54 protein-coding genes and 1 tRNA gene (1 of these 55 running past the window's edge) are annotated in these 57,671 nt (G+C 36.4%); 35 read left to right on the top strand and 20 right to left on the bottom strand.

Going from position 1 to position 57,671, the window contains the following annotated elements; translation table 11 throughout:
- The 19 genes from rsmH to AC4AGG_RS03185 all read left to right on the top strand — a co-directional run.
- Positions 1 to 732: the 3' portion of a 16S rRNA (cytosine(1402)-N(4))-methyltransferase RsmH gene (rsmH, locus tag AC4AGG_RS03275; protein ID WP_489770551.1), read on the top strand. It extends 174 nt beyond the left edge of the window; only the last 732 of its 906 coding nucleotides appear in the window; its start codon lies off the left edge, out of view; the stop codon is at positions 730 to 732.
- An 87-nt stretch (positions 733 to 819) separates the two neighbouring features.
- The gene (locus tag AC4AGG_RS03270; RefSeq protein WP_489770550.1) at positions 820 to 1,182 is read left to right on the top strand and encodes an FtsL-like putative cell division protein; all 363 of its coding nucleotides are present in this window, start codon (positions 820 to 822) and stop codon (positions 1,180 to 1,182) included.
- Positions 1,169 to 3,157, top strand: coding sequence for a penicillin-binding transpeptidase domain-containing protein (locus tag AC4AGG_RS03265; RefSeq protein ID WP_489770549.1), 1,989 nt, complete (start codon positions 1,169 to 1,171; stop codon positions 3,155 to 3,157). Before AC4AGG_RS03270 ends, AC4AGG_RS03265 begins: the two co-directional genes overlap by 14 nt.
- Positions 3,158 to 3,160: 3 nt before the next feature.
- Complete coding sequence (locus AC4AGG_RS03260; RefSeq protein WP_489770548.1) at positions 3,161 to 4,621, top strand: UDP-N-acetylmuramoyl-L-alanyl-D-glutamate--2,6-diaminopimelate ligase; 1,461 nt, start codon at positions 3,161 to 3,163, stop codon at positions 4,619 to 4,621.
- A 40-nt stretch (positions 4,622 to 4,661) separates the two neighbouring features.
- Complete coding sequence (locus AC4AGG_RS03255) at positions 4,662 to 5,018, top strand: four helix bundle protein (protein WP_489770547.1); 357 nt, start codon at positions 4,662 to 4,664, stop codon at positions 5,016 to 5,018.
- Positions 5,019 to 5,069: 51 nt separating this feature from the next.
- Positions 5,070 to 6,311 (top strand): phospho-N-acetylmuramoyl-pentapeptide-transferase, encoded by a 1,242-nt coding sequence (gene mraY / locus AC4AGG_RS03250; RefSeq protein ID WP_489770546.1) that lies wholly within the window; start codon positions 5,070 to 5,072, stop codon positions 6,309 to 6,311.
- A gap of 74 nt (positions 6,312 to 6,385) precedes the next feature.
- Positions 6,386 to 7,717, top strand: a complete 1,332-nt coding sequence (murD, locus tag AC4AGG_RS03245; protein ID WP_489770545.1) for a UDP-N-acetylmuramoyl-L-alanine--D-glutamate ligase — start codon at positions 6,386 to 6,388, stop codon at positions 7,715 to 7,717.
- 13 nt (positions 7,718 to 7,730) lie between these two features.
- Complete coding sequence (locus tag AC4AGG_RS03240; RefSeq protein ID WP_489770544.1) at positions 7,731 to 8,477, top strand: porin family protein; 747 nt, start codon at positions 7,731 to 7,733, stop codon at positions 8,475 to 8,477.
- 16 nt (positions 8,478 to 8,493) lie between these two features.
- Positions 8,494 to 9,732 (top strand): FtsW/RodA/SpoVE family cell cycle protein, encoded by a 1,239-nt coding sequence (locus AC4AGG_RS03235; RefSeq protein ID WP_489770543.1) that lies wholly within the window; start codon positions 8,494 to 8,496, stop codon positions 9,730 to 9,732.
- A 74-nt stretch (positions 9,733 to 9,806) separates the two neighbouring features.
- Positions 9,807 to 10,943, top strand: coding sequence for an undecaprenyldiphospho-muramoylpentapeptide beta-N-acetylglucosaminyltransferase (gene murG, locus AC4AGG_RS03230; RefSeq protein WP_489770542.1), 1,137 nt, complete (start codon positions 9,807 to 9,809; stop codon positions 10,941 to 10,943).
- Between the two features lie 85 nt (positions 10,944 to 11,028).
- Complete coding sequence (gene murC, locus AC4AGG_RS03225) at positions 11,029 to 12,390, top strand: UDP-N-acetylmuramate--L-alanine ligase (RefSeq protein ID WP_489770541.1); 1,362 nt, start codon at positions 11,029 to 11,031, stop codon at positions 12,388 to 12,390.
- 53 nt (positions 12,391 to 12,443) lie between these two features.
- On the top strand, positions 12,444 to 13,301 hold the full coding sequence (locus tag AC4AGG_RS03220) for a cell division protein FtsQ/DivIB (RefSeq protein ID WP_489770540.1): 858 nt from the start codon (positions 12,444 to 12,446) through the stop codon (positions 13,299 to 13,301).
- A 15-nt stretch (positions 13,302 to 13,316) separates the two neighbouring features.
- Positions 13,317 to 14,681 (top strand): cell division protein FtsA, encoded by a 1,365-nt coding sequence (gene ftsA, locus AC4AGG_RS03215; RefSeq protein WP_489770539.1) that lies wholly within the window; start codon positions 13,317 to 13,319, stop codon positions 14,679 to 14,681.
- 30 nt (positions 14,682 to 14,711) lie between these two features.
- Positions 14,712 to 16,562 carry a cell division protein FtsZ gene (gene ftsZ, locus AC4AGG_RS03210; protein WP_489770538.1) on the top strand — a complete coding sequence of 617 codons (1,851 nt, stop codon included), beginning with the start codon at positions 14,712 to 14,714 and terminating at the stop codon, positions 16,560 to 16,562.
- A gap of 80 nt (positions 16,563 to 16,642) precedes the next feature.
- Positions 16,643 to 17,089 carry a GatB/YqeY domain-containing protein gene (locus tag AC4AGG_RS03205; RefSeq protein ID WP_489770537.1) on the top strand — a complete coding sequence of 149 codons (447 nt, stop codon included), beginning with the start codon at positions 16,643 to 16,645 and terminating at the stop codon, positions 17,087 to 17,089.
- Between the two features lie 459 nt (positions 17,090 to 17,548).
- Positions 17,549 to 17,959, top strand: a complete 411-nt coding sequence (locus AC4AGG_RS03200) for a BrxA/BrxB family bacilliredoxin (protein WP_489770559.1) — start codon at positions 17,549 to 17,551, stop codon at positions 17,957 to 17,959.
- Positions 17,960 to 18,049: 90 nt separating this feature from the next.
- Positions 18,050 to 20,719, top strand: coding sequence for a TonB-dependent receptor (locus tag AC4AGG_RS03195; protein WP_489770536.1), 2,670 nt, complete (start codon positions 18,050 to 18,052; stop codon positions 20,717 to 20,719).
- A 64-nt stretch (positions 20,720 to 20,783) separates the two neighbouring features.
- On the top strand, positions 20,784 to 20,951 hold the full coding sequence (locus AC4AGG_RS03190) for a hypothetical protein (protein WP_489770535.1): 168 nt from the start codon (positions 20,784 to 20,786) through the stop codon (positions 20,949 to 20,951).
- Complete coding sequence (locus AC4AGG_RS03185; protein WP_489770534.1) at positions 20,911 to 21,675, top strand: GLPGLI family protein; 765 nt, start codon at positions 20,911 to 20,913, stop codon at positions 21,673 to 21,675. The genes AC4AGG_RS03190 and AC4AGG_RS03185 overlap by 41 nt, the downstream gene beginning before the upstream one ends.
- Before the next feature lie 54 nt (positions 21,676 to 21,729).
- Here AC4AGG_RS03185 and AC4AGG_RS03180 read toward each other — a convergent pair whose 3' ends face one another.
- On the bottom strand, positions 21,730 to 22,230 hold the full coding sequence (locus AC4AGG_RS03180) for a DinB family protein (RefSeq protein ID WP_489770533.1): 501 nt from the start codon (positions 22,228 to 22,230) through the stop codon (positions 21,730 to 21,732).
- 144 nt (positions 22,231 to 22,374) lie between these two features.
- Here AC4AGG_RS03180 and AC4AGG_RS03175 point away from each other — a divergent pair, with 144 nt between their 5' ends.
- The 5 genes from AC4AGG_RS03175 (at position 22,375) to AC4AGG_RS03155 (ending at position 28,354) form a co-directional block, all read left to right on the top strand.
- On the top strand, positions 22,375 to 23,268 hold the full coding sequence (locus AC4AGG_RS03175) for a GLPGLI family protein (RefSeq protein ID WP_489770532.1): 894 nt from the start codon (positions 22,375 to 22,377) through the stop codon (positions 23,266 to 23,268).
- Positions 23,269 to 23,386: 118 nt separating this feature from the next.
- A complete protein-coding gene (locus AC4AGG_RS03170; RefSeq protein WP_489770531.1) occupies positions 23,387 to 23,641 on the top strand; it encodes a FeoA family protein in 255 nt (84 codons plus the stop codon).
- 13 nt (positions 23,642 to 23,654) lie between these two features.
- On the top strand, positions 23,655 to 25,688 hold the full coding sequence (gene feoB, locus AC4AGG_RS03165) for a ferrous iron transport protein B (RefSeq protein WP_489770530.1): 2,034 nt from the start codon (positions 23,655 to 23,657) through the stop codon (positions 25,686 to 25,688).
- 339 nt (positions 25,689 to 26,027) lie between these two features.
- Entirely contained in the window at positions 26,028 to 27,515 is a 1,488-nt protein-coding gene (locus AC4AGG_RS03160) for a DNA recombination protein RmuC (RefSeq protein ID WP_489770529.1), read from the top strand.
- 74 nt (positions 27,516 to 27,589) lie between these two features.
- Positions 27,590 to 28,354 (top strand): TrmH family RNA methyltransferase, encoded by a 765-nt coding sequence (locus AC4AGG_RS03155; protein ID WP_489770528.1) that lies wholly within the window; start codon positions 27,590 to 27,592, stop codon positions 28,352 to 28,354.
- A gap of 51 nt (positions 28,355 to 28,405) precedes the next feature.
- Here AC4AGG_RS03155 and AC4AGG_RS03150 read toward each other — a convergent pair whose 3' ends face one another.
- Positions 28,406 to 28,705, bottom strand: a complete 300-nt coding sequence (locus tag AC4AGG_RS03150) for a hypothetical protein (RefSeq protein ID WP_489770527.1) — start codon at positions 28,703 to 28,705, stop codon at positions 28,406 to 28,408.
- A gap of 192 nt (positions 28,706 to 28,897) precedes the next feature.
- Here AC4AGG_RS03150 and AC4AGG_RS03145 point away from each other — a divergent pair, with 192 nt between their 5' ends.
- Both AC4AGG_RS03145 and AC4AGG_RS03140 read left to right on the top strand, forming a co-directional pair.
- Complete coding sequence (locus tag AC4AGG_RS03145; protein WP_489770526.1) at positions 28,898 to 30,070, top strand: hypothetical protein; 1,173 nt, start codon at positions 28,898 to 28,900, stop codon at positions 30,068 to 30,070.
- Positions 30,054 to 30,635, top strand: coding sequence for a hypothetical protein (locus tag AC4AGG_RS03140; RefSeq protein ID WP_489770525.1), 582 nt, complete (start codon positions 30,054 to 30,056; stop codon positions 30,633 to 30,635). Before AC4AGG_RS03145 ends, AC4AGG_RS03140 begins: the two co-directional genes overlap by 17 nt.
- Here the strand turns inward: AC4AGG_RS03140 and AC4AGG_RS03135 are convergent.
- From AC4AGG_RS03135 to AC4AGG_RS03125, 3 genes are all read right to left on the bottom strand, one after another.
- A complete protein-coding gene (locus AC4AGG_RS03135) occupies positions 30,587 to 31,159 on the bottom strand; it encodes a 5-formyltetrahydrofolate cyclo-ligase (protein WP_489770524.1) in 573 nt (190 codons plus the stop codon). The two genes, AC4AGG_RS03140 and AC4AGG_RS03135, sit on opposite strands and share 49 nt — an antisense overlap.
- A gap of 3 nt (positions 31,160 to 31,162) precedes the next feature.
- On the bottom strand, positions 31,163 to 31,393 hold the full coding sequence (locus tag AC4AGG_RS03130) for a ferredoxin (RefSeq protein ID WP_489770558.1): 231 nt from the start codon (positions 31,391 to 31,393) through the stop codon (positions 31,163 to 31,165).
- Positions 31,394 to 31,459: 66 nt separating this feature from the next.
- Complete coding sequence (locus AC4AGG_RS03125) at positions 31,460 to 32,704, bottom strand: peptidase U32 family protein (RefSeq protein WP_489770523.1); 1,245 nt, start codon at positions 32,702 to 32,704, stop codon at positions 31,460 to 31,462.
- A gap of 255 nt (positions 32,705 to 32,959) precedes the next feature.
- Here AC4AGG_RS03125 and AC4AGG_RS03120 point away from each other — a divergent pair, with 255 nt between their 5' ends.
- On the top strand, positions 32,960 to 34,498 hold the full coding sequence (locus tag AC4AGG_RS03120) for a trypsin-like peptidase domain-containing protein (RefSeq protein WP_489770522.1): 1,539 nt from the start codon (positions 32,960 to 32,962) through the stop codon (positions 34,496 to 34,498).
- 56 nt (positions 34,499 to 34,554) lie between these two features.
- Here the strand turns inward: AC4AGG_RS03120 and AC4AGG_RS03115 are convergent, their stop codons facing one another.
- The 3 genes from AC4AGG_RS03115 to AC4AGG_RS03105 are packed head-to-tail and all read right to left on the bottom strand — an operon-like array spanning position 34,555 to position 38,039.
- Positions 34,555 to 34,998, bottom strand: coding sequence for a hypothetical protein (locus tag AC4AGG_RS03115; RefSeq protein WP_489770557.1), 444 nt, complete (start codon positions 34,996 to 34,998; stop codon positions 34,555 to 34,557).
- A 2-nt stretch (positions 34,999 to 35,000) separates the two neighbouring features.
- A complete protein-coding gene (locus AC4AGG_RS03110; protein ID WP_489770521.1) occupies positions 35,001 to 35,378 on the bottom strand; it encodes a RidA family protein in 378 nt (125 codons plus the stop codon).
- 39 nt (positions 35,379 to 35,417) lie between these two features.
- Positions 35,418 to 38,039, bottom strand: a complete 2,622-nt coding sequence (locus AC4AGG_RS03105; RefSeq protein WP_489770520.1) for a putative LPS assembly protein LptD — start codon at positions 38,037 to 38,039, stop codon at positions 35,418 to 35,420.
- Between the two features lie 21 nt (positions 38,040 to 38,060).
- Between AC4AGG_RS03105 and AC4AGG_RS03100 the strand changes: the two genes are divergently transcribed.
- The 3 genes from AC4AGG_RS03100 to AC4AGG_RS03090 all read left to right on the top strand — a co-directional run bounded on the left by AC4AGG_RS03100 (position 38,061) and on the right by AC4AGG_RS03090 (position 39,795).
- Positions 38,061 to 39,350, top strand: a complete 1,290-nt coding sequence (locus AC4AGG_RS03100) for an N-acetylmuramoyl-L-alanine amidase family protein (protein WP_489770519.1) — start codon at positions 38,061 to 38,063, stop codon at positions 39,348 to 39,350.
- A 107-nt stretch (positions 39,351 to 39,457) separates the two neighbouring features.
- Positions 39,458 to 39,712 carry a 30S ribosomal protein S20 gene (gene rpsT / locus AC4AGG_RS03095; RefSeq protein ID WP_489770518.1) on the top strand — a complete coding sequence of 85 codons (255 nt, stop codon included), beginning with the start codon at positions 39,458 to 39,460 and terminating at the stop codon, positions 39,710 to 39,712.
- Positions 39,713 to 39,723: 11 nt separating this feature from the next.
- Positions 39,724 to 39,795 (top strand) — tRNA-Glu (locus tag AC4AGG_RS03090).
- Positions 39,796 to 39,892: 97 nt separating this feature from the next.
- Here AC4AGG_RS03090 and AC4AGG_RS03085 read toward each other — a convergent pair.
- Positions 39,893 to 41,533 carry a BamA/TamA family outer membrane protein gene (locus AC4AGG_RS03085; RefSeq protein ID WP_489770517.1) on the bottom strand — a complete coding sequence of 547 codons (1,641 nt, stop codon included), beginning with the start codon at positions 41,531 to 41,533 and terminating at the stop codon, positions 39,893 to 39,895.
- Between the two features lie 131 nt (positions 41,534 to 41,664).
- Positions 41,665 to 43,419, bottom strand: coding sequence for a transcription termination factor Rho (gene rho, locus AC4AGG_RS03080; protein WP_489770516.1), 1,755 nt, complete (start codon positions 43,417 to 43,419; stop codon positions 41,665 to 41,667).
- A gap of 162 nt (positions 43,420 to 43,581) precedes the next feature.
- Between rho and AC4AGG_RS03075 the strand changes: the two genes are divergently transcribed.
- Together AC4AGG_RS03075 and AC4AGG_RS03070 are read left to right on the top strand one after the other, a co-directional pair.
- A complete protein-coding gene (locus AC4AGG_RS03075) occupies positions 43,582 to 43,971 on the top strand; it encodes a DUF4293 domain-containing protein (protein ID WP_489770515.1) in 390 nt (129 codons plus the stop codon).
- A 112-nt stretch (positions 43,972 to 44,083) separates the two neighbouring features.
- On the top strand, positions 44,084 to 45,916 hold the full coding sequence (locus tag AC4AGG_RS03070; RefSeq protein WP_489770514.1) for an ABC transporter ATP-binding protein: 1,833 nt from the start codon (positions 44,084 to 44,086) through the stop codon (positions 45,914 to 45,916).
- A gap of 50 nt (positions 45,917 to 45,966) precedes the next feature.
- On the opposite strand, the gene AC4AGG_RS03065 is transcribed toward AC4AGG_RS03070, so the two are convergent.
- The 6 genes from AC4AGG_RS03065 to rsfS all read right to left on the bottom strand — a co-directional run bounded on the left by AC4AGG_RS03065 (position 45,967) and on the right by rsfS (position 51,924).
- Complete coding sequence (locus tag AC4AGG_RS03065; RefSeq protein ID WP_489770513.1) at positions 45,967 to 47,295, bottom strand: DUF389 domain-containing protein; 1,329 nt, start codon at positions 47,293 to 47,295, stop codon at positions 45,967 to 45,969.
- Positions 47,295 to 47,948 carry a phosphatidylserine decarboxylase family protein gene (locus AC4AGG_RS03060; protein WP_489770512.1) on the bottom strand — a complete coding sequence of 218 codons (654 nt, stop codon included), beginning with the start codon at positions 47,946 to 47,948 and terminating at the stop codon, positions 47,295 to 47,297. Before AC4AGG_RS03060 ends, AC4AGG_RS03065 begins: the two co-directional genes overlap by 1 nt.
- 36 nt (positions 47,949 to 47,984) lie before the next feature.
- Positions 47,985 to 48,857, bottom strand: a complete 873-nt coding sequence (locus tag AC4AGG_RS03055; RefSeq protein WP_489770511.1) for a phosphatidate cytidylyltransferase — start codon at positions 48,855 to 48,857, stop codon at positions 47,985 to 47,987.
- Between the two features lie 27 nt (positions 48,858 to 48,884).
- Positions 48,885 to 49,466 (bottom strand): LUD domain-containing protein, encoded by a 582-nt coding sequence (locus AC4AGG_RS03050; protein ID WP_489770510.1) that lies wholly within the window; start codon positions 49,464 to 49,466, stop codon positions 48,885 to 48,887.
- Between the two features lie 102 nt (positions 49,467 to 49,568).
- On the bottom strand, positions 49,569 to 51,545 hold the full coding sequence (gene ftsH / locus AC4AGG_RS03045; protein WP_489770509.1) for an ATP-dependent zinc metalloprotease FtsH: 1,977 nt from the start codon (positions 51,543 to 51,545) through the stop codon (positions 49,569 to 49,571).
- Positions 51,546 to 51,561: 16 nt separating this feature from the next.
- Positions 51,562 to 51,924 (bottom strand): ribosome silencing factor, encoded by a 363-nt coding sequence (rsfS, locus tag AC4AGG_RS03040; RefSeq protein WP_489770508.1) that lies wholly within the window; start codon positions 51,922 to 51,924, stop codon positions 51,562 to 51,564.
- Positions 51,925 to 52,004: 80 nt separating this feature from the next.
- On the opposite strand from rsfS, the gene AC4AGG_RS03035 reads away from it, so the two are divergent.
- The gene (locus AC4AGG_RS03035) at positions 52,005 to 52,721 is read left to right on the top strand and encodes a biotin--[acetyl-CoA-carboxylase] ligase (protein ID WP_489770507.1); all 717 of its coding nucleotides are present in this window, start codon (positions 52,005 to 52,007) and stop codon (positions 52,719 to 52,721) included.
- Here the strand turns inward: AC4AGG_RS03035 and AC4AGG_RS03030 are convergent.
- The 4 genes from AC4AGG_RS03030 to AC4AGG_RS03015 are packed head-to-tail and all read right to left on the bottom strand — an operon-like array spanning position 52,715 to position 56,163.
- On the bottom strand, positions 52,715 to 53,809 hold the full coding sequence (locus AC4AGG_RS03030) for an LptF/LptG family permease (protein WP_489770506.1): 1,095 nt from the start codon (positions 53,807 to 53,809) through the stop codon (positions 52,715 to 52,717). The genes AC4AGG_RS03035 and AC4AGG_RS03030 overlap by 7 nt on opposite strands.
- Before the next feature lie 31 nt (positions 53,810 to 53,840).
- The gene (gene tgt, locus AC4AGG_RS03025; protein ID WP_489770505.1) at positions 53,841 to 54,977 is read right to left on the bottom strand and encodes a tRNA guanosine(34) transglycosylase Tgt; all 1,137 of its coding nucleotides are present in this window, start codon (positions 54,975 to 54,977) and stop codon (positions 53,841 to 53,843) included.
- Positions 54,974 to 55,450, bottom strand: a complete 477-nt coding sequence (locus AC4AGG_RS03020; RefSeq protein WP_489770504.1) for a DUF4296 domain-containing protein — start codon at positions 55,448 to 55,450, stop codon at positions 54,974 to 54,976. The genes tgt and AC4AGG_RS03020 overlap by 4 nt, the downstream gene beginning before the upstream one ends.
- Positions 55,447 to 56,163 carry a polyprenol monophosphomannose synthase gene (locus AC4AGG_RS03015; RefSeq protein ID WP_489770503.1) on the bottom strand — a complete coding sequence of 239 codons (717 nt, stop codon included), beginning with the start codon at positions 56,161 to 56,163 and terminating at the stop codon, positions 55,447 to 55,449. The genes AC4AGG_RS03020 and AC4AGG_RS03015 overlap by 4 nt, the downstream gene beginning before the upstream one ends.
- A gap of 81 nt (positions 56,164 to 56,244) precedes the next feature.
- Between AC4AGG_RS03015 and AC4AGG_RS03010 the strand changes: the two genes are divergently transcribed.
- Positions 56,245 to 56,913: a DUF4271 domain-containing protein gene (locus AC4AGG_RS03010; protein ID WP_489770502.1), complete on the top strand. Its 669-nt coding sequence runs from the start codon at positions 56,245 to 56,247 to the stop codon at positions 56,911 to 56,913.
- An 18-nt stretch (positions 56,914 to 56,931) separates the two neighbouring features.
- On the top strand, positions 56,932 to 57,671 hold a 740-nt coding region (locus AC4AGG_RS03005), incomplete at its 3' end, for a uroporphyrinogen-III synthase (RefSeq protein WP_489770501.1).

Genomic DNA, 57,671 nt, shown 5'->3' with positions numbered 1-57,671 from the left:
GATGCGTTGGAGAATAAGATAGATGATGACAGATTTACCCTTATTAATCAGAATTTCAGATATCTCGAAAACTCGCTTTGGGCATATGGAATAGAACAAGTGGATGGGATTTTGGCTGATTTGGGGGTTTCTTCACATCAATTTGATGAGCCAGAAAGAGGTTTTTCCATAAGAGCAAACGCTCCTTTAGATATGAGGATGAACACTTTACAGCATTTAGATGCCAAAAAAGTGATTAATGAATACGAAGAAGAGCGGTTGGCAGATATCTTTTATCATTATGGGGAATTGCGAGACGCAAGAAAGTTGGCAAGAATCATTGTTCATAAAAGGAAAGAAAAAGGGATTGAAACAACTGATGATTTGAAATCATTGTTTCCTTTTATTCCACAGCATAAGCAAAACAAATTTTTTGCTCAGGTTTTTCAGGCAATACGTATTGAAGTTAATCAAGAGTTGGAAGTTTTGAAGGAGATGCTTGAACAGTCTTACAGAATGTTGAAGAAGGATGGGAGACTGGTTGTTATTTCATACCACTCATTAGAAGATAGATTGGTAAAGAGATTTTTAAAAAACGGAATGTTTGAAGGAGAGCCGCAACGAGATATTTATGGTAACTACCAGAAAGCATTTGAATTGAAGCAAACCAAGGCAATCATTCCTAACGAGAACGAAATAGAAGATAACTCTCGTGCAAGAAGTGCTAAATTAAGAGTTGGAATTAAAGTATAAATAATAAAAGATGAATGATAAAAGATAAAATGTTAACAAAGAGTTAGTTATTACTGATCAATTATTATTCATTAATCATAAAAAAACGTGGCGAAAAGAAAAACATATCAGCCTCAGAAGAAACTTACTTTCATAGATATTGTGAAGGGTAACTTCTTGAATCGTGACGAGATCAAAAGTCACTACAAGTTTTTTCTTTTATTGTTCCTAATGTTAATGGCCATGATTTATAGTAATCACTTGGTCAATAAGAAGATTAAAATAGTTAATGGGCTGAAGGAACAAGCGGAAGAATACAAGTCAAGAAATGCTTTTGCCCAAAGTAGGCTCATCAAAGTGAAAATGGAGTCAGAATTGGGAAAAGAGATGGTGCATGATTCATTATTACCGCTAGAAGAGCATCCACATAAATTGTTAATAAAACTAGACAGTACCTATGCAAGCAAATGAGTTTGATATAAAAAGGAAGAAGACCTTACGATGGGGCTACCTTTTTGCAGGGGTTGTTATAGTGATGTTTATAGTTTTTATTGGGAGAATTATTTTATTACAAAACACCAATGTAGAGGAAATTAAGGCGGATTATATTAATAATAATTATAGAGAAGCTACTTTGAAGGCCGCGAGAGGTAATCTTTATGCTTCTGATGGTTCTATTTTGGCAACAACAGTGATGAGATACGATATATATGTCGATTTCAAAACTATTAAAGATACAGCCTATAGTAATAATATTGGTGCATTGTCGGATTCTCTTAGTAGGATGTTTGGAAAGTCAAGTTCTTACTATCGTCAGAAATTCGATAACGAAAGAAAGAAGGGCAACCAGTATTATTCGCTTATTAGAGGTTTAGACTTTGATCAATACGATAGAATCAGAAATTTTCCAATCTTTAAAAAAGGGAAGAATAAAGGAGGTTTTATCGTTGATCGTAATTATCGCCGAGAATTAGCCACTACAGAAATTGGAGCAGGTACCATCGGAATGGACAATGGTCAGTACAAATCTGGTTTGGAAGGAGCTTTTTCCAAATATCTCTCAGGTGTAGATGGAAGTCGATTAGAGCAAAGAATCAACTCTTCTCAGTGGAAACCTATTGATTATTGGAGAGAGAAAGAGCCTATCGATGGTAAAGATGTTTATACCACTTTGGATTTAAGAATTCAAGATATTGCGCATTCAGCATTGGAGAAGCAATTGATTCAGTTTGATGCAAAACATGGGACGGTCATCTTGATGGAAGTTGCGACAGGGAAGGTAAAAGCAATGGTGAACTTGCAGAGAACCGAACCTGGAGTGTACGTTGATGCCTATAATTATGGTCTTAAAGATAATATAGAGCCGGGCTCCACATTTAAGACTATTTCGCTTCTTGCTGCGATGGACGACGGATTTATTGATGAATCAACAACAGTTAATGTTGGAGGTGGAGTATGGAATTATAAAGGACAAAGAGTAACCGACGGACACGGTGGTGGAACCTATGAGATTAGTGATGTTTTGGCAAAATCCAGTAATGTCGGGACAGCTAAATTGATTACTAAATATTATGGAGATAAGCCAGAAGTTTTCCTCGACCATTTGCGTCGTTGGAAACTTTTTGATAAAATGGATATTGAACTTCCTGGAGTAACGAAGCCATTTATTTATACTCCCAAAAGTAAAAGATGGACTCCAGGGACTTTGGCTTCTATTTCTTACGGTTATGCAACTAATATCAACTTGCTGCAATTGGCTACCTTTTATAATGGTATCGCTAACAAAGGAGTAATGTTAAAGCCTCTTTTCATTGACAAAATAATGAGAGACGGACAAGTTCTTTATGAGGCTAAACCACAAGTGATGGTAAAGAAAATGGCTTCTGACAAGGCGATTGGGATGATGACAAGCGCACTTACAAAAGCAGTTGAAAAAGGAACTGCAAAAAGTATATTTACACCTAACCTTAGAATGGCTGGGAAAACAGGTACTGCAAGATTTGAGTATTGGCTTCCTGGTCCCATGAAATATAGAGCGTCATTTGCGGGGTTTTATCCAGCAGATAACCCCAAATATACTTGCTATGTAATGGTAAGTGAGCCTGATGTTTCCAAAGGATTTTATGGAGCTACCGTTGCAGCACCCGTTTTTAAAGAGATTGCTGGAAAGACCTTCTTAAAAACGCCTCAAAATGTTGAAAAGGATTTACTGGTGGACAAAAAGGTGGATTTGTCAAAGTTGACCGAGCCTAATGTAAAAATTGCAGTCAACGGGAATCTGATGCCGGAAGTAACCGGAAAAATTGGAAAAAATGTGATTCCTCAGTTAGAAAACTTAGGATATCGTGTACAATATAAAGGAGTTGGAAAAATTTTGGAACAGTTTCCTTTAGCCGGAACCAGAATTAAAAAAGACCAAAGAATTTATTTAAAATTACAGAATTAGAAAATGATATTGTCTGACTTACTTAATAGAGTCCCTGTTTTAGAAACCCAAGGCGAAACCAATCGTGAGGTTTCCGAATTGGTATTTGACAGCAGAAAAGCAAGTGAAAACTCGCTGTATGTTGCTGTCAAAGGGAGTGTTGCAGATGGGCATAATTTTATTCATTCTGCAATTGAGAAAGGAGCGTCAACGATTGTTTGCGAAGAACTTCCAGAAAATTTGGAAGGGGAAATAACCTATATCAAGGTCAAAGATTCTTCAAAAGCTTTAGGGAAATTGGCCTCTAATTTTTTTGGAAATCCGTCAGAGAAATTAGAATTGATAGGTATTACAGGAACCAACGGAAAAACGTCGGTGACCACATTACTTTTTCACATTTTTGAAAAATTAGGTTTTTCTTCCGCATTGATTTCGACAGTAGAATATAGAATTGGCGACCATATTATTCCTTCGACACATACAACGCCGGATATTATTACTCTTAATAAGATCTTGCGCGGAGCCGTAGACAAAGGTTGCGAATACGCCTTTATGGAGGTGAGTTCTCATGGGATTCATCAAGATAGGATCGAAGGTTTGCATTTTAAAATTGCAGGTTTTACCAACATTACTCATGACCATTTGGATTATCATGGAAGTTTTGATGAATACTTGAAAACCAAGAAAAGATTCTTTGATGAACTTCCCGAAGGAGCAATAGCCATCACCAACTATGACGATAAGAATGGCAAGGTGATGTTACAGAGCACCAAAGCCGAGAAGAAATCATTCGCGCAGAAAACCATGGCCGATTATCATGGAAAGGCGATTGAAATTGACTTCAACGGAATGTTGCTGAATTTCAATGGAAAAGAATTTTGGACCACGTTAACAGGAAGATTTAATATCTATAATCTGCTTTTAGCGTATGCGGTTACCGTTGAATTGGGATTCCATGAAGAGGATGTTCTAAGAGTTATTTCAGAATTGAAACGAGTCTCAGGAAGATTCGAAACTTTTCAATCAGATTCTGGAATTAACTGCATTGTGGATTATGCGCATACGCCGGATGCATTGGATAATGTTTTGGACACCATTAATGAAATTAGAACCAAAAACGAGCGATTAATCACTGTTTTTGGATGTGGGGGAAATCGAGATAAGGAAAAGCGACCAGAAATGGGGAAAATTGCAACCCGCAAGTCGACGTTATCCATTATCACATCGGACAATCCAAGAACAGAGAATCCTAACGATATTATTAAAGAGATAGAAAAAGGAGTCGAACCTCAGAATTATAGTAAGTTCACTGCAATTCCTGATCGACGAGAGGCCATTAAAATGGCAATAAAATTTTCAGAGCCCAAAGATATCATCTTGGTTGCTGGAAAAGGACATGAAAACTATCAAGAAATTAACGGAGAAAGGATTCACTTTGATGATAGGGAAACCCTTTTGGAACTTTTGAAACTGATGGGAAAGTGACGTAATTAATAAGTGATCAATGATAATTGATGAAACCAAAATGGATTATAACCAAGTTTTTTCCGAAAGAACAAAGGCTTTAGCTATAAGTATCATCAATGAGTTGTCTGAGATCCCTTATTCTGATAAAGTTTCAGTTATCAGGAAGCAGATATTTAGATCTTCTACTTCCGTTGCAGCTAATTATAGAGCAATGTGCAGAGCAAGGTCTAACAAGGAAAAGTATTCAAAATTGTGTGTGGTTGTTGAAGAAGCAGACGAGACACTTTTTTGGATTGAAATAATGGAAAATTTAAATATAGTTTCGCTTCAAACTTTAAATAAATTAAAAACAGAAGCAGAAGAAATAGTGAAAGTAACATCAACATATAAAAAGAAATTAGGAGAGAGCTTGTGATGGCAATATTTTTCATCACACCTATCAATCATCAATAATCATCTATCAATTATGCTATACTACCTATACGAATATTTAACTCAACAAGGGATTTCGATTCCGGGACTTAACTTGATGCGGTACATTACGTTCCGTGCGGCAATGTCCGTTCTGTTTTCCTTAATTATTGCATTGGTTTACGGTAAGAAAATCATCAATTATCTGCGAAGAAAACAGATGGGAGAATTGGTAAGAGACCTTGGATTAGATGGTCAAAAGGAGAAACAAGGGACTCCAACAATGGGAGGATTAATTATTATTGTTTCTACTCATATTCCGGTGGTGTTGTTCACCAAGATAGATAACATCTACATTATGTTGCTATTAGTCTCTATGATTTGGATGGGAGCGATTGGATTTATTGATGATTATCTCAAGAAGATCAAAAAAAATAAAGACGGACTCAGCGGAATTTTCAAGGTGATTGGGCAGGTAGGTTTAGGACTTATCGTTGGGATTACCATGTATTTCAATTCGGATATTACAGTGAAAAGAAAGTATGCAGACACGCATATTATCAATAGAAATAATGTGGAGCAAAACTTTATGCCCACAGAAAAGATAATGGTATCCACTGTTCCCTTTGTTAAGAATAACGAATTCGATTATAGTGGATTACTATTTTGGATGAATGAGGAAGATGCGCACGAGTGGGCTTGGATTGTTTTTATTCCGATGGTTATTTTTATTGTAACAGCAGTTTCTAATGGAGCTAATATTACCGATGGAATTGATGGATTAGCAGCAGGGACAAGTGCTGTGATACTCCTGACTTTAGCATTTTTTGCCTACGTTTCAGGGAATATGATTTTTGCGGATTACCTTAATATTATGTTTCTTCCGAATATGGGTGAGACCACGATTTTTGCTGTCGCGATGGTGGGTGCCGTGATTGGATTTTTCTGGTACAATACTTATCCAGCTCAAGTTTTTATGGGAGATACGGGAAGTTTGATGTTAGGAGGAGTTATTGCCGTTTTGGCAATTATTCTTAGGAAAGAATTGATGATTCCTGTGTTGTGCGGAATTTTCTTAATCGAAAATATCTCGGTGATGTTGCAGGTGGTTGTTTTCAAATATAGAAAAAGAAAATTCGGGTTAGAGTATGCGCAGAATAACAGACTCTTCCGCATGTCGCCTTTGCATCATCATTATCAGAAAGGAGGCTATCATGAAAGCAAAATCGTGAATCGAATGATTATTATCGGAGTGTTATTGGCTATTGTATGTCTTATCACTTTGAAAATAAGATAAAAAGAAAAAAAACAAACTAACGAATCCTTGAGATTCAAAATAGAATGTCCTTGGTCGAACCAATGGAAAAAAATATGAAAATAATTATTCTTGGAGGCGGTGAAAGCGGTGTTGGAGCCGCGGTTTTAGCGAAGAAAAAGGGATTCGAAGTTTTTCTCTCGGATAGAGGGATGATTTCTGATGCTTATAAAGCGGAGCTTTTAGCTAATGAAATCGAGTTCGAAGAAGGAGCACATGATGAAGATAGAATTCTTTCAGCGGATTGGGTGGTGAAAAGCCCTGGAATTCCCAAAAAAGCAGAATTAATTCTGAAAATCAAAGAGAAGGGAATTAGGCTTTCCTCGGAAATCGAATTTGCTTCGGAGTTTACCGATGCCAAAATTATTGCAATTACTGGTAGTAACGGTAAGACTACTACGACGTCTTTGATTTATCACATTCTGAAAGAAGATAATTTCAATGTTGGATTGGGCGGTAATATCGGGACCAGTTTTGCAAAATTAGTTGCAGAAGACCAGTACGATTATTTTGTTTTGGAGGTCAGCTCTTTTCAGCTGGATGATATTCAGAATTTCAGACCATATATCGCTTTGTTACTGAATTTGTCAGAAGACCACCTTGATCAGTACAATTATAATTTTGAAGAATATGCTTTAGCTAAATTCAGAATAGCGGACAACCAAACAGAAGAAAATTATTTCATCTACAACAAAGACGATGAAATGAGCATGAAGCTTCTTCAGAAATTAGATTTAAAATCAAAATTGCTTCCGTTTTCAATGAAAACTGAAGTCGAAGAAGGTGGATACATCGATGGAGATAATATGGTAGTTAAGATGCAGAACGGATTCAGTATGCGGATTGATGAGCTCTCACTGATGGGTACTCACAATGTTGCTAACAGTCTCGCTGCAGCTATTGCTGGTAATATTTTGAATGTAAGTCATGAAAAAATTAGAACAGCATTGATGACTTTCCAAAACGTAGAACATCGCCTGGAAAATGTTGGGACTTTCAAAGGTGTAACTTATATCAATGATAGCAAAGCAACCAATGTTAATGCTTGTTATTACGCATTAGAAAGTATGAAACACCCAACAGTTTGGATTGTTGGAGGTGTTGATAAAGGAAATAATTACGAAGAAATTGAGCAATTGGTTAAGACGAAAGTGAAGGCAATTGTTTGTATGGGAGTAGATAACTCTAAAATCATCAATTTCTTTAAAGACAAAAAAAGTCAGATCTACGATACAGGTTCTATGAAGGAAGCGCTCGAGGTTTGTAGAAGCGTTGCTGAAGAGGGAGACACAGTACTTCTGTCACCTTGTTGTGCAAGTTTTGACTTATTTAATAACTATGAAGACCGAGGAAGGCAGTTTAAGAAAGAGGTAATAGAAAACCAATAAAAAACACAAAGCCATGAAAAAAATTGTAGCTATTTTCTTGATTTCGATTTTCCAAATTGGATTTGCGCAAAAAAGCGAGAACCAATCAGATGAAAGAGAATTCAAAAACAGTGTGAAATGGGTAGCGACTTCTCAAATTTTGGGAAGAACGCAGATTGCTTATGAGAGAGGATTTGCAAAAAGACATTCCCTCGGATTAGGATTAGGATTCAATATCGGGGGAGGTTTGAAGATTAAAGATGTGACGGGGGATGATCTGTATATCTCTGGTTTGCAATACAAAAGTGGAGTATTCAGCAATTTAGAGTATCGTTACTATATGAAGAAAACTTCTGGAGTAAGAGGCTTCGACGGTTTCTATTTGGGTGCTTACACCAGCTTTTTGAATAGAGAAGCAGATACCAATGGATGGTATATAGATGATAACAACAATAAAAGTTATTTTGATTTAGGAGTTAAAGTACACTCTTTTGTTGTGGGAATTCAGGCGGGTTATAAACTAAGAATTTATAACAGATGGACAGCTGATTTTGTAATTATGGGTCCTGGTTACTCTAATAACAATTTGTCTATTGACTTTAGTTCTTCGGTTAATCAGTCGACGATAGACGAAATCAGAGCAACCATTGGAGACCGATATAATGTGTTAAGTGATAAGTTACCAGAATTTAAAGTGGACGAAGGTAACAACAAGCATTACGAAGCCACTTTTGGCTTGCCTGCTTTCAGGTACGGAATAGGAATAGGATATTCCTTTTAAAAAAATTAAAAAAAGAATGAGCGAACAAAATACAGAAAACAAATTTGAATTTCTAAAGGGTGACAAAGTCCTTTGGATGGCTATTATTGTTATTTCTGTTTTTTCGATTTTTCCAGTGTATTCTGCAAGTTCTAACTTGGAGTACATTGTCAATAATGGGACAACGACAGGACATGTCATCAAGCACATGTTCTTTGTGGTTCTTGGTCTTGCTATCATGCGTTTGGTAGGAACCGTCAAGTACGAATATATCGGGAAACTAAGTAGTATTTTGCTTGGTCTGATGATTGTTTTGTTGATCGTTACGATGTTCACCGGACAGACGATTGATGGAGCAAGTGCTTCACGATGGTTGAAGATTCCTGGGACACCAATTTCTTTCCAGCCATCATCGTTCGCTTATCTCATGCTGATTATATACTTGTGTAGATATTTAGCAAAAAAAATGAAACGGGAGCGACTTCCAATCGAGAATATCATGTACATATTTGCTCCGATTTTAGTTGTTTTTGTATTGGTTGCTAAGGATAATGGTTCAACGGCGTTGATGATTATGTTGGTTTCTATAGCTGTTTTGGTGATTGGTCAGTTGCAATGGAAATATATTGGTGGATTTATTTCAACTTCCATTTTTGCATCGGTACTTTTCATTCTGGTGGCTCTTAATACTAATATGATTGGTGGAAATAGGGTTCATACTTGGATGAGTAGGATCGAGACATTTACTTCGACCAAAACCAATCCTAACCAAATTGAAGACGAAGCAACAAAGGCAAAGAATTACCAAGTCATGCAAGCCAAAGCTGCAATTGTTCATGGTGGTATTACAGGAATGGGACCAGGAAAAAGTGCCTTGAAACAGATGCTACCGCAATCTGCATCGGATTTTATTTTTGCTATTATCGTAGAAGAATATGGATTGTTTGGTGCCGTCTTTTTAATCATGATGTATATGATTATGATGATTAGGATTGTCATGATTGCGAGTAAGATGCCTGCATTTTTCGGTTCGTTGCTGGTGTTGGCAATGGGAGTAATGATTTTTCTGCAACTATCGGTCAATATTGCAGTTGCAGTTAATTTGATTCCGGTAACAGGACAACCTCTTCCGCTGATAAGTTACGGAGGGACTTCGATGTTGGTGACTTATATTCAGTTAGGATTAATTCTTAACGTGAGTTCGAGAATCCAAGTTTATGACGAAGAAGGAATTGGCAAAAAACAGAATATTGAAGAAATAAATGATATAGCTTAATATGAATGATAAAAGATAAGAGATGGGTCATCCCGAGTTCATCAATTATCATTTATTAATGATCAATAATAAGAATGAATAAGAAGATTAAAATATTAATGAGCGGAGGCGGAACAGGAGGACATATCTTTCCTGCGATTGCCATTGCACAGGAGTTACAGAAGAGATTTCCTGACGCCGAATTTTTATTCATTGGAGCGAACGGAAAAATGGAGATGGAGAAAGTTCCACAAAGTGGATTCAGAATAGAAGGATTAAATATCGCTGGATTCGACCGTGGAAACTTGTTGAAGAATCTGGGATTACCGTTCAAGCTTTTCTCAAGTTTGAATAAAGCAAAGAAACTAATTAAAGATTTTCAGCCGGATTTCGCTGTTGGAACAGGTGGATTTGCAAGTGGGCCTGCTTTATATATGGCTGCTAAATTGGGGATACCAACATTTATTCAGGAGCAAAATTCACTTCCCGGGAAGACCAATATTTGGAATGGGAAGAAGGCTAAAACCGTTTTTACCGCTTATCCTAATATGGAACATTTTTTTCCAAAATCACAAGTCAAATTCTTGGGAAATCCTGTTCGTGAGAACATTCTTACTGGAATGATGAACAAGGAAGAAGCGAAGGAAAAACTGGGATTAGATAAAGACAAATTAACCATTCTCTCAGTTGGAGGCTCTCTCGGTTCTCGAACTTTGAATAACGGATGGAAAAAGAATATTGAAAAATTAGTAGAAAAGGACATTCAATTGATTTGGCAAACGGGTAAAACAGATTATGCTGAGATTATGACTAATCAAGAGTCGAGAGCGAAGAGCCAAGATGAGTCTCGAATCTCGAATCTCGAAACTCAAATCTTAATAAAAGAATTCATCTCAGACATGGCTTTGGCTTATTCTGCAGCAGATATTATTGTTTCCAGAGCAGGAGCTATTGCAATTTCGGAATTGGCGATTGCTGGTAAGCCTGTGCTTTTGGTTCCTTTTCCATTTGCAGCAGAAGACCATCAGACCAAAAACGCGCAGACTTTGTTAGAAAAAAATGCAGCACGAATGGTTAAAGATTCGGAAATGGACGACAAATTTTGGAATACGCTGATGGAAATCTGTGATAACGAAAGTTTGAGAAACGAAATGTCAAAGAATTTGGAATTCTTTGCAAAACCCAAAGCCACTCAAGAAATTGTGGATGAAATTTTGAAAACCCTAAGTTAATGAGGCATCGGAGATGCTACCTTTTTGTAGAAGAAAATAGAACGAGTTGTTGAGCTCCGTAGGAGCGACCTAAAAAAAGAATAAAATGAACTATCTCAATACATTCAAGAATTTTTATTTCGTTGGCATTGGCGGCATCGGTATGTCAGCTCTTGCTCGATATTTTCACTCTTTGGGAAGAAATGTAGTAGGTTATGACAAGACCGAAACTAAGTTAACCAAGCAACTTATATCGGAAGGAATCAAGATTACTTTCCAAGATGTTGTAGATGATAGTATCAAAAATCTAAGTGCGGAGGACACGATGGTGATTTATACTCCTGCGATCAAGAAGTTAGAGATTTTGGATTATTTCAACCAACAAGGATTTACAGTTCATAAGCGAGCGAAAGTTCTTGGTTTGGTGACTGAAGACACAGATTGTATTGCGGTTGCTGGGACTCACGGGAAAACGACGACTTCTACATTGGTGGCACATCTTTGCAAGGAAGCAGATTTACCTTTTTCATGTTTTTTAGGTGGAATTTCGGAGAATTTCAAATCTAATTTCATCTTTAATGGAAACGAATATTCTGTGGTGGAAGCAGACGAATATGATAGAAGCTTTCTTCAACTTTCTCCAGATTGGGCGGTGATAACTTCAACAGACGCTGACCATTTGGACATTTACGGTGACAAAAACACCATAGAAGAAGGATTCAAAGCATTTGCAGCTTTGGTACCAGAGGACAGACAACTTTTTGTAAGAAAAGGAATTGAGATCGGAAGACCAAGTCTGTCGTATGCTGTAAATGAAGAGGCAGATTATTACTCCAACAATCTTAGAATCGAAGGAGACTTAATGAAGTTTGACTTCAATCACGAAGGAGAAAAAATTGATTTTTCGTGGCATATTCCAGGGATTCATAACGTAGAAAATGCAACGGTGGCAATTGCGATTTTGCATAATCTTGGCGTGGATTTCGAAACTTTGAAAAAGGGGATTGCTAATTTCAAAGGGATTAAAAGAAGATATACCAAACATATTTTTGAAAGTGGAAAAATCTATGTTGATGATTACGCACACCACCCAACCGAATTGGATGCTGTGATTGGATCGATTAAGACATTTTATCCCGAGAAGAAATTATTGGTAGCGTTTCAGCCTCACCTGTTCAGTAGAACGAGGGATTTTGTAGATGGATTTGCAAAAAGTTTGGAAAAGGCAGATGAGTTGGTGCTTTTGGACATCTATCCAGCAAGGGAACTGCAAGAAAATTTTCCAGGAGTGTCATCCGATTGGCTTTTGGAGAAAATTAATTTAGAAAGGAAAGAAATATCAGGCCTTGATGAGGCATTTAATAAAATTAAAGGAAAAGAATTTGACATTTTACTAACCGTCGGAGCAGGAAATATTGACACTCTTTATGACCCGATTGTAGAATGGTTAGGTTCAAATAATATTTAAAATTAAAGAAAATAATAGTTTAAAACTCGAAACTCGCATCACGCAACTTTTTTATGAAAAACAAGTGGAGAATATTGAAGATTTTGGTAACAGTTATCCTTTTGGGATTCCTGCTCAGTTTTTCATTGAAGCGTTTCAGTAACCAAAAAATTAAAGACAATGAGATTAAAGTCAAGTTATTGAACTCTAATCCTCAAGTGTACTTCATGGACGAGAAGATGATTTCCGATATGGTCAAGAAAGCCAATCCAACACGTCGTGTGGGTGACGTCGATGTACCTAAATTAGAGAAGGAGCTCAACGCAATTCCTTCCGTGGACAGCGCGAATGTCTTTTTGGATTTGAAGGGACATGTCAATGTAGATGTTTTGCAGAAGATTCCGATTTTCAGGTTGCAGAAAGAAGGAAGTGACTTTTATGTTGATGCCAAAGGCAACGAGTTTCCAACTGTTAAGACCTATTCCTACCCTTGTATGTTGGTAACGGGGAAAGTAGATAAGGCAGATTATGTGAAGGTAGGAGAGTTGGTGAAGAAAATCAATGAAGATGACTTTTGCAGAAAGTATTTTATTGGGATAGTAAAGAAAAAATTCAGTTATTATCTTCTGACCAGCGAAGGAAACTTCAAGGTCGAAATTGGAGATTTGGATAACATAGATTTCAAAATCGACGGATTCAAAACATTTGTAGAAAAATTCTTAGTGTATCAGAATCCTGAGAAGTATAGTAAAATATCGGTGAAGTTTGACAATCAGGTAGTCACCACACTTAACCCCAATTTTGCAGAGAACGATAGCATTCTTACTATAAGAAGAAAGCAATTGGAAAAAATTCCAACTAATTCGGCGACCGTTAAAAAAACCGAATCAGAAAAAAAGAAAACCAACAAAGATGAAAAAAAGAATAATTAATCAAATCGACATACAATGGAAAATCAAGAGTACTCAGTTGGATTAGACATCGGGACGACCAAAATCGTCGCGATTGTCGGACGACGCAATTCTCATGGAAAGATTGAAATTATGGGAGTTGGGAAAGCAAAAAGTCTTGGAGTTCACAAAGGAATCGTGAACAATATTTCCCAAACCATCAATTCAATCAAGGCAGCTGTTGCAGAAGCGCAGAACAGTTCTGGAGTTCCCATCAAGAAGGTAACCGTCGGAATTGCTGGCAAGCACATTCGTTCTTTGCAGCATTCGGATTACATTATGAGGGAAAAGCCCGACCAATTTATTACTGAAGAAGACATCGAAAGCTTGAAAAATCAAGTTAAAAAATTAGTGATGCTTCCAGGAGAAGAGATTATTCATGTACTTCCTCAAGAATATAAAGTAGACTCCGAAGGCGAAATCCACGAACCTATCGGTATGCACGGAAAGCGTTTAGAAGCTAATTTCCATGTGGTTGTAGGCCAAATGGGAAGTATCAAAAATATCGCAAGATGTGTTCATGAAGCAGGTTTAGAAATGGAAGCTTTGACTTTGGAGCCTTTAGCGTCTTCAGAAGCGGTTTTGACAACTGAAGAAAAGGAAGCTGGAGTAGCCATCGTTGATATAGGTGGTGGTACAACTGACATCGCCATTTTTAAAGATAATATTATCCGTCACACCTGTGTTATTCCATACGGAGGGGGGATTATTACAGATGATATCAAAGAAGGATGTTCCATTATTGAAAAACATGCAGAGCAATTGAAGGTTAAATTCGGTTCTGCAGTTCCAGAAATGGAGAAGGATTCAACGTATGTGACGATTCCTGGATTGCACGGAAGACCAGATAAAGAAATTTCTTTGAAAACTTTAGCTCAAATTATCAATGCAAGAGTTGAAGAAATTTTGGAAATGGTCAATACAGAAATGAAGGCTTACGGCGCTTTCGAACAAAAGAAAAAATTAATTGCAGGAATTGTTCTTACAGGAGGGGGCTCCAGTTTGAAGAATCTCAGACAATTAGCCAATTATACCACTGGTTTTGACAGTAGAATTGGGTATGCTAATGAGTATATCGCTAATGACAAAAACCAATTCTTGAAGAGTCCAGAGTTTGCAACGTCCATCGGATTATTGATGGAAAGTTTGAAAATAAGAGACAAAAAACCAGTCGTAAAAGAAATGGTGGAAGCTAATCCAGTGATTACAGAAAAAGAAGCGGTGGCTGCAGCGACAGAAACCCTTCCACAGACAGAAGAAAAAGTTTTGGTTCAAGAGACGGTGGAAAACCGAAAAAACAAGCCAACTTTTGGTCAGTCATTAATGGAAAAAGTAAAGAAATTCTTTGAAGAAGTAGAATAATAAATCGTTAATAAGGAAAAACATATACATATGGAAAATTACAACACAGAAGGATTTTCATTCGATTTACCGAAAGGAAACTCATCAATCATAAAAGTAATTGGAGTTGGTGGCGGTGGTAACAACGCGCTGAAGCACATGTACGAACGTGGGATTCACGGTGTTGATTTTGTAGTTTGCAATACAGATGCGCAGACATTGGATAACAACCCAGTGGCCAACAAAGTTCAGTTGGGAATAACCATGACCGAAGGTCTTGGAGCAGGGGCAGATCCAGAAGTTGGTGAAAAAGCAGCTTTGGAAAGCATCGACGAGATCAAAGCGTCTCTTGGACAAAACACCAAAATGGTTTTCATTACCGCAGGAATGGGTGGTGGAACAGGAACTGGTGCAGCTCCAGTTATTGCAAAAGTAGCCAAAGAGCAAGGGATTTTGACTGTTGGAATCGTGACTGTTCCTTTTAGCTTCGAAGGAAAGAGAAGATTAGAGCAGGCTGAAAGCGGATTAGAGAAACTTAGAAATAATGTTGACTCTCTAATCGTAATTAATAATGACAAACTTCGTCAGCAATTTGGAAATCTTGGATTCAAACAAGGATTCTCAAAAGCGGATGAAGTGTTGACCAATGCTGCGAAAGGAATGGCCGAGGTGATCACTGGATATTTCGATGTCAATATTGACTTCCGTGATGCTAAATCTGTATTGCAGAATTCTGGTACGGCTTTGATGTCAACTGGAGTAGCTTCTGGTGAAAACAAAGCTGAAGAAGCGGTGAAGAAAGCTTTGGATTCCCCATTATTGAATGACAACAAAATCACAGGTGCCAAAAATGTACTATTGTTGATTAGAAGTGGGTCAGAAGAAGTAACCATGGACGAAATTGGAGTGATCATGGATCATATCCAAAAAGAAGCTGGTAATACAGCAGATATTATTTTCGGGGTTGGTTCTGATGAAGAATTAGGAGATTCTGTAAGCGTGTTGGTTATTGCAACTGGTTTTGCAAAAGAGAACCACAAAAATACAGGTCCAACAGAAAAAATTAAGTTTAGCCTTAATGATTCTTTGGAAGATAGAAGTAGAATTGTTGAAACACCTGCGGCTCCAAAAGCTCCTGAAGTGATTGTAGAAACGGATTCTGAGCCAAGAAGTCTTTTTCGGTTAGATGACGAAATCGTTGAAGAAAAAGCACCTAATTTTGAAGTTAAAACACCTAAAAGAGAAAATCCATTTGATAAAAAAATGGAATTCAAAGTGGTAGAAAAGCAGGAGGTTCCTGTGACTTCAACTGTGGCATCTACAATTCCTCAACAACCAGAATTGTTCTCTTTTGAAGATGATTTGGAGGCAGAGTCTTTTTCATTTGATTTAGAAGATGATAAGCACGAAGTAATTACTGAGGAGGTGAAGACCATTTCTAATGAAGTGAGTTTCACAGAGGAGAAGCCTATTGAATTCAGCTTTTTTATCAATGACAAGGAAGAAGAAACGGTAGTTTTCGAGGAGAAAGTAGAGGAAGTTAAGGAAGTTGTTGAAGAAGCGCCTCGTACATTTCCACAACCTATCGTTGCGGAAAAACCGGTTGTTGAAGAGGTAAAAGAAGAAGTGGAGATTCATGAGGAGTTCACTTTTATCAGCAAGCCAACAACTAATGTAGACCGTTCTGCTGAAAGAAGAAACAAGTTGCAAGAATTCAATTCGAGATATCAAGTTTCTGAAAATGCTAACGATTTCGAAACCGTTCCTGCATTCAGAAGAAAAAATATTTCTATCAATGACAGCAATGCATCAGACCAAGAAATCAGAACATTCCTTACGGAAAATGACAGAGGTCAAATGCAAGTTCGTGAGAACAGATTTTTGAATAAAGACGTAGATTAAACTATAATGCAGTAATGTACCAGTCTAACAATCTAACAATTGCTACACTGTTATATTGTTCCATTGTTAAAATATAAATTATGAGTTTAGAAATAACTATTAATCAGGCAATAGTCACTGCAATGAAGGCTAAAGATAAAGTAGCTTTGGATGCATTGCGAGCTGTGAAATCTCAAATTCTTTTAGCTAAAACAGAAGCCAAAGGCGCTGAAGTTTCTGCTGAACAAGAGTTAGCGATTTTGCAAAAAATGGTTAAACAAAGAAAAGATTCATATGAGCAATTTGCTGCGCAAGGAAGAAATGACTTAGCAGAAGTAGAAGATGCTCAGATGAAGGTCATCGAGCAATATCTTCCGGCGCAATTGTCGCCAGAAGAATTAGAAGCAGAACTGAAAAAGATTATTGAAGACACACAAGCAGAATCTATGAAAGACATTGGAAAAGTGATGGGTGCAGCTTCAAAAATTTTATCAGGAAAGTCAGACGGAAAAAGTATTTCCGAAATGGCGAAAAAACTGCTAAGCTAAAAATGAAGGATGAAAGATGACTGATGATGGGAGATAAATTCCTCCATCACCCAACATCCATCATCCAACACAGTATGGATATTCAACCTTTGCATATCGATTTGATTGTAAGCCCGGACTTTCGAGTTCGGGTTTTTTGATGGACAAAATGTCTCATATTTTGGTTTGGAATAATTTTGATAGACTTAAGTAATAGAAAAATAAATTGCTAATCCGCTTTTTATCATAATATGCAAAATCTTTGAGAACTTGGCTAAATGAAATGCCTTTACGAACAGTAAAACATTGGGTTATTAAAAAATAATCTTTGCGCTAAAGGTTTCATTATTACAAAAAACGGATATGCACAGAAATAAAAATTTAATTAAGTATTTTTGCAAAATAATTGGTTGAAAATTATTTTCATTTTATTAAATGTCACGTAAGCTCAACCTTAATCTTAACCTAAACTTTATAAATATGTATCCAGAAGAATTAGTAATGCCAATGAAGCATGAACTTACTGATAAAGGTTTCCAAGACCTTACCTCACCAGAAGCGGTTGATGAAGCGCTTAAAAAAGAAGGAACCACTCTTTTGGTGGTGAATTCGGTTTGTGGTTGTGCAGCAGGAGCAGCAAGACCAGGAGTGATTTTTTCATTAACAGGAGACAAAAAACCAGATAATTTAGTGACTGTATTCGCAGGTTTTGACACCGATGCTGTATCTGAAGCGAGAAAACATTTGGCTCCATTCCCTCCAAGTTCACCTGCAGTAGCATTGTTCAAGGATGGTGAGTTGGTTCACATGTTGGAGAGACACCACATCGAAGGAAATCCAGCAGGAGCAATTGTTGCTAATTTGCAAGCTGCTTATGAAGAGTACTGTTAATTAGTATTCACTAACAATAAATTTGAAAAACCTTTGTAACATTTACAAAGGTTTTTTTACTTATAGCTTATTGACAAAAAAACAGAATTCATGAAAAATGTACTATCTTTACTTTTAATTTTCTTTGTTTCATTCGCATTTTCTCAGAGCACCATTTCTGGTGTACTCAAAAATGATGAAGGAACCGCTGTTGCCAGCGCAAGTGTTACTGTAGAAGAACCAGGGAAAGACGCCATTATTGCCTATGCAATTTCTAATTCCAAAGGAGAGTACAAAGTGACATTTACGAGTTCTGAGCCAGAAGTTGACCTTAAGGTGAAGGCTTTCAACCATAAAGTAGTAGTACAGAAAATATCTAATAAAACACAATCTAAGAATTTTTCACTTCAATCAGAAGCGACGCAAATTCAAGAGGTTAAATTAAAAACCAAGCTTATCACCAAAAGAGGAGATACTATTTCTTATGACATTAAGCAATTTGACAGCAAAAGTGACCGTACCCTTGCAGACGTTTTGAAAAAAATGCCAGGAATCGAAGTCAACTCAGATGGAACCATCCTGTATCAAGGTGAAGCCATTAACAAATTCTATGTTAACGGAAAAGACCTGATGGAAGGAGGTTATGGAACAATCAATAATGCCTTACCAAAAGATGCCGTAAAAGCCGTAGAAGTTTTGGAGAACCACCAACCAGTGAAGATTCTGCAAGATAAAGTTCCGTCAGAAAGTGCGGCTATTAACGTTAAACTAAAAAATAAGATCACGATGACAGGTCGTGGAGAAGTTGGGACAGGCTTTGGAGAACCTTGGCTTTGGAATCTCAAGCTAACCCCCATGTTTTTTGGACAAAAAAGCCAGTGGGTAGTTAATTATAAAACCAATAATGTTGGAGAAGCAGTTGAAAACGAGGGTAACATTATGGGTTTTGGAAACCGATGGGAAGGAAGAAGAGGAAATGCGTCTCAAGATGTTTGGCTTAGTGTAGAAAGGGCTTCTACTCCAGATGTTCCTGTCCGAAGATACCTTTTTAATAACGTTCATTATGCGTCAGCCAATTATATGACCAATATTGATGATAAAAAAGAATGGGAACTGAAGGCTAATGCTAACTATACCAATAACACTGTTGAAAGAGAGTCCTATTCTAGTACAACTCAATATGATGAAAACGGAAATTCTAATCTTATCACCTATGATATTTCAAATCGATTCTATACCAATAAGGCCAAAGGGGAATTAATTTTCACTAAAAATGCTAAGGAAAAATTTTTTAAAAACGTAACTACTTTTACTCAGTTTTGGAATGCTGACAGAGCTTTAGCAAATCGATATTCAGAAAATCGTTATGGGCAAGAGGCTTTGCAAAAGCCAACTTCTTCTTTCCAGAACTCTTTAAGCACTATTCTGCCTTGGAAGAAGAAGCTAATTAATTTGCAATCTTATGTTAATTATCAAGATGACAACCAGAACTTAGATATCTTGCCTGCAAGCTATATGAATATTAATAATTTCAATGTTGGTAGTGCATCCATGATTAGACAAGATTTATCATTAACTAACATTACCATCAATAACTCTGCAAATGTGAGTTTTTCACAAAAGATGTGGACATTCACACCTGAGATTGGTTATAACTATACTAACGATCAGTTGCAGTCTGATTTGTACAAAGATCAGACAAGTTTTGGCTCTGATTTTACAAATGATTTGACATACACTACTTCAATTCCTTATGCCTCTGTAAGGATTAATTATAAGAGTGATGCTTGGAGTTTGTACTCTAATTTCCCTCTTAATTTTAATAATGTGAAAGCGAAAGATCCATCTAGGTCAGTTGACAAGTCAATTAATAAAGTAACTTTTGAACCGAGCTTATTTGCGCAATATTCTTTTGCTTCTTTTTGGAAACTAAGCGGGAATGGTAACTATAATTATAGTTATGGAGAAATTGCCTCCGCTTATGCTGGAAGGATTTTGCTAAGCCCTTCTTCAATTAATAGTATGAACGCTAGTAATCCTATCCCAGAATATGTAACTAAAGGCGCTGGTTCAAGATTGGAATATAGAAATCCGTTAAACAACCTCTTTTTTAATGTTGGATATAACTACAGCAGAACAGATAAAAACTTATTAAGCAATCGTATCTATAATGTTAATACAGGGTTCTACGACACGCAGTTTTTGAATATTGATAACTTTAACGATTCTAATACTTATCGTGCGGAAGTTGGAAAGTATTTTCCATCATTTAAAACAAATATTTCTGCGAGTTATACTAATACTGACTCAAAATCTGAAGTTGCTTATAATGATAATCCGGTGGAGAATAAGTCTAATTCTCAGAGCTATGGCTTCAAATTTAATAATACTTACTTTTCGTGGATGAGTTTAGACTATAATATGTCTTTTTCTTTGAGTAAAGTAAAAAGTATTAATGATAACTCGTCAAAAGGATATAACCATAACTTGAGTGCTTATTTTTATCCTGCTGATAAGCACACTATTGGATTTTATTGGGACCAATTGAATACGGCAACCAATAATGAAACTGCGAACCAATCATACAACAATCCTTTTTACGATGTTTCTTACCAATATACATGGGATAAAAAGAAAATCGATTTCGAAATTAAGTGGATGAATATTGCAAACCGAAAAGTATATGAAGAATATACAGTAGGTAATACTTCAGACAGTTACACTCGCATGAAGATCCGTCCGAGTCAAGTGATGTTCACGGTGAAGTTCAATTTTAAATAAGGTTTTCTGTTTTTTTCTGAATTTTTAAAATAATAGTATTTTAGCTTTCAAATATTATTTAGATATGAAGAGATTACTTCTAATGTTTACTCTAAGTTTTGGATTATGCAATGCGCAGGTGCATAGTTTTATCTATGAATATGAAGCAATTCCAGATTCTACTGACAAAACCAATATTGTTAAGGAAATTGTTGGATATTTCAGAAAAAAAATCCGAATATTACAGCTATGACCGTTTTGTGCAAGATTCTACAATGAATGCGGAGATCCAAAAACAATTAACAGCAGGAGGTAATAATTTTAGTTTTTCTCACTCCTCAAAAAAAGGTTCTATCGGGTATAAAGTGATTAAGGAATATCCAGATTTTAAAACCTATCTGATTGAACGTGTTTCAATGGATAATTATAAAATTGCTGAAGAAGAAAAACCCAAATGGAAAATCCTTTCGGAAACTCAACAAATAGGAGAATACAAAGCACAGAAGGCGACAACCGATTTTGGCGGTAGAAGCTGGATTGCTTGGTTTTCGACGGATTTACCTTTTCAGGATGGGCCATACAAATTTTATGGACTCCCGGGTTTAATTGTCAAAATTGAAGACGTCACAGGCTCTCACAAGATGACTTTGGTCGCTAACAAGCAAATTGCTGAAAAACAGGAGACTCAATTGCAACTTCCAGGAAACGTTCGTATGGTTGGGATGGGAGGAAAGGAGATTGATTGTACAGAGAAACAATTCAATAAAGTTTACAAAGATTATATTAAGGATCCGAGTAAGAATATCCGTCAAATGATGATGCAAAATACGCCAACAAACAAAGTGGTATTTAAGATGAAAACTGCTGATGGAAAGGAGATATCGGACATGAATGAAGTTGCGCGCAGTAATGAAAAAATGGTACAAGAAGCCGCCAAACGCAATAACAACAGAATTGAACCTTCCCTTTACAAATAAAAAAATCCCGATCATTTGGTCGGGATTTTTTATGAGAGTAATCAATGTGATTATTTAGAAACCATTTTGGTCATCAGCAGAAGGACCATAACTTCCGGGAAGCGCAATGTCATTTAGCCTGTAATAGACTCCAAGTTGTGCTCTATGATGCGTAATTTGATCCAAAGCATGACGAATTGCGCCATATTTGCTCCATTGACTTAGTGTTTGCCCATGCATTTTAATTGCCCAACTTGGTTCCAAATCTTCTTCTGTTGCATTTTCCAAAGCTGTTTTTCCAGCGGTATAGTCAGCTTCTAATTTTTGTAGAAGGTCTTCTTTGGTGTTGAGAACCTCAGGCTTATATTCGGTGACGCCAAAATCAAGTTCAGAAGTGGTGAAAATAGTCTCAGGCCAAGCAAAGACTTCCACAATATGCGTTGCAAGTGGCATCATTTTGAAGCTTTTTTCATGTGGAGCATAATCGTTTTTCCCTTCAGGAAAAGCCTCCAAAAATTTCTTAGTTGTTTGGTATTCTTGTTCCAGCTCTGCCTTCAAATTGGGTAGTGTGTTCATTTTTTGATCTTTTTTATTGTTGAATGTAAAAGTAATTATATCCAACTGTTTTCGAGAATTGACTAAACATAAAGTTTTGTTAATTTTTTTTCGAAAATTGTAACAATAGATAACATTATTATACTAATGCATTAAAATATTAGAATGAAAAAAATAACTTCTTTATTACTTTTATTGATTGTTTTTTCTGTTTCAGCTCAGGAAACCGCCAATCGTTTCTTTTATGAGATGACTTACAAACCAAAGAAAGATTCGGCTAAGATGGAGAAAGTGATGATGATTTTAGATATTACAAAGGATAAATCTATCTATCAGGATTATACCGTGATTTCACAAGATTCTTTGATGAAGGTAGAAATCGAAGCAATGCAAAAGGCAGGGGTCATGAAAGACTTATCTAAAGTCATGAAACAACCTAAGATTTCATACAGAATTTACAAGGCTTATCCTGATATGAAGGTAACGTATGTAGAAAAGGTAGCCAATGGATTCACACCAAGTAATATCGCTTATGAGGATGACCAGAAAATTAACTGGAAAGTTTCTAGCGAGAAGCAAAAGATAGGTGAGTATAATGCGCAGAAGGCCACTGCAGATTTTGGAGGAAGAAAGTGGACGGCTTGGTTTTCTAGTGATTTACCTTTCCAAGACGGACCATATAAGTTTCATGGTTTGCCGGGATTAATTGTGAAAATTGAAGATGATAAGAAAAATTATTCTTGGGAGCTTAAAGGGAATAAAACGGTTAATGATTACACCGAATACTCTTATATAGAAAACATGATGAGAGCAACAGGAGGAAAACCTGTGGTTGTGACCAGAGATAAATTTGATAAAACATTTAACGCTTTTAAGAAAGATCCTTTTGCGTCAGCAAGGCCACATTTAACAGCAGAAGTGATGTCTCAATCAATCCCAGGAATGGATATGACAGTGGGAGAGATGGTGAAGAAGCAAGAAAAGGCATATCTAGATTTTTATAAGAGCATTGACAACCCGATTGAGGTTGAGTCTGCGGCTGTTAAGCCAATCAATTGACATTCATATTAACTAATTTATAATTGGGAAGCCCCTTAAAAGGCTTCTTTTTTTATTGATGAATATCATTATTTAGATTTATTTTAAATAACTTATATTTGCATCACAATTTTAAGATTTGACTTCGGATAACCTCAATAAATTATGTTGTTTTCCCACCAAGAAAAAGGGGAAGATTTTGGATTACGATAATGAGTCGTTAAAGATGCCATGCAAAATAATCGAAATGGGATTGCTTCCTGATACAGAGTTTTTGATTCTTCATCGAGCACCTTTTCATGGACCTTTGTATATAGAATTTGGTTCGGAAAATTCCAGAGTTGCACTAAGAGAGGAGGAAGCGCAATACATTATTGTAGATTCGCTTGATTGAGTAAGTAGACCACATGCAAAATTCACAAAAAAAACAAGTCCTTCTGGTAGGAAATCCCAATGTTGGGAAATCCACGATTTTTAATGCTTTATGCAATAAGAAACAGAAAACCGGAAATTATGCAGGTGTTACCGTAGCAAGCCATTTTGGAGACTATATTTACAAAGATGAAGAAATCGAAGTGGTTGATTTGCCAGGTGCTTATAGTATATATCCAAGTTCCGAGGACGAGTCCGTCTTCATCAAGTTTCTGATTGAAGAGCAATCCAATTACGTTGGTATTATTTATCTTTTAGATGCCCTTAACATTAAGCGAGGGCTTCTATTGTTTCAACAGATTTCAGATTTGAGGATTCCTGTTTTGGTGGTTCTTAATCAGATTGATGAGGCAGAAAGAAGAGGGATCTTCGTTGATACTAAGAAGTTGAGCGAGACGCTTCAAGTTCCAGTTTTTGAAACCAATGCAAAGAAGAGAATTGGGATTGATGTGGTACGAGATGCTGTCCATGACCGAAAATTTGGCCGAAATCAAAATTCATTCTTTGAGATTCCGCGAGAACATCGAGAATTAGTTTCAAAACTTTCTCAGCAATTGCGAGAGGCTAATCAATATAAAGTTTGGACTTTGCTTTCTTCAGAAGTCTATTTGGGAAATCTTGAAAGCATTAAAGACAAATTAGAAGGAGAGGAAACAAAATGTCTCGTTCCAAAACGTCTTCAGACACAAGAAACGCTAAGAAGATATCAAAATATTGAGGCGACAATGCCTAAAATTGTGTCAAAGAAGACCTCTGCAAAAGAACATCTTACGGAAAAGCTAGACCAGATTTTGGTGCATCCCATTTTAGGATACTTAGTTTTTGCTTTAATTCTATTGATTACTTTTCAGTTGGTGTTTTTCCTTGCCGCCTATCCAATGGAGTGGATTGAGACCATCTTTTTAAAATTATCTTCTTTTTCTAAAGAATATCTTCCTCAAGGACCGATTAACTCGTTGGTTTCTGACGGGATTGTCCCAGGAATTGGAGGAATTATGGTGTTTGCCCCACAAATTGGGATACTTCTATATTTTCTTTATTTGCTGGAAGATTCTGGATATATGGCGCGTGTTATATTTCTGATGGACCGATTACTTAGACCTTTTGGACTCAATGGGAAAAGTATTGTTCCTTTGGTTTCTGGTACCGCTTGCGCTATTCCTGCAATCATGTCTACTAGAAATATCGAGAATATTAAAGAGCGTCTAATCACCATCTTGGTAACACCATTTATGACCTGTTCGGCGCGTCTTCCTGTTTACAGTATCATTATTGGATTAATTATCCCAGACCATTATTTCGGAGGGATTAGTTACAAAGCTTTGGCTTTGATGGTAATGTATTTTCTAGGTTTTTTTATGGCGCTAATGGCTTCATTAGTGTTGAAAAAAGTCATCAAAAATACTGGAAAGACTTTCTTGGTTATGGATTTGCCCAAATACAAGGTACCACTTTTTGGTTATGATTTCCGATTGGTTTTAGGTAAAGTTTGGGAGTTTATCACAGGAGCTGGTAAAGTCATTTTTGCAGTGAGCGTAATCCTTTGGTTTTTAAGTTATATCGGACCAAAACAGAAACCAGAGCAATGGATAGCAACGGATGTCCATCTCGACCACTCTTATCTTGCCAAAGCTGGAAAATTAATAGAGCCTACTATCGAACCTTTGGGTTACGATTGGAAGATGGGTATTGGGATTTTGTCGAGTTTTGCAGCAAGAGAAGTCTTTGTGGGAACGATGTCCACATTATATAGCTTAGAAAGCGACGCAGAGGAGGTCAAAGTAATTGACAAAATGCGAGCGGACACCAAGCCTAATGGTGAAAAAGTGTTCAGTTTTGCGACGGGTCTTTCAATTTTGATATTTTATGCCTTTGCAATGCAGTGTGTTTCTACGATTGCAGTGGTTTATAGAGAAACAAAAAGTTGGAAATGGACATTGTTGCAATTGGCGGGAATGTCAGCCATTGCTTATTTTGCTTCCATGTTGGTTTTTCAGATGTTTAAATAACATTCGGAGTTCATTTTTATAAAATTAAATTTCTTTGATGCTAAATTTTAATTTTGTTTGAAGTCAAGTCGAATACAGGTAGTTTAAAATTGTAAGAAATTATGGATATGTTAGTTTTACAATATGTTGTCATCGCAATTGCATTGATTTTTGCTTGTTATTCTATTTACAGGATAATTAGGAAAAATTTTGCTCCTTCTAAGTTTGATAGCAAGAGAAAGAGCTGTGATAAAGATTGCGGTTGCTCCTAAACTCCAGTTTTTGTTAGTTGTAGATTCAAAAACGAATCACTTTTCCACAACCTTCGTTTATCCTTTTATCTTTTCTTATTTTTGAAGAATGGAAATCCTATACATTATTTTATCATTCGTTTTAGGTGGTGTTTTAGCCTATTTTATACTGAAATCTTCTTCTGTATCTAGGAAGAGCTATGACGAACTCAATAACAGCTATCTTAAGCAAGTTTCGGATTTTTCTAATGCAGAATCTCGTATTTCCGAACTTTCTCGTCATATCGCTGAGGAAAAGCAAACTAATTTTTCTCAAACCGAGATTCTTAGTCAGTTAAAGAATGAGCTTTCTAAGATTTCTGCGGAAAATGATTTTCAGAACAAGCAAATCGAACAACAATTGCATGTTAATACCCAGCAAACTTTAGAAATAAAAGATCTACAGGTTGAAAAGCAACAGTTAATTTCGGTGAGATCAGAGCTTTCAGCTCAAAATGAAAGTCTTAAGCAATTGCTTGAAAATCAGAAAGAAGAAATTGCCAAAATGCAAGCTTTGGCCAAAAGTGAATTTCAAAATTTAGCAAATAAGATTCTAGAGGAGAAAACAGAGAAATTCACTATACAGAATAAAGAGAATTTAGATAATATATTGAAGCCTTTTCAGGAAAAAATTACTGAATTGAAGGACCGCGTGAACGAAGCTTACGAGAAGGAAAACAAAGAACGTTTTTCTCTTGCTGAAAAAGTGAAAGAGTTAGCTGAGCTTAATCAGCAGATTTCTAATGACGCCAAAAAACTTACGAGAGCTTTAAAAGGAGAAAGTAAAACCCAAGGTAATTGGGGCGAAATGATTTTGGAAAGCATTCTCGAAAAGTCAGGACTGGTAAAAGGAAGAGAGTATTTCTTGGAGCACCAGTTGACAGATGAGGATAATAAAGCTCTTTTTTCTGAGTTTTCTGGAAAGAAAATGCGTCCTGATGCAGTAGTTAAATATCCTGATGAGCGTAATGTTATTATTGATTCAAAGGTTTCTCTTACCGCCTTCACAGAATTGGTGGATGAAGCAGACGCTGATGTCTATCAAATTAAGTTAAATCAGCATTTGGCTTCTGTAAAAAACCATATTGTTGAACTTTCCAAGAAAGCATACGATGACTACGGAAAATCCTTGGATTTTGTCATGATGTTTATTCCCAGTGAGCCAGCCTATATTGCGGCAATGCAAGCTGACCAGAATCTTTGGAATTTTGCGTATGATCGAAGAATTCTTTTGCTTAATCCTAGTAATTTGATCACGTCGCTCAAACTTATTGCTGACTTGTGGAAGCGTGAATATCAGAACCGCAACTCGATGGAGATCGCAGAAAGAGGAGCTAAATTGTATGATAAATTTGTTGGATTTATTGATAATTTGGAAAAAGTTGGTAAAAATTTAGACAACGCAAGAAACTCTTATCAAGATGCATATAAACAGCTATCAACAGGTAATGATAACCTTGTTTTGCAGACACAGAAACTCAAAGAGCTAGGAATCAAAAATAAAAAAGAATTACCACAAAGTTTAATGGACAATTCTCAGAATCTCATTGACGGTTAATGGGATATAGTTGAAAAGTAGCATGTTTTTGTTACTTTTTTGTTTTCTAAATTTAATTTAAACTTCCAAAAATAATGATAGAGAGTTTACAGAACGACAAAATTAAATATATTACACGATTGATTACAGATAACAGATTTCGTAAGAAGTCAGGCGTTTTTGTGGTTGAAGGGAAGCAAGAGAACTCACGGGCGATGCAATTTGGGTTTCTGGCGCAAGAGTTTTTTGTTTGTGAAAGTATTTATAACGATGTCTTACCCGAAGGCAAAGTCCATTTAGTTTCGGAAAAGATATATGAGAAATTAGCTTATCGTGGAAGTTCAGAAGGTATTCTTGGTGTCTTTGAAGCCAAAGAATTTGATTTAAATAGTTTTAACCCTAGAAAAGGAGCTGGTATAATTGTTTTAGAAAGTGTTGAGAAGCCTGGTAATTTGGGTGCAATTTTGCGAAGTTGCGAAGCTTTCGGTATTGAGGCTCTCATTGTCACCGATGCTAAAGCTGATATCTATAATCCAAACGTTCTGAGGTCAAGTGTTGGTTGTTTATTTGGGATGAATGTTTTTTTGAGTTCTAATCGGGAAACCTACGACTTTTTGAAGAAGAACGATTTCAAGATTTATTCGACATTCATGGATGAAAAGGCGAAGGAAATTCAGGTTGCAGATCTCAAGGGAGATACTGCTATTGTTTTTGGAACGGAACATTCTGGTTTAAGTGATTTTTGGCTTGATAAATCAGAGAACATTCTAATACCAATGGTAGGAACAATAGATTCTCTTAACCTTAGTAATGCTGTAGCGATAACCTGTTTCGAATTATTACGTCAAAATAAAGTATAAAAAAAACCGTTTCGCTGGGCGAAACGGTCTTGTTTTTTGAGTTTACTAAAATTATTTAGTAGCTTCTTTTACAGCTTCTTTAGCATCTTTAGCAGTTGCAGCAGCAGCATCAGCAGTAGCAGCAGCATCAGCAGTAGCAGCAGCAGCGTCAGCAGTTGTAGCAGCAGCAGCGTCAACAGTAGCAGCAGCAGCAGTATCAACAGTAGCAGCAGCAGTGTCAACAGCAGCAGCAGCAGTATCTACAGCAGCAGCAGCAGCAGTATCAGCTCCTTCAGTAACAGCAGCGTCAGTTTTTTTACAAGAAACAAGAGCTAAAGCAGCGATAGCTGCAACGAACAATGATTTTTTCATAATAAATAATGTTTAAATTTGTTTTTAATTAATTTCTTTTTTCACGTTCAAGTGATTGTTCTCTCAATTGAACGGTACAAATGTAGAGCGAGAAAAAAATTTGTTTATGAAAATTAGTTGTAATATATTTGTAAAATAATTTTACAATTTATTATATCTGTAAATCAGAAAGATAAACTATTAACGAAAATTTTGAATAATTTAGATTTATTACATTTCGAGCAATTAAAATCTGAAATTCAGTCCAGATATTTAGAAAATCATACTCCTTCCGACGAAAATATTTCGAATTGGAAGGGGATTGATATCGTGTATTTTCAAGAAGACCTCAGAAAAGCAACCAAAGGTAATATTAGTGAGAAGTCTTTTTATACTTATTTTAAGGCGACACCAGTTGCTAAAATTCCTAGAATTGACATTCTGAATATCCTTTCCATCTACGCTGGCTATGTTTCTTGGTACGATTTTAAGAAGAACCATTTGTTTGTTGACGAGATTCTAAATGAGTATGAAGAATCTTTGGCTGAGAATTTGGATACTGATATAGAAGATGTTGATGATGCGCTGATTGAGAAAGGTGAATTTGTTAACGCCCCTTCTAGTTCAGTTCAGGAAAGTACAGTTATAGATGTTGATAAAGGTATTCAGGAGTCAAGTCCTGTCATTGAAACGAAGGTTTCTCCGCCTGTATCAGTGGTGTCTAATTCTCAACCTGCTGTTAGAAGAAAGTCTCTAAAGGATTATGCATGGTTGATTGTTTCTGCTATTTTGCTTGTTGTTATTGGTTTTTTAGGGTTTAATAGTCAAGTATTTGATTCTACTTATACATACCACTTTGTAGATGCTGATCGAAATGCTAAGATTCAAGATCCTATCCAAGTAAAAGTGATTAAAAAGGATGAATCTCCTATCTATTACAGCTTAAAGCCGGGAGAAGATTTTTCTTATCCAACAAAGGATCAGGTATTAAGAATGGAGATTTCTTCACCGCTTTATGAAAGTATAGAAATTAACAGAAACCTTGCTAGTGCTCCGCGAGAAGAAACCATTCAATTGAGGCCGGACGATTATAAGATGGCAGTTAATTTCTTTTCTACCATGGAAATTTCTGGGAATCCGGAAGAATCTGCACTCTTAATTAAGCAGAAGAGGCGTGAGTTGGAAAGTCGTATTGCGGTAGACGCAATTATTTATCAAGTTTTTGACAATGATATTTATGGTGTCGAAACACTTGACAGACAGAAGTATATTAATCTTGTAACTACCCCTACAACATCTCTTAAGAATCTTGATGTAATTGATATCAAACGAGAAAAGGGAAAAATCATTCTAATTAAATTTAAAATTAATGATGAGACCGAATAACATATTTAAAGTACTTTTGATTGCGATTTTTGCTATCATGAGTGTTGTCGCTTGTAAGAAAGAGCAAGGGCCTCCATCAATAGAACAAGTTAAGTATAACAGTAATAGAAGCACCTATAAGCTTGATAGTGCAGAAGTTATTCAGAAGATAACCAAACAAAAGGTACAGGAGGTATTGGATCTTGCCACATTGTATTCGTTAGGGAATAAGGATACTGAAATAGATTCGGTGATGTATGATCAGATTTTAGGATATTTCTTTAAACCTGATTCTACGACATTAAAGAAACTCTTTACTGAGTTAGATTCCTTGAAAGTAAAACAGTCTAGATTAAGTGCCTTCGAAGTTTTCGAAACTTATGTTGGTACGGATACGCTTAATTTTGCTAAGTTTAGTGTAGAATATTATGACAAGTCTAATCGTAAGTTAGCTGATAAAGAGCATCTTGCTCAGTATGTATTGGTTCCTAAGGAAATAAAATTCAAAAAAGAATTTAAGTTTTACTTTATCAATTTTTATAATAACCCTTTGAAAGACAGTATTTCATCGGGAGTTACTAAGTAATCCAAAGGAATATCGTATTCCGTAACGTCAGTTATAAGCTCATTGGGTGGGAAAAATGCTAAACCTACTTTAATCGTTTTTGATGATATTTTTGAAAAAAATCTATCATAGAAGCCTTTTCCGTAGCCAATTCTGTTGCCATATTGGTCACAATATAATAATGGAGTAATGACGATATCGTATGATTTTATGGTAGCATCCTCATTACTTTTAGGTTCTTTTATTCCCCAAGAGTTTACATCAAATTCAGTTTCGGCATTTAATTCAATTGAAATAAGTTCATCATTAATCATTTTGGGAACAAAAACAGTATTTTTATTCTCAAAAAAGTAATCTAGAAAATATTTTGTGTCAACTTCGTTGAATTTTTCAATGGTTAAAAATATGTGAACTTTTTGAGTTTCAATTACTTTAAATTGTAAAATAAAATTTTCGAATATTTTCTTAGAGAAATCTCGAACTTGTTCTTTGCTCAGATTCTTTCTTTTTTCGAGATATAATTTACGAAGTTCTAATTTTGTCATTATTTATATCTCTTTGACGGAAATAATCTTAACGGGACAAGCTTTTGCCGCTTTATCACATGGTTCAAAAGCATCCGGAATAGGCGTTTTTACTGTAAAAAAACCTTTTTTTTCGTTAGATTTGAGCAAAACTGACTTTCCGTCTTTTTTAGACATTCGGAAATATTCTGGAGCAAATTCGGCGCAATAGTTACAACCAATACATTTGTCTCTTTGAAGGGTGATGATAACCATATTTTTAAGAGTCAAGTAAAAAGAGTCAGGTGTAAAAATACTGACTCTTTCTCCTTGGGTCATTTTTTACGCTTTTACAATTTTATATAATTTGTCAGAAGGGCGCACTCGGAAATCTGTTTTGAAAGTGATAACATCTGCTTTTGTCGCTTTTGTTTCAGTGCCTTTACCATCAACCATCATTTCTGTGATTTCCATTTCTTGGGTTCCGGTTGTTGGCCCCTGGATGAGAACCTGGTCTCCAACATTAAGGTCGTACGCTTCAATTAAGAATTCTGCAATATTGGATTTTGGATAGAAGTGTCTACCTTTACCAATATATACTTTTTTCTGAGTAGCATTAGAACCTGGATTAGCTGACCATTCTCCCAATTCCTGACCAAGATAATATCCACTCCAGAAACCACGATTGTACACTTTTTCTAATTCCTTCATCCAATTTTCTACTTTTTCTTGAGAGAAAGTACCATCTGCTATAGAGTCTATAGCTTCGCGATAGCATTTGGTGACGGAAGCAACATATTCTGGCGCTCTACCTCTTCCTTCAACTTTAAGAACTTTGACACCAGCATCAACAATTTGATCTAAAAATCCAATCGTACAAAGATCTTTTGGAGACATCATGTACTCGTTATCTAATTCGATTTCGAAGCCAGACTCTTGGTCAATTACGGTATATTTTTTTCTGCAATTTTGTTTGCATGCTCCTCTGTTAGCTGAAGAATTGTGAGAGTGGAGACTCAAATAACACTTTCCAGAAACAGCCATACATAGTGCTCCATGACCAAAGATTTCGATTTCAACCAAGTTTCCAGATGGACCTTTGATTTGTTCTTTTTCTATTTGATCACATATTTTTTTAATCTGTGTAATCGAAAGTTCGCGGCTCATCACCATGGTATCGGCAAAAAGAGCGTAAAACTTTACTGTTTCTATGTTGGTGATATTAATTTGGGTGGAAATATGTACTTCCATTCCAATTTGTCTTGCATAGGCAATTACCGCCTGATCCATCGCAATCACAGCGGTCAAGTCTGCTTCTTTGGCCTTGTCAAGTAGGGTTTTTATGATCGATAAGTCATGATCATAAATAATGGTGTTAAGGGTAAGATAGGTTCTTACTCCTTTTTCCTTGCATCTTTTTGAGATTTCTGGAAGGTCATCAATGGTAAAATTCATGGAAGCTCGAGCTCGCATGTTGAGTTGCTCTACACCAAAGTACACTGAATCCGCTCCGTTATCTAATGCTGCCTGCAAAGAGGTGAAGTCACCTGCAGGTGACATCAATTCTATTCTTCCGTTTTTTGTCATTCTATATTATGATGAAATTTTTGCAAAGATATACTTTTTGTTGTTTTTATCGTTTTGTGACAAAATTTCAAATATTTTTGACAAGTTGTCATTTGTCTAATGTTAACGAAAAACCTTGATTAGCAAGGAAAAATCTATAAAAACGCTTAATTCTTGTTAAATTTTAGTTAAAAGTGTAACTATATGATGTATATCTGCACCTATTTAGCATTAAATTTGTGTAGAGATTAAAAACCTAATAAAAAGAGAGAAACAATGAAGAGTACTTTAAAAAAATTATTGCCTTTTGCTGTGGTGGGAGTCATTTCTGGAGCTACAACTTTTGGCGCAATCAAATATTTTGACAACGGAGCTAATAATCAGGATTACTCCTTCTTTTCAACTGCAAAAAGTGATACCTCATTTGCGGGTATGAACGCTGCAGCTATAGGAGATGACTTTGTAAAAGCATCCAAAACTACGGTTCCAGCGGTTGTCACCATTAAAAATTATCAGAATAATGCTAATGCAAGGGGGAGTAGTTCACAACAAGACTTATTTGAGTGGTTTTTCGGAGACCCTTTTGGAGGTGGAAATCAGCAGCCGCAAAGACAACAGAAAAAGCCTGATAACATGCCAACAGGGATGGGATCGGGGGTGATTATTTCACCTGATGGTTATATCATTACCAATAATCATGTGGTTGAAGGGGCTAACAAGTTGGAAGTGGTTCTTAATAATAAAAAATCATATATCGCGACTTTGGTAGGAACGGATCCTAATACAGATATTAGTCTTTTAAAAATTGAAGACAACAATTTGCCGTATCTTAATTTTGCAAATTCTGATAATATCGAAGTAGGGCAATGGGTTTTAGCAGTCGGAAATCCTTTAGGTCTTAATTCTACCGTTACAGCGGGAATTGTTTCTGCAAAAGGTAGAGGTATTGGAATCCTTGGAGGGCAAGGTCAAGCAACTAATCCTATTGAAAGTTTTATTCAGACAGATGCAGCAATTAATAGAGGAAACTCTGGAGGAGCATTGGTGAATCTTAATGGAGATTTAATTGGTATTAACTCTGCAATTGCATCGCCTAATGGATATTATACGGGTTATGGTTTTGCAGTGCCATCAAATTTGGCAAGAAAGATTGTTGAGGATATTAAGAAGTTTGGTTTAGTACAAAGGGGTTTCTTAGGAGTGAGTACACTTGATCTTTCCAACGACCAACAAGTTGCGCAATATAATCAAGAAAAGAAGACTAATATCAAAGGAGGAAGTGGTGTATATGTAACTGGTATTTCAGAGAATGGTGGAGCAGAAGACGCAGGAATGAAAATTGGAGATGTTATTACCAAAATTGATAGTTACAATATTACAGATTTTCCAGACTTATCTTTAGCTATTGGTAGCAAGCGTCCTGGAGATCAAGTTGTAGTTAACTATACCCGCAATGGTAAACCAGCCACAACTACGGTAACCTTAAAAGACCAAAAGGGGAATACAAAGGCTAGAACCAAAGCTGATCTTTCAGTTACTGAGAAAATAGGAGCAGAGTTTGATCCATTGAGTAATCAATTTAAAACTGACTATGGTCTAAACAGTGGAGTGGTTGCAAAGAATGTGGTTGCTAATGGTGAGATGGCGAAAATCGGAATCGTTGACCGTTATATTATTATTGAAGTTAACGGTAAGCCAGTAAATAGCCAGAAGGATATAGAAAAAATCTTAGAAAAGCATGAAGGCAATGTCCAAATAAAATTTGTTGACAGCTATGGGCAAATGTACACAAGAGGATTTGCAATGCCGAAATAATTAATATTTTCAAATTCAAATGAAAGCCGCAACTCGATTGGGAGTTGCGGCTTTTTTTATTTTGTTTTTGCTTTGCTTCGCTTTTTGTTTCTTTCATAGATGACCTCTACTATTTTTCCTCCGATCCATGAGAATGGGAAAAAGGTTAGGAAGATAAGGATTTTATAAAAGGTTGGGTGATAAGGAAAAATGATAATATCCAACATAGCGATGAATAGCATGATAAATCCTATCAAAATTGCGTAGGCAACTTTAGCATATTTCACAATGATTGCGGTGGCTACACCCCCAACGGCAGCTGCAACTCCCGAAATCAGAAGTAAAAATCCAAAGAATCCATTGTCGTTTTGGACTGATTGCAAAAACGCTGACCAATGATCAAACGGAGAAAAAGACTCAAAAGTAATCCATTGAGAATTGGTTCTAATCCCCAAAGTGATAATGAGCCATGCAATGGTCAATCCGACTAAGACTCCTAAAGTATTCCGAAGAAAATCCATCATTAGGAAACTGCAATCATTGAAATTTCGATGTCAACATTTTTAGGAAGACAAGAAACCTGCACTGTTTCTCTAGCAGGATATTTACCTTCCTGAAGATACGAAGCATATATCCCGTTAACAACCGCAAAATCATCCATGCTTTTCAAGAAAATACTCGCTTTCACGACATGATCAAAACTTAATCCAGCTTCTTCCAAAATCGCTGAAAGATTCTTCATCACTTGGTGAGTTTGAGCTTCGATTCCGTCAACAACTTCACCGGACTGAGGATCAACAGGAATTTGTCCTGAGATGTACAAAGTACCGTTCGCAAGAATTGCTTGTGCATAAGGTCCTATCGCAGCAGGCGCATTTTGAGTAGAGATTTCTTTTTTCATAAGTTATTTTGTCAATAAATGTATATAAAATTTTTCTTTTTAAAAAGGAGAACCGCTTTCTGGGAAATTACGATCCTTATATTTGAGTGCATCACTTAAGATGTTCGCTTTGATTCCAATGAAGAAATCATATACTTTGGTCTGTCCAAAAGGAACCCAATTGAAGTTAATGGTAAAACTTCGCTGATCTCTTGAGAATCCAATTCTTGTATAAGCTAGTTCTTTTGAAATAAAGTCGTAATGGGTACTTCCATTGATATTCCAGAAAGGGGTAAGCTGAATCTTTCCATCCAATCCTAATGAGCCACTTTTGGTTCCGTATCTTGCAAGGTTTTTGGAATAAGCGTAAGTCGCGCTAATATTCAAAGACCAAGGTTGTTGGAAATGCGCATAATTATCATCATCAAAGAAATAATTTTCATTTCTGATTTCACCTTTCTTTTTAAAACTTTTGCTGTAATCTTTCTTTTCTCCAAAAATCGCTTCGCTCAAAGGATAAGAAAGCTGAAGCCCGAAGGTTTCAACTCTAAATGATCCAAAATTTTCTGACAATATGCCTGTCGTCGCATCATCGTCTTCAAAAACGACTTGATAAGGATTAAGAGCTAAGTTAGTATTAAGTCTTAATTTACCTTCGAATAATGAGGTCTGTCCACTGAATGTTAGATTCGACCAAGGATGAGTTGTAGCAGCAAAATTATATCCTCCACCTATGCTTAAAGTTTCAAAAATTTTGATTTTTTTGTAACCTGTGGAATCGGTTTTTGATTTTAGTTTCATTTCCAAATTATTTCCGATGGAGAAGCCGATGGCTCCGATTTCTCCCGAGCCTGGATTCCCAACTGGAGTTCCATCAAAAATAGAATAGGGCGTCAACACACCGTTGGTGTCATAGTAATTTTTGTAGTATCCAAATTTTGGATCGCCAAAATCAGGAGCGTAAGTAAAGCTAACCGCAGGGGTTACCATGTGTCTGATCCCTCCTATTTTTGAGCCTTTCTTAAATATTTTGGTACCGTAGAGCGTTGTTGAAATTCCTGCAGACGAAGAAAAAGTTGAAAAACCAGCAAAATTTCTATTGTATGTATTATCTACAGCGTTGTCTATTGGGTCATATCGTCTTTCCAAAGTTTTTGTGGTTAGCGCATTATCAAAACCTGCACTGACCGAAAATATGAAATACTTCGCTATTGTCGTACTAGTTGATAAATCGATATTGTTGGTCAATCCAGTTTGCATATTGGCCCACATTTCTTTTTGGAACAATTCTCCTTCGGTCGTCTCAACATAATTATTAAAGTTGAATCCAGTATTTACGGTAATGTTTTCCAAAAGGCCCTCTCTGACCCCGGTTTTAGATTTGAAAAGGTAAAATTGATTAATGGTAACATTAACCTGAGGTAATCTTAAATTAGAAACGCCCGTAGAAAAATTCTGCGAGTATGAGGTAGAACCTGTTATAGTAATAGGAAGTGTCAAAAATCTTTTGGTGACGCTCACCGATGAGTTTTGTTGGGTGTTAAGAACACTTTGGTCAAAAATGTAAGCGTTGTTAACGGTATTCTGATAGAATTTGCTACTGACCACATTCACAGAAGCCGAAAAGTTCAAAAGTGGATTGGCTTTGGTGTCTTGGGAGTGTCTCCAGGCAATTCTGTAAGTTTTGGTTTTTGAGTAATTGTCCAAACCTTTGATTCCGGTAACTGTATTTCCCATTTCCGCAGAAAAGTTCCCTGTGTACCGGTATTTTTTGAGATAATTGACTTCGGGGCGAAAGGTCCAGCTTCCTTTGGTATAATAATCGAGTAAAATTTTAATATCGAAATGTTCACCAATAGGTTGATAGTATCCCAGATTGTTTAGATAAAAACCAACATCTTGCCGTTCTCCAAAACTTGGCATCAAGATTCCGGCAGACCTTTTGTCACTAAAAGGAAGCAACGCAAAAGGCATTATTAATGGGGTAGGAATTTGTTCAATATACATTACAGCAGGACCTGTTACCAACTGAGATTTATCTTTGCCTTTTTTCATTTTGATGATAGAAGCGGCAATATGATAATCGGCTAAAGAGTCCTTTTGTTTGATATAATATTCGTCAGTAGTGTAAAGGGCTCGCCGCATTACAAATACAGAATCGTTGTACTTTTTCGTTTTTTGAGCATTGATAACCCCTTCGCTTTCTTCTGTTCGAGCGCCATAAGCAATGGCTTGTCCTGTTTTGTAATTGTAAGCGAAATTTTTGTACTCATAGGTCTTTCCACCTTGTACAGCAGATGCATACTTAATGACTTTGCCTAAAGAATCAGTTTCTCCAAATGCAGAAATAAGTGTTTTATCACGGTCAATAACGATGTAATCCGCCTTGATTTCCATGCCCATATATTGGACAACGGCGTTCTTCTTAAGGTAGGTCATGTTCTTGACGACGTCTGTCCGAACACTTTCCTCGGCATTGGCACGTAATATATCCTCCAGTTGTTCTTTTTTGACAACAACCGTATCTGTTTTCCTCTCGAAAGTTTTAACTTCCTTGTTTTCAATATTATTTTGAGCGTAGGTAGACACACAAAATATGTTAAAAATTAGGAAAATTAAAATATGTAATTTATTTTTGGAGCCGATTTTGATACGTATTTTAATTAAAATTAGAGGTTTCAAAATTAAAATAATTTTTAAAAAATGAAGATGATTAATAGATTTTGTTTCAAAAAATATGCATTTCTGCTTTTGATGCTATCAACTATTGTTATTAACGCACAAAAGAAGTTTACTATTGTGTTGGACCCAGGGCATGGTGGAAGCGACATTGGAGCAAACCGTAATTATGACTTTGGACTAGCACAAGAAAAGAACATTACTTTAGCAATCGTTCTCGAATTGGGTAAAATGATAGAGAAGAATAAAAGTTTCAAAGTTATCTATACGAGGACTACGGACGAGTTTCCCACATTAGGGTATCGTACAACGCTTGCTAATAAGAGTAAAGCGGATTTGTTTGTTTCTGTACATGTTAATTCTTCACCTAGTAAAACGGCTACAGCAAGGGGAACTGAAACTTTTGTTCAGGGACCAGACCAAAATCGAGATAATCTTGAAGTAGCAAAAAGGGAGAATGATGTAATCTATTTGGACGAAAAAGATAAAGCAACCTTTGCAAGTTACGACCCAAGTTCTCCAGAATCGCTCATAGCATTGAAACTTCAGCAAAGCAAGTATCTAGAGAGAAGTTTGTTTTTGGGAAATATGGTTGAGGAAAATTTTGAAAAAAGCGGAAGATACTCAAGAGGAGTAAAGCAAGCCAATTTACACGTGTTGCGTATGAATGCGATGCCTTCCGTGCTCATCGAGACGGGATTTGTCAATAATTATGAAGATGCAGCGTTATTGACTTCTGAAAAGGGGCAGAAAGAAGTGGCGTCTCTCATCTATGATGCAATTATGAAGTATGCTCAGAAATCTCATGGAATTAATAAAGAGCCTGTCCCAGTTAAAGTAGAAAAACCAAAAGAAGTTCCTTCAAGTAACGACTATCGTATTCAGTTGATGAGTACAGGGGTCAGATATAGTCAAAACGACCCTGCTTTTAGAGGTCTCAAGTACATCTTGGCTATTAAAGAAGGAAATATGTACAAGTACTACTACGCAGTGACCAATTTGGGCTCAGTGAGAGATATCAACCTGAAAACAGCAAGAGACGCGGGATTTAAGAATGCATTTGCGGTTCAGTTTGTTCCTAAACAAAGTCTTAATTCTGGTTATTATACGCTAGAAGTTTCAGCAAGTAACAAAAAACTTGATTCTGATTCTTATATTTTGAAGACGCTAAAAGATGTGGAAAGAGTCAAAGATGGTGGATTATTTTACTACACTTATGGCAATGTAAAAACTTTGGAAGAGGCGATTGAGCTTCAAAAATCTGTTGCAGCGAAGGGAATCGTTAATACAGTCATCCAAAAGGTGAATAAATAATTGCATTGAAAATCAAAAAGAAAGGAAAAAAAGTAGATTTTTTTTTAAAATAAATTTGGAGGGAAAAGAAATATTTATATCTTTGCACCCACATTTCAGAAAGAGATATGGCAAATCATAAATCAGCACTTAAAAGAATTAGACAAAACGCAGTAAAGAGGTTGCGTAACAGGTATTATCATAAGACGGCTAGATCGGCTATGAAGAACCTAAGAAGCGAAGAAGATAAAACTGCAGCTCAAGAGCAATTACCTAAGGTGATCTCTTTGTTGGATAAATTAGCTAAAAAGAATATTATCCACAAGAACAAAGCAGCTAACCTTAAGAGCAAGCTTACAAAACACGTTAACAAGTTAGCGTAAGACTATAGGACGGCCCGTTCGTCTATCGGTTAGGACCTCAGATTTTCATTCTGGTAAGAGGGGTTCGATTCCCCTACGGGCTACTTAAAACCACTGAATTTTCAGTGGTTTTTTTGTTTTATTTTCAGAGTTTATTACGCCTTAGGTGATCTTCGTATCTTCTAAGAAACTCAACATATATCAAAACCTACTCAAAATTCCCCAATGGATTTTGGTGTCGCCAAATTTTATCGGATTGCCGAATTGCGAGCCATTGGATATTTGGAAACTCATCAAACCAATGGGAAGAAAGAAATTGAATCCTACGCCAAAGCTGTAGAGCTTTGGTTTTTCATTAATCGTTTTGTTATGGAGTTGAGCATACTGCCCGAAGATGTCAAAAAAGGCTTGATTTCCTATTAAGAATCGATACTCGGTTCCGGCAAGGGCATAGAAGTCCGCAATCAAAGAATTTTCATTAAATCCTCGTAGCGAGTTCCATCCTCCAAATCGCAAGAGTTCATTGGTTGAGAGTTCTTCTTTTGAATTTAACATTGCAGATTCTGCTCGAAAGTTGAGAAAATGATTTCCCCTAATATGTAAATTGTATTCTCCTGAAGCAAAGTATCGTTGCTGCGGAAAGGTTCCTTCGGTATCCGCGTATTTGGTGCTTAGAAAATCAGCTTCCAGAATAAATTGTGCATTGTGCAGAAAAAGTTCGATTTCGGAAGGGGCAGAATATCTATACCATATTCCCGCTCCATTTTTGCGATATTCTCTTCCCGCCACATAGGTGGAATCCAGCACAGACGAAGTCTCAAATGTTCCCCGTATACCAATTTTTTGTCGATAAGAAGCGTTGTAATACAAGGAGGGCAATAACTTGACATTTGCAAACGTCGAATCCTGACGATAAATGTTGGTGTTGAGCATCATCCCCAAATTGGTCTTAAAGAGGTAAGGAACGTCAATTTTGAGGTCAAAAGTCTGGCCTTTATCAGGATTTCTCTGCCAGTACAGATGGATGCTTTCAAAACCGTTAAGGATGTTATTGAATTTGGCGTTTAGCGTTCCATTCAAGGAGAATTTTTCTGATTTGTCATTTCCAAAACCGATGACTCCGTCAAAAGTATTAGATTTTCTTTTTTGAAGGAACAGAAACACTTGTGTTGAATCCTTGGTAAACAAAGTTTGTGGACTGCGTTCCAAAGAAACGTAAGGGTGATTTTGAAGATTCTTTTGGATGTTCAAAAGGGTCTTGTCTTCGTAAGTTTTTCCCACGAATTCTTTTTCTAAATTTTTAACAAAGCGCTTTGGAACCTTTTCGTAACCTTTGATAACAATGCCATTAATCTTTCTTTGTTCATTGGTATTGACAGAGATTTCAACTTGCGGAATTCCGTTTTTAATCCCTAAATATTTTGTTTTAACCCGATTGAAGGCGTAGCCTTTGTCTGCATAATTTTTATTAATCTGTATTTTCAGTGAATCCAGATTGGTGGTAAAAAACGATTCTTTGTTTTTGATAAGTTCTGCTATTTCTTGTGATAGAAACACTTCAGCTTGGTTGAAGTTGTTTCCTTTATCAAATTTGATATTGACCTGGTCGTTAACTTCTTCAACCGAAACGATTTTTGTAAAGTAGTAGTTATTCTGTGACAGCGAATCCAGAAACTTTGTAGCAGAAATGGAATCTTTTTTAATAAAGCTTTTACCATCTTGTACATCAAAAAGCACATAACTTCTTTTCTGCGCATTAATCAATGTGCAAATTATTATGCTGATAACAATTACTAATTTGTTGATATTGGATGGAATACTGAACATGGTGGTGATGCACATTGCTTTTGGGGTTTCCTTGAGCTTTGAGGCAACATTACAATTGCTTTTTAATTTTAAATAAAACTAAAAGTACAGAAATTTATTCTATTGAAATAAAAAAAACCGTCTGAAGTATCAAACGGTTAATTTATTTATCGATTCATGCTCATTAAGAACTCTTCGTTGTTGAGGGTGGATTTGATGTTTTTATCAACAAATTCCATCGCTTCAATTGGGTTCATATCGGCAAGATATTTTCTGAGAATCCACATGCGTTGCTGTGTCACATCATCGTGAAGCAAGTCATCCCTTCTGGTACTTGACGCCACCAAATCAATGGCAGGATAGATTCTTTTGTTTGCAATTTTTCTATCAAGTTGAAGCTCCATATTACCCGTCCCTTTGAATTCTTCGAAGATTACTTCATCCATTTTGGAACCTGTATCGATAAGTGCGGTTGCAATAATCGTCAAAGAACCTCCGCCTTCAATTTTTCTTGCTGCTCCAAAAAATCTTTTTGGTTTGTGAAGTGCGTTAGCGTCCACACCACCAGAAAGAACCTTTCCTGAAGCTGGAGTTACCGTGTTGTATGCTCTTGCTAATCTTGTAATAGAGTCCAAAAGAATAACAACATCATGACCGCATTCTACCATTCTTTGAGCTTTCGCTAAAACAAGGTTAGCTACTTTCACGTGTTTTTCTGCTGATTCGTCAAAGGTAGAAGCTATAACTTCTGCATTAACGCTTCTTTCCATATCAGTTACCTCTTCTGGTCTTTCATCAATCAAAAGAACCATCATATAGGCTTCTGGATGATTTGCAGAAATGGCATTCGCAATGTCCTTCAATAACATTGTTTTACCAGTCTTAGGTTGTGCGACAATCATCGCTCTTTGTCCTTTCCCAATGGGAGCAAACAAATCAACAACTCTTGTCGAGAAAGTTGACCCTTTTCCTGCTAAATTGAATTTTTCTTTAGGGAAAAGAGGAGTCAAATATTCGAAAGCAACACGGTCTTTGATGAAGGCCATGTCACGACCATTAACTTCTGTTGGTCTTTGTAAAGAGAAATATTTTTCTCCTTCCTTCGGAAGTCTTACAATTCCTTTAACGGTATCACCAGTTTTTAGTCCGTAATTTCTAATCTGTGCTGTAGAAACATATACGTCATCAGGAGAAGAAATGTAACTGAAGTCCGAAGAACGTAAGAAACCATAATTATCTGGAAGAATCTCCAAAACACCTTCAATAGTCACCAAACCGTCAAAGTTGAATTCCTTCTTTTGTTCGGTTTCTTGATGTTCTTGATTTTTATGTTTTTGTTGATTCTGGTTAGGATTTTTCTTATGCTGTTCCTGCTTGTGAGGATTATTTTGATTTTCCTGTCTCGCTTGAACTTTTTCTTCGACCGCAGGAGCAGGTGTTGGAGTAGTGTTGTTGTTTTCCTCGGTAGAAGGAGTTTCGTTCGCAGCAGCTGGTACTCTTTGTCTTTTCTTTTTTCCTGGTCTTGGAGATGGCGTTTCCTCTTGTTTGTTTTCTGAAGGATTTGTAGGAGTAGGAACTTCTTGAGGAGCTTCTACAGCAGGCTTTTCTTTAGCTTCTTCTGCTTTTTCTTCAGGTTTTATTTCAGTCTTTGCAACGTTAGCTTTTTTAGCTGGCGTTCTTTTCTTGGTCACTTTAGGTTCGGGATCCTGCGTTGGTGCGGTAGCATTTGCTTTTTCGTCAACTGGAGCATCTTGAGCGTTGATGTAATCTTTTACCAATTTGGTATTAGATGCTTGAAAGTCAAGAAGAGCAAAGATTTTATCATTTGTCTCACTATTTCTTGCCAATTTCACGCCCAAATCTTTTGCAATTTTGGTCAATTCCGCATCGGATTTCGACCTTAGCGTTTCAATGTTGAACATAAGTTATTTGTAGGTAAATTTTATAAAAAAATGTATTTGTCAAGCTTATAAAATTAAAGTCGGGCGACTTTGTTTTCAGAAGTATATTGTATCGCAAATGTACAATAATTTTTGAATTGACCAAAAAAATAGCTAATTTTGCATTCTCTAAAAATGTTATAGATGCTACAAAGAATACAAACCGTATGGATGTTTTTGGCAACCTTGTCAGCGGTTTTTTTGTTTGTTTCTTCGCAAGACGTCGTTCTTGCAGAAGGAATTCCAGTGATGGCAATCGCATGTGTGGCTCTGGTGCTTTTGGGAGCACTCTCCATTTTTAGTTATAAAAACAGAAAGAGACAGATCATGCTGAACAACATCAGCATGATAATAAACGCTTTGTTGATTGGTTTATTGGGGTATTGGTTACTAAAACTATCCGGAGGAATTGCTTTTCCTGAGAAGGGTATTGAGCCGATTTTCCCGTTAATTGGGATTGTAAGTTTGGTGATTGCCAACTTATACATTCGAAGAGACGAGAGGCTCGTAAAATCTGTAGACAGACTTCGATAACCGTGAAACGATTTTTTTTGAGTGAAACAGTTCCATTTTTGGGACTGTTTTTGTTTTTGTACATGTCAGGGATATTAATTTTTCCGTAATTTAGCCGTCTAATTTTTAATCAATGAATTATTATAAGCGTTCGCTTGAATATATACTTCCATACAAAAGCTCATTAGCAATTGGTATTTTCTTTAATATTCTGTACGCGATTTTCAACATTGTTGCGATGTTGTTTTTCATCCCAGTCCTTAACATCCTTTTTGATAAAGAGACAGAAAAGATTGAGACCAAGCCCGTATTTGATGGTAAAATACTGGAGATAGGTTCTTATCTTAAAGATAGTTTTAACTATTTTATTCAGCAAATACAAGTGGAGAAGGGACCAGAATATGTCTTGCTAATTACATGTATCATCTTTATTAGTATGTTCTTTCTTAGGAATATCTTCAGTTATTTTTCCGAATTTTATTTGACTTATTCGAGAACCGGGGTTTCAAGGGACTTTAGAATTAAGCTGCATAACAAGATTTTGGATTTGCCTGTTTCTTTCTTTTCGGATACAAGGAAGGGAGATGTTTTTGCTAGGATTACTTCTGATGTTGGGGAAATAGAATCTAATATCCTGAATAGTTTAATTGATATTATTCGTTCGCCTATTGTCATTGTACTAACAATGGGATATTTGTTGTATTCTAATTTTCAGTTGACTATTTTCACTCTAATTGTGTTTCCAATTATGGGGACCATTATTTCGGTAATAGGAAGAAGTCTCAAAAAGGATACAGGTGAGGCCCAAAACGAGCTTGGTAAAATGTACTCTTTTGTAGATGAAACCTTAGTAGGACTTAAGATAATTAAAATTTTTGATGCGACAGAACAGATTCAGAATAGATTTAACAAAACTCTGAATACAATTCGTGATTTGTCTCTGAAATTGTTTAAAAAGAAAGCTTTGGCTTCTCCTGTGAGCGAATTGTTGGGAGCAGTTACCATTGGATTGATTGTTTATTTTGGAGGTCGACTGGCGTTGAATGGTGAAGGATTATCAGGAGCGGAGTTCATTACTTATATTGGGCTTTTTTATACTATTCTTGATCCTTTAAAACGTTTGTCCAATTCTATTTCTAATTTTCAGAAAGGAGAAGTTTCGGCAAAGAGAGTATTTGAAATTCTTGATGCAGATTACCATATTAAAGAGATTGATAAGGCAATAGAAATCGATGGCTTTAAGGACAAAATTGAATTTAAGAATATCAATTTTGCGTATGAAGACCAGTTGGTTTTAAAGAATTTTTCTTTGACCATTCCCAAAGGCAAGACCGTTGCATTGGTTGGTCAGTCTGGTAGTGGAAAAAGTACTATTGCCAACTTAATTACACGTTTTTACGATGTTAAAGAAGGGGAGATTCTCGTTGACGGAATTAATATTAAAGAAATTAAACTTTCCAGCTATCGGAAGTTGTTTGGTTTAGTGACGCAAGACAATATTTTATTTAACGATTCCATTGCCCATAATATAGCACTCGGAAAGCCTAATTCTCCTCTGAGTGAAGTGGAAGCCGCAGCTAAAGTCGCCAATGCGCATGATTTTATCATCGACCTACCAAGAGGTTACGAAACTGGGATTGGTGAAGCAGGAGGGAAGCTTTCAGGTGGACAAAAACAACGGGTTTCTATTGCAAGGGCAGTTATGAAAAATCCACCGATTATGATTTTGGATGAAGCAACCTCTGCTTTGGATACCGAATCAGAAAGATTTGTGCAAGATGCTTTGGATAATATGATGCAGAATCGTACATCACTTGTTATTGCTCACCGTTTATCCACGATCCAAAAAGCGGACGAAATTGTGGTGATGGAGAAAGGACGAATTATTGAGCAAGGAACTCACCAAGACTTATTTAATCAAAATGGAGTTTATAGAAAGTTGGTAGAATTGCAGAACTTCGAATAAGCATCGACTTTTACAATAAATTAAAAAAAATAAGTAGTCTATTAGACTATTTATTTTTTTGAGGTTGTGCTAATTACTACATTGATGGAATCTTGTTGAATTCTAACTTTGAGGTAATCGACTAAACTTTTTTTGTCTGCCTGAGAAATCGGTTTATTGGTTTCTATTAGGATTAATTTTCGTTTGATACTCTTATTTTTTTCTTCTTGAAGAAGATAAGTAATAGAGATACCATCAACACCTAAATCCTGAGTTTTTAGCTCTTTTAAAATTTGGGTACTAAGTTGCTGCTCAGAAATGATGCTATCCTGAAAAGCCATCACTTTTGTCAAATTATCTTTATCAATAGTGGGCTGGTCAGATGTTACTGTATTTTCAGAAATGATAGAAGCAGAAGGATTAGCAAAATTAAAACCTTGCTTGACCACGATTTTCACACCTTCTAAACCATAAGAAACAGCTTTTTCTTGGAGTTTTGCAATGGCATCTTCTTGTAACTTTTGACCCCCATAAGTTAGTTGTACTTCTCTGTCTTTATAAGATATGGTCTTCTGAAGCAAGAAGTTATTGGAGAAAATAGCTTCGTTATTTATAAAATTATTGGCTGTATGTTCGAAAGAGTTTTTCTTTATCATCACATATCCGAAATATACAGAAGGAATAAATGTAATTAGAATCAATCCCCACATAATTTTTTGTGAGCGTTTTTCAATTCTTGCATCTTTCACGTGGTGATAGTCTGGAAAATTAAGAACTTTAACCATTAAGAAAGTAGAAACTGCGATATATACAGTGTTGATAATATAGAGATAAAGAGCTCCAAGGAAATAATCTATATTGGCAGTCGCAATACCATATCCTGCAGTACAGAGAGGAGGCATCAACGCTGTTGCAATTGCAACTCCAGGAATAACATTCCCTTTTGTTTTGGTTCCATTGGCAAGCATTCCTGCTGCACCTCCAAAAAATGCGATAAAGACGTCATAGATGTTGGGAGATGTCCTAGCTAAGATTTCGGAGTGTGCTTCGCTCAACGGAGAAATATAGAAGTACACAGTAGAAGTTGCTAATCCCACGATGCTAGCAAATGCGTAGTTCTTAACTGACAACTTCAGCATCGATGGGTGATTGATAGAGATCGAAAAGCCTATACCAATAATTGGTCCCATAAGAGGTGAAATAAGCATGGCTCCAATAATAACTGCTGTGGAATTGACATTAAGCCCCAGACTCGCTATTAAAATAGCAAAAATAAGAATCCATAAATTAGTTCCTTTGAAAGGAATACTGTTTTCGATACTGGTGAGAACCTCAGAAAAGTTTTCTTTTTGCATGGAAAGACTGAAAACTTTTTCCAGTTTATCGAAGATTTGTCTCATTAGGTTTTGAGTTTCGCGATGACATCTAGTCCGCCTGTAGTTACATCACCAATTTTGCAAATAATCTCGGTGTCAAGCGGTAAAAAAATATCCATTCTAGAGCCGAATTTGATAAAACCAAACTCATGCCCCGCCTTTGCTGAATCACCTTCATTACAATACATAACAATTCGGCGAGCAACATATCCGGCAATTTGTCGAAATACAACTTGATGTTTTGTTTGAGTTTCGACAGCGACCGTTGTACGTTCGTTTTCTGTTGACGATTTTTCATGCCAAGCTACCAAATATTTGCCTGGATGATATTTTTTGTAGATGACCTTTCCAGTAACTGGATAACGACAAATATGAACATTGAGAGGAGACATGAAAACAGATACCTGAATAGCTTTTCCCTTAAGGAATTCGGTTTCTTCTACTTCTTTAATCATAACAACTTTTCCATCGACAGGAGCCACGACTGTGTCAGTGTGATTTAAAATTGTTCTTTCAGGAACTCTGAAAAACCAAAAAACCAACCCATAGATGACCAAAAGTGGTAAAATAATGATTGCTGACCAGTTGCCAAGGAAATAAATTGAAAGAGAAGAAACAACAGCTATCACAAGTGTTGCAACTATTATGGACCCTTTAGATTCTCGGTGTAGTTTCATAAGTTATTTTGCAGTGAAAAATCGCTCGAATTTACATTAAAAAAAATTAATTAACAGGAAATATAGATAAATGACAGGCACACAGATGATAAAACTATCTAGTCTATCAAGAACGCCACCATGTCCTGGAATGATGTTTCCACTGTCTTTGACTCCGAAAGTTCTTTTCAGTTGACTTTCCACTAAGTCGCCGATTGGAGCAAAAACAGAAATCAAGAAACCAACAAACATCCAATTTCCTCTTAGGTTTGGATTATATTTTTCTATAAAAAATGAAAAAATCAAAGTCAGAATTACTCCGCCAGCAAAACCTTCCCACGTTTTTTTTGGAGAGATTTTTGGTGCCATTTTGTGTTTGCCAAACATTCGACCTGAGAGGTAGGCAAAAGTATCACTACTCCAAATCAGTATAAAAAGAAAGAAAACTTCTAAACTGAAAGTGTTTTGGTATATAGAATATTTTGGTAATCCTAATGCTAAACCGAAAGGAATTGCCGTATAGATAACGGTGAAGATGAGTTTTCCCCCGTCTTGATACAATTCATGAGTAAATCGAAATAATGTGATTACTGCAATGACAACTAGAGCAATGGCTAAAAAGTCAAAACTTCTTGGATTGAAATAGAATCCATGGTGCAAATATCTTTTTGCAAATAGGAAATACACAAAACCTCCTAATAGTAGCGCTGCCCATTTTTCGTAACCGTTTCCGAAGGTCATCATTTTTCGGCATTCCCAAATTCCGACAACGAAAAATACAGTGATTAGTCCTAAATATAGATAAGGTTGTTTGAAGTATTCGGGTGAGATACTTGATAGCAATTGAGTCCCCATCGGATGTGTACACATCATGATGATAAAAACGTAAACAATCCCGGAAAACGTACGAGTGATGAGATTTTTGTCCAAAATATTATTTTTAGTAAAAAGAAATCGTTAATCCTCCAAAAGCAGTAGGAAAAGTTTGGTGTTATCCTTTGCTAATCCATCTAATTTGCTTCGTTTTCCACTTATTGAGGTAAGATTCTTAATGTTCCCGTTTCGTTTGATTTTGGTCATCGCTTCGTTAAGATTGGAAACAATCTGCGAAACATTCGCCATAATAATAATTTTTTCGGGAAGTCTAGAAGAATGATAATGCTGAATATTGTTGTGAGACAACATGATTCTACCATCATATGCGATTAGAAATTCACAAGTGATAAAAGCTGCATCATTGTTGATCTCTAATTCTGAGGTGTATGGAATCTTGATTACATCCAAAAAGTTTTTGAGGTCTGCATCGCTACAAAAAACAGACTGGATTCCTTCAATTTTTACAATTTGATTGAGCGTTTGCAAAGCTTCTGCTTCGTCCGCACAATAATTGAAGAATCCACCAGAATGAGTGAAAAGTTGGGCAAATTTATAATCTAAGTCAGCACTCTTAAGAGAATCGCCAAGCCTTTCAAGCGAAGGCTCGTTCTCATCTTCTTGCTGACTCATAAGCTTACTTACAAATTTTTTAAAAATACTCAATTCACCAAATGTTTTGACAAAAGTATAAAATATTATATTATATTAACAAAAAACCGCCGAAAATATTGGCGGTTTGTCGCCAATTTTCGGACGGTTTTTAATTTATAGCTGAGACGAACTTTCCGGTGCTTGTATTTGATCTTCCGGAACTCGTTTTTCTGTTTCCTGATTAGGGTGCTCTGCGATTTCTGGATTCCATGCTCTGATTCCAAAAATTTCTTCCAAATCTTCACGGAAAATCACCTCTTTTTCTAATAGCTTATCTGCTAAACGGTCAAGTTTTTCTCTATTTTCAGAAAGGATTCTTACCGCTCTTTGATATTGATTTTCGATGATGCTTTTGATTTCAACATCAATTTTTTTAGCCGTTTCTTCAGAATAAGGTTTTCCAAAATTATATTCGGATTGCCCCGAACTGTCATAATAAGAAATGTTCCCAATGTTTTCACTCAGTCCATAGACCGTTACCATCGCTTGAGCTTGTTTGGTGACTCTTTCCAAATCAGACAGAGCTCCAGTTGAAATATTTCCAAAAACCGTTTGTTCTGCTGCTCTTCCTCCTAATGTTGCACACATTTCGTCCAGCATTTGTTCAGTTGTGGTCAAAGACCTTTCTTCAGGAAGATACCATGCAGCTCCTAACGAACGCCCTCTTGGGACGATAGTAACTTTCAATAGTGGTGAAGCGTGTTCTACCATCCATGAAATAGCAGCGTGTCCAGCTTCGTGTACAGCAACTCTCTTTCTTTCGGAAGGTTTTATTGCTTTATTTTTCTTTTCTAGTCCACCAATAATTCGGTCAACCGCATCTAAGAAATCTTGTTTTGATACTGCTTCGTGATTATTTCTTGCTGCAATTAATGCTGCTTCGTTACATACGTTAGCGATATCTGCTCCACTGAATCCAGGAGTTTGTTTAGCCAAGAATTCTCTATCAACAGATTGGTCCAATTTAATTTTAGCAAGATGAACATCAAAAATCTCTTTTCGTTCATGAAGTTCTGGCAAATCTACAAAGATAGAACGGTCAAATCTTCCCGCTCTTAGCAAAGCTTTGTCCAAAATATCTGCCCTATTGGTTGCTGCCATTACGATAACGTTGGTGTCGGTTCCGAAACCGTCCATTTCTGTTAATAATTGGTTAAGCGTATTTTCTCTTTCGTCATTTCCTCCTGTAAAGTTACCTCTTCCTCTGGCTCTTCCGATCGCATCAATCTCATCAATAAAAATGATAGCAGGAGATTTTGCTTTTGCTTGTGCAAACAAATCACGTACTCTGGAGGCACCAACACCTACAAACATTTCAACAAAATCAGATCCCGAAAGAGAAAAGAAAGGTACTTTTGCTTCACCTGCAACGGCTTTTGCTAACAAGGTTTTACCTGTTCCTGGAGGGCCAACAAGCAAAACGCCTTTTGGTATTTTACCTCCTAATTTGGTATATTTTTCGGAGTTTTTTAGGAAATCTACAACCTCCTGAACTTCCTCTTTAGCCCCTTCTAAACCTGCCACATCTTTGAAAGTCACATTGATTTTGTCCTTTTCATCAAAAAGTTTTGCTCTTGATTTACCAATGGAGAAAATCTGACCTCCGCCTCCGCCAGAGCCCATCATTTTTCTGAATACTACAAAGTATATGATGGATAAAATGATTACTCCTACAATGATTTGCATCAACAAGTCCTCGAAAGCAGAACCTGCCATTCCTACATCTTTGGTAGTAGTTATTTTGGGGTTAGAAGCTTTGATTTGGTCAAATTTTTCCAAAAAAAGCTGTAACTCTCCATATTTGAAATCGTAGTCTGGTTGGGGTTTTGGATTAAGACCAGACAATGGGTTCTTTGAAGCAGCATTGCCTTTTGCAAGTTCTTTTTTTGCTTCCTGTGTAAGGAAGACATCAGCTTTATAATTGTCTCTATACAGCATTACATCCTGGACTTTCCCTTGCTGCATTAATGTAAAGAACTTCTCTTCGCTAATTTCTTGAGTCGATGATGGAATCAAAAAGTTAGACCCAAAGAAGAGGAGTAAAAAAATAATTGCAACTGGAAAAAACCAGTTAAATCCTTTATTATTCATTGATTGTCTTTAAAAATTAGTTGTCTATTTTGGTTATTTTGGCATCACCCCAAAGCTCCTCGATATCATAGAATTCTCGAATATGTTTTTGGAAGATGTGTACGACCACGGTCACGTAATCAACCAAAACCCACATCGAGTTTTCGGTTCCTTCAACATGCCAAGGTCTTTCTTTGAGCTCGTTTCTCACTTTTTTCTCAATACTTCCTGCAATTGCAGCTACCTGTGTGTTAGAATTTCCACTACAAATAATAAATTTTTCAGCGACTGCATTCTCAATATGAGAGAGGTCAAGAATGGTGATGTCTTCTCCTTTGACGTCTTGGATAGCGTCTATAATTTTTTCTGTTAAAGCAGCTTTTTCTATAGTATTACTCATTAAAATTAAGTTCTCGTTTGTGCAAATGTATTGTTTTTTCTTTATTTTCACGGGAAATTAATTGACTAATTGCTTCCCCGATGCACCTTTTAAAATATTTGACAGCCTGTACTTCTACTCAAGACGAAATAGTTGAATTTTTACTTCAAAATGATTCGAAATTTGCTGCAATTTATACTTTTAACCAGACGAAAGGAAGGGGACAATACGGAAATTCGTGGGATGATACCGAGAATCAAAGTATTGCAATTTCTTTCGGGATCCGTCAAGATTTAATGCAATGTTCAGATGCTTTATTCAATTTTTATACCGCAGTGGTTATTCGAGATTTTCTTGCCAATATGACCCAAAAGGAGGTGTCTATTAAATGGCCCAATGATGTGATCATCGCAGGCAAGAAGGTTGCCGGACTTCTTTGTGAGAAAAGAAGTATCTCATCTACACCTTATTATTTGGTTGGATTAGGGATTAATGTTCTGCAAACTGATTTTGCTAAACTGCCAAAAGCAGGTTCGTTACAAAGTCAGACAGGTGGTAGTTATAATCTTGAAGATGTCGCTCAGTCGCTTTTTCAATACATGAAGGGGCGTTTTGAAAAGCCTTTAGATCATGCTGAAATTCTTTCTACGTATCAATCTTTTTTATTCAAAAAAAATGTAATTTCGGTTTTTGAAATTGAAAAAATCAGACAAAATGGCATTGTTCGGTCTGTTGATGAACAGGGTTATCTTTGGGTTGAACTAGAGCATGACGGAATGCGCAAGTTCTTTCATAAAGAAATCGAGATGCTTTACTGATTCGCTCTTCGGAAGTAGAGGATAATTGCTAATGGTGCAAATATGATATTGGGGAGCCACATTGCCAACATTGGCGGTAGTGTTTTGTTTTCGGAAACAACTTTCAAAGCTTCGAATGAAAAAACAAAGATAAATGCTATCGAAATCCCAATTGCAAGGTTAAGTCCAAGGCCGCCTCTTCTCTTCTCCGAAGAGAGCGACAAGGCCAAAAACGTCAAAATAATAATAGCAACAGGCATTGATGTCCGCTGATAAAGTTCGTTTTGGTAGGTGTTAAGGTTGGCGTTCCCTTTTTCTTTCTCTCTATTGATGAATTTGATGAGTTCTGGTGTAGTTTTGTTCTGTCCTAAAAGCTGGTCAGGGAAAAGTTCTTGAGGAGGATGGCCAAAACTTTTGTTCATGGTGATTCCGTTGGCTAATTTCTCCGAGTCATTGGCTAAAATGGTTTTCTCTAGATAATTGTTCAGAATAAACTGCTTTTTCTTTTCGTCCCAACTCATATCACTTGCACTTAATTGGTACGCAAGCTCATTTTTATTATTGTATTTTTTGTAGGTAAAACCGCTTCCTGTTTTCTCTTTTTTGTTGTAGGCATTAATAAAGATGTATTCCGTTTTAGAGATTTGTGTTGATACCGACGCGGTACCTATAATGTTTTCTCTATTTTTGGAATTAAGCGTGTATGGCTCTAGTTCATTTTTTTTGATGTTAGCCCACGGTAATATAAAATGATTGATTATCAAACAGCAGGCTGCAATGAAAAGGGAAGTGTAGAGGTAAGGTCTTGCAAATCGGTGAAAACTTGCTCCACTACTTATAATCGCTACAATTTCGGTGTTATTTGCCATTCTGGAAGTAAAGTAAATTACCGAAATGAAAACCAAAATTGACATAAAGGTCATCACGAGATATAGTAGCCAGAATGGATAAAAATGTGTTAAAAAGTAAGAAACCTCAAAGCCATTATCTCTAATTCTTGGAGATTTTGCCTGTACATCAATGACGAAAACCACAACAGTCAAAAGAAGCAACATAAAAAGAAATGTGCCTACATATTTTTTGATGATATATTTGTCAATGATTTTCATTGTTGTACTCTAAGTTACGCTTTTGAAGTTATTACATTCGTTGTCTCAGCTGAGGAATGATTCTGTCTTTCCACTCATAAAAATCTCCTGCTAAAATATGTGCTCTTGCGGTTTTTACCAAATCAAGATAAAACGCCAGATTATGAATGGAAGCAATTTGTTTACCAAGATACTCCTTAGCTACAAATAGATGTCTAACATACGCTTTGGAATATTGGGAGTCAACAAATGAAGTTCCGCTTTCGTCCAGAGGAGAGAAGTCTTCTTTCCACTTTTGGTTTTTGATATTAATAACCCCATTCCATGTGAAAAGCATTCCGTTTCTTGCGTTTCTTGTTGGCATTACGCAATCCATCATATCAATACCAAGTCCAATAGACTCAATAATATTCCATGGAGTACCCACTCCCATTAGATATCGTGGTTTTTCTGTAGGTAGAATATCTGTCACTTCATTGGTGATGCGGTACATTTCTTCTTCTGGTTCTCCAACAGAAAGTCCACCAATAGCATTTCCTGGCATATCTTGCTCCGAAATGAACTCTGCTGATCTTTTCCTTAAGTCAGAATATGTTGATCCTTGAACAATTGGAAACAAAAACTGTTGATGGCCGTATATTTCAGGGTTTTCGTTACACCAATTAATACATCTTTTCAGCCAGCGATGCGTTATTTCCATCGAATTTTTTGCTTGATTGTACTCGCAAGGGTAAGGCGTGCACTCATCAAAAGCCATAAAAATGTCAGCTCCAATTTGTCTTTGGATTTCCATAGACTTTTCTGGGGTGAACATATGGTAACTTCCATCAATATGAGATTTGAATTTAACCCCTTCCTCGGTCATTTTTCGAGTATCTGACAAAGAAAATACCTGAAATCCACCAGAATCTGTCAGAATAGGTAAATCCCAATTCATAAAACGATGGAGTCCGCCTGCTTTTTCCATAATTTCCATTCCTGGACGAAGATACAAGTGGTAGGTGTTTCCCAAAATGATTTGGGCTTTAATATCCTCTTTCAGTTCTCTTTGATGGACGGTTTTAACAGATGCAACTGTTCCAACGGGCATAAAGATAGGTGTTTCTACCTCTCCATGTTGGGTGACGATTTTGCCGGCTCTGGCTTTTCCGCCGGTCGTTTTTTCTATTTTAAAAAAGTCAGATGTCATTTTAAAGTCGGTGGTGAAATAATTTTCTTTCTTCTTGGAGACGGTCCCTCCAAAGGGATTTGTTCTTGAGGTGGAGGCAGATTGCTTGGTTGTTCCATTTGATTTTGCATCATAGGTTCTCCCGGTTTTGGGATTCCTTCAAGCTTTTTGTTGATGAAAGCCTCAGCTTCTGGATTTTTCTCCAAAATTATTTTTTTCGCCCTTTCTATGATTTTGGGCGTTCTTTTTTTGATGTTGTAGTACTCATAACTAGCAACGAAGTCTTCAGATTTTACTTCATTTTTCTTAAGAATAAATCTTGTTCCTGCTTCTAAGTTTCCTGATGGATTTACAAAATTAGCTTGGTCATTAATGGCAAGCTCGGCGATAATTTCTGCCATTTTTCTTTCGGAAATAAGATTCTTTGGCTTGTCAATGACGTCACTACAAGCTGTTAAAAACAAGAATGAAAAAAGTAAAATCAAATTTCTCATAGCTTATTAATCATGGATTTCCACTTGAGATTAAGGACTCCAAATATCGCTTCGCCAATAATGCCGCCGTTCATCTTGCTCTCGCCAAGAATTCGATTGGTAAATATAATTGGGACTTCAACAATTTTAAATCCTTTTTTGAAAGTTCGGAATTTCATTTCTACTTGGAAGCCGTATCCTTTGAGTCTCACCTTATCCAAATTAATGCTTTCCAAAACCTTTCTTGAAAAGCAAACAAAACCTGCTGTTGTATCATGAATCGGAACGCCTAAAACAAAACGGACATACTTGGAGGCAAAGTAGGATAATAAAACTCTTCCCATGGGCCAATTAACGACATTAACTCCTTTGGAATACCTTGAGCCAATACTCATGTCAGCATTTTCGCAGGCTGCAAATAGCTTTGGTAAGTCAGTTGGATTATGCGAAAAATCAGCGTCCATCTCTGCGATATAGTCATAGCCATTTTGCAATGCCCACTGAAATCCGTGCAAATAAGCTTTGCCTAGACCATCTTTGACTTTGCGAATTGTTAGGTGAAGAAAATGTGGATGCTTTTCTTGCATGCTTTTCACAATTTCTGCGGTACCGTCCGGTGAAGAATCATCTACTACCAGAACATGAAAGTTTTCCCCCAACTCAAAAATAGCCGAAAGAATACCTTCGATATTTTCTTTTTCGTTGTAAGTGGGTATGATGACAAGTTTTTTCATGAATAATTTGCAAAGATAAGTTAATTTCGGTTTTGGTGTTCAATTGTGTAAAATAATCTCTAATTTTGCAAAAATTTTATCTTGTTAACGTTGTTGATGACCGAATATTCTGTTAGAATCTATGAATCTCACGATTGGGTGATTTTTGTGTTATTGGGAAGTATGTTTGCATTTCTTTTCATGATGTTATTTCTTCATAGAGATGGCACGATTCGGGATTTTTTGTTGCAGAAATATTTTGAATCAGGTAACGTTCTCATGAGTTGGATCATCGTTAGTGTTGTTTTCAGTTTGTTGTCCGCAACATTATTTGCAAATCACTTGCCCATGGTTCCCAAAGTGATAGCAGATATTCAGCTTTTTGGTTGGCAACTTAATAACTTTGGATTTTTACTTTGGACCATTTTTGCTTTCTATTTAGTTAAATCCTTGTTAGGTTTTTTGTTTTATAATAGTATAGGAAATGGTAGAAAATGGACGATTTTTTATTTCACATCAACCCGTTTTTACTTCGTGTTCTCCCTCGTTCTCATGATATTGGTGTTTATCAATTACTATACTTCGATAGACAAGGCGATTACGTTTCAAATATTCCTTTTAACATACGCTATAGCCTTCGTTTTCAAGAATTTGTTTTATCTCTTCCACAAGAATAATATCATGCCTAAATTTTGGTATTATAAATTTTTGTATATTTGCACCCTCCAAATTGCGCCTTTGATAGCACTATGGAGATGGTTGTTTTTATAATAAAAATAAACGCAAGAAATGAAAATAAAGTCCATATTGGTTTCGCAACCAGCACCTAGCGAATCCTCTCCTTATGTAGAGATGGCAAAAAAGGAAAAAATTAATATCGAATTTCGACCTTTTATTCATGTAGAAGGAGTTGATAATAAGGAGCTCCGTACTCAAAAAATTGACCTCACTCAGTATACAGGAATTATTTTTACAAGCAAAAATGCAATAGATCACTACTTTCGATTAGCGGAAGAGATGAGATTTGCTGTTCCTGATACGATGAGATATATCTGTCAATCAGAGGCGATTGCTAATTACCTTCAAAAGCACATTGTGTATAGAAAAAGGAAGATTAGCTTTGGTGAAAAAACGTTCACTGACCTTCTTCCGCTTTTCAAGAAGTATCCTAATGAGAAGTATCTGTTGCCTTCGTCAGATGTGATGAGTCCAGAAACTGTGAAGGTTTTGGATAGTGCAGATATTGATTGGACAAGAGCTGTCATGTATAGAACAGTATGTTCTGATTTGTCAGATATCAAGATTAAGGATTACGATATGTTGGTATTCTTCAGTCCACAAGGAATCAAATCGTTGATGAAAAATTTTGAAGATTTCAAACAAGGCGATGTGAAAATAGCTGTTTTTGGTAAGACAACTCAGGATGCTGCGGAGCAAGCTGGATTCTCCATCGATATTATGGCTCCTACGAAAGAGACGCCATCGATGACTATGGCCATTGAAAAGTACATTCGTGCTGTAAATAAGTA

Source organism: Chryseobacterium sp. CG10_8 (genome assembly GCF_058117085.1).
This window is presented reverse-complemented; position numbering and strand designations above follow the sequence as displayed.

Excerpts from the sequence above, each read along its gene's own strand:
- AC4AGG_RS03265 (WP_489770549.1), top strand. The coding sequence starts at position 1,169 with ATGCAAGCAAATGAGTTTGATATAAAAAGGAAGAAGACCTTACGATGG.
- AC4AGG_RS03260 (WP_489770548.1), top strand. The coding sequence starts at position 3,161 with ATGATATTGTCTGACTTACTTAATAGAGTCCCTGTTTTAGAAACCCAA.
- AC4AGG_RS03255 (WP_489770547.1), top strand. The coding sequence starts at position 4,662 with ATGGATTATAACCAAGTTTTTTCCGAAAGAACAAAGGCTTTAGCTATA.
- mraY (WP_489770546.1), top strand. The coding sequence starts at position 5,070 with ATGCTATACTACCTATACGAATATTTAACTCAACAAGGGATTTCGATT.
- murD (WP_489770545.1), top strand. The coding sequence starts at position 6,386 with ATGAAAATAATTATTCTTGGAGGCGGTGAAAGCGGTGTTGGAGCCGCG.
- AC4AGG_RS03240 (WP_489770544.1), top strand. The coding sequence starts at position 7,731 with ATGAAAAAAATTGTAGCTATTTTCTTGATTTCGATTTTCCAAATTGGA.
- AC4AGG_RS03235 (WP_489770543.1), top strand. The coding sequence starts at position 8,494 with ATGAGCGAACAAAATACAGAAAACAAATTTGAATTTCTAAAGGGTGAC.
- murG (WP_489770542.1), top strand. The coding sequence starts at position 9,807 with ATGAATAAGAAGATTAAAATATTAATGAGCGGAGGCGGAACAGGAGGA.
- murC (WP_489770541.1), top strand. The coding sequence starts at position 11,029 with ATGAACTATCTCAATACATTCAAGAATTTTTATTTCGTTGGCATTGGC.
- AC4AGG_RS03220 (WP_489770540.1), top strand. The coding sequence starts at position 12,444 with ATGAAAAACAAGTGGAGAATATTGAAGATTTTGGTAACAGTTATCCTT.
- ftsA (WP_489770539.1), top strand. The coding sequence starts at position 13,317 with ATGGAAAATCAAGAGTACTCAGTTGGATTAGACATCGGGACGACCAAA.
- ftsZ (WP_489770538.1), top strand. The coding sequence starts at position 14,712 with ATGGAAAATTACAACACAGAAGGATTTTCATTCGATTTACCGAAAGGA.
- AC4AGG_RS03205 (WP_489770537.1), top strand. The coding sequence starts at position 16,643 with ATGAGTTTAGAAATAACTATTAATCAGGCAATAGTCACTGCAATGAAG.
- AC4AGG_RS03200 (WP_489770559.1), top strand. The coding sequence starts at position 17,549 with ATGTATCCAGAAGAATTAGTAATGCCAATGAAGCATGAACTTACTGAT.
- AC4AGG_RS03195 (WP_489770536.1), top strand. The coding sequence starts at position 18,050 with ATGAAAAATGTACTATCTTTACTTTTAATTTTCTTTGTTTCATTCGCA.
- AC4AGG_RS03190 (WP_489770535.1), top strand. The coding sequence starts at position 20,784 with ATGAAGAGATTACTTCTAATGTTTACTCTAAGTTTTGGATTATGCAAT.
- AC4AGG_RS03180 (WP_489770533.1), bottom strand. The coding sequence starts at position 22,230 with ATGAACACACTACCCAATTTGAAGGCAGAGCTGGAACAAGAATACCAA.
- AC4AGG_RS03175 (WP_489770532.1), top strand. The coding sequence starts at position 22,375 with ATGAAAAAAATAACTTCTTTATTACTTTTATTGATTGTTTTTTCTGTT.
- feoB (WP_489770530.1), top strand. The coding sequence starts at position 23,655 with ATGCAAAATTCACAAAAAAAACAAGTCCTTCTGGTAGGAAATCCCAAT.
- AC4AGG_RS03160 (WP_489770529.1), top strand. The coding sequence starts at position 26,028 with ATGGAAATCCTATACATTATTTTATCATTCGTTTTAGGTGGTGTTTTA.
- AC4AGG_RS03155 (WP_489770528.1), top strand. The coding sequence starts at position 27,590 with ATGATAGAGAGTTTACAGAACGACAAAATTAAATATATTACACGATTG.
- AC4AGG_RS03150 (WP_489770527.1), bottom strand. The coding sequence starts at position 28,705 with ATGAAAAAATCATTGTTCGTTGCAGCTATCGCTGCTTTAGCTCTTGTT.
- AC4AGG_RS03140 (WP_489770525.1), top strand. The coding sequence starts at position 30,054 with ATGATGAGACCGAATAACATATTTAAAGTACTTTTGATTGCGATTTTT.
- AC4AGG_RS03135 (WP_489770524.1), bottom strand. The coding sequence starts at position 31,159 with ATGACAAAATTAGAACTTCGTAAATTATATCTCGAAAAAAGAAAGAAT.
- AC4AGG_RS03130 (WP_489770558.1), bottom strand. The coding sequence starts at position 31,393 with ATGGTTATCATCACCCTTCAAAGAGACAAATGTATTGGTTGTAACTAT.
- AC4AGG_RS03125 (WP_489770523.1), bottom strand. The coding sequence starts at position 32,704 with ATGACAAAAAACGGAAGAATAGAATTGATGTCACCTGCAGGTGACTTC.
- AC4AGG_RS03120 (WP_489770522.1), top strand. The coding sequence starts at position 32,960 with ATGAAGAGTACTTTAAAAAAATTATTGCCTTTTGCTGTGGTGGGAGTC.
- AC4AGG_RS03115 (WP_489770557.1), bottom strand. The coding sequence starts at position 34,998 with ATGGATTTTCTTCGGAATACTTTAGGAGTCTTAGTCGGATTGACCATT.
- AC4AGG_RS03110 (WP_489770521.1), bottom strand. The coding sequence starts at position 35,378 with ATGAAAAAAGAAATCTCTACTCAAAATGCGCCTGCTGCGATAGGACCT.
- AC4AGG_RS03100 (WP_489770519.1), top strand. The coding sequence starts at position 38,061 with ATGAAGATGATTAATAGATTTTGTTTCAAAAAATATGCATTTCTGCTT.
- rpsT (WP_489770518.1), top strand. The coding sequence starts at position 39,458 with ATGGCAAATCATAAATCAGCACTTAAAAGAATTAGACAAAACGCAGTA.
- AC4AGG_RS03085 (WP_489770517.1), bottom strand. The coding sequence starts at position 41,533 with ATGTGCATCACCACCATGTTCAGTATTCCATCCAATATCAACAAATTA.
- rho (WP_489770516.1), bottom strand. The coding sequence starts at position 43,419 with ATGTTCAACATTGAAACGCTAAGGTCGAAATCCGATGCGGAATTGACC.
- AC4AGG_RS03075 (WP_489770515.1), top strand. The coding sequence starts at position 43,582 with ATGCTACAAAGAATACAAACCGTATGGATGTTTTTGGCAACCTTGTCA.
- AC4AGG_RS03070 (WP_489770514.1), top strand. The coding sequence starts at position 44,084 with ATGAATTATTATAAGCGTTCGCTTGAATATATACTTCCATACAAAAGC.
- AC4AGG_RS03065 (WP_489770513.1), bottom strand. The coding sequence starts at position 47,295 with ATGAGACAAATCTTCGATAAACTGGAAAAAGTTTTCAGTCTTTCCATG.
- AC4AGG_RS03060 (WP_489770512.1), bottom strand. The coding sequence starts at position 47,948 with ATGAAACTACACCGAGAATCTAAAGGGTCCATAATAGTTGCAACACTT.
- ftsH (WP_489770509.1), bottom strand. The coding sequence starts at position 51,545 with ATGAATAATAAAGGATTTAACTGGTTTTTTCCAGTTGCAATTATTTTT.
- rsfS (WP_489770508.1), bottom strand. The coding sequence starts at position 51,924 with ATGAGTAATACTATAGAAAAAGCTGCTTTAACAGAAAAAATTATAGAC.
- AC4AGG_RS03035 (WP_489770507.1), top strand. The coding sequence starts at position 52,005 with ATGCACCTTTTAAAATATTTGACAGCCTGTACTTCTACTCAAGACGAA.
- AC4AGG_RS03030 (WP_489770506.1), bottom strand. The coding sequence starts at position 53,809 with ATGAAAATCATTGACAAATATATCATCAAAAAATATGTAGGCACATTT.
- tgt (WP_489770505.1), bottom strand. The coding sequence starts at position 54,977 with ATGACATCTGACTTTTTTAAAATAGAAAAAACGACCGGCGGAAAAGCC.
- AC4AGG_RS03020 (WP_489770504.1), bottom strand. The coding sequence starts at position 55,450 with ATGAGAAATTTGATTTTACTTTTTTCATTCTTGTTTTTAACAGCTTGT.
- AC4AGG_RS03015 (WP_489770503.1), bottom strand. The coding sequence starts at position 56,163 with ATGAAAAAACTTGTCATCATACCCACTTACAACGAAAAAGAAAATATC.